Raw genomic sequence first — 57671 nt, 5'->3', positions numbered from 1 at the left:
GGTCAGTCGTTGATGGTCAGGCCGGTGCCGGCGAGGCAGCCGTCGACCAGGTCGGGGCGGTACTGGATCTGCTTGAGCTTGCGTTTGACGGCTCGGGTGATCTGGGAGAGGTCGGCGGCTGCAATGTTGCCGAGCTCGCGCTTGACCAGTGACCAGATGCCTTCCTGGGGGTTGAGGTCGGGTGCGTAGGTGGGCAGCTCGAAGACGGTCAGCTAGTCGGCGTTCTTGTCGATGAACACCCGCATGCCGCGGGTGAGGTGGAGGCGGACGTTGTCCCAGACCAGGACGATCGGGCCGCCCAGCTGGGTCCGGGCCCGGACGAGCAGGCGGCAGAAGTCCTTCCATCCGAAGCCCTTCGACTCGTCCGTGCGGCCCCGGTACTCCCGCAGCCCGTAGATCAGCCGTGACCTGGAGCCGGGCTTGCAGCAGCACATGCCCATCATGGACAGGCGGCCGGATCCCCGGCTGCGGACCCTGACTACCGGCGTGCAACCGACCCTGCCCCAGGTCCTGGCCCTCGGTGGCGTCATCGACTGCCCGGCCTCGTCCTCGAAGGCGATCCACGCGTCCCGGGCCGCGGCCTCTTTCACCCCGGGGGCCAGACCTCCTTCTTCCACAGCTCGACCGCCTTGTCGTCCCGCTCGATCGCCCGCCGGGCAGGCTGCTGCCAGGACCAGCCGTGCCGCTTCAGCAGCAGCCACGTTCCCTCGACCGTGTACGAGACCCGGAACCGCCTGCCGATCAGCGTCCTGATCCTCGCCAGCGTCCATCGCTGATCCGGCCAGCTATGCGCGAGCGGGCCACGCTCCAGCTCCCGCTCCAGACGCTCCATCTGGGCCGGCCCCAGCCTCGGGCGGCCCGGTGATCCCTTCGACAGGATCCCGGCCTCGCCCTGCTCCCGCCAGGACTTCCGCCAGCGCTCCACCGACCGCTCCGACACCCGTAACGCGGTGGCGATGTCCTTGTTCCTCTCCCGACGCTCGAAGCGGTCCATGGCCTGAAGCCGAATGCGCTCCCGCGCGGCCCTCCCTGCGTCGGTCAGCCCGCCGCCCTGCGCATACCTCACCCACACAGACCTACCGAACCCGACCCTCAACTGTCAGGCCGATGACCCGGCATCACCCGATCAAGTTCAGTAGGGGCGGAAACGCAGCACCTGCGGGTCGTGGTCGCTGTTCTGGTCCGCGAACTCCGCGTTGATGTGCACGCTGTCGTAGTCGAACGCGCCCCTGCGCACCGCGGGGCTCACCAGGATCTGGTCGAGCACCTGGCTGTTGCCCTGGTAGTCGTAGGTGTACCGCTCCCGCGGCGGCAGGGACTTGATGGCCGACCAGAGCGCTCCGCCGGCCTCCAGGCGGTGCGCCGTCTCCGAGAACTCGAAGTCGTTGATGTCGCCGAGGGCGAGCACCCGCGCGTCCGGCCGGATCGCGAGGATACGCTTGACGAAGGCGTTCACCTCGTCGGCCTGCTGGTGCCGCTCCGTCTCGAAGCCGCGCGACGGCGGCTGGTACTGCGAACTGAGCGCCTCGTCGCCGCCCTTGGACGTGAAGTGGTTGGCGATCACGAAGACCGTGCGGCCCCGGAAGACGAACTCGCCGGCCAGCGGCTTGCGGCTGTCCTTCCAGGCGTCGCTGGTGGGGTCGATACGCCCGGGGGACGCCGTCAGCGCGGGGGCGCCGTCCGCCGTCCTCGTCACCCCGACCGCGGTGGTCGCATCGCCGCCGGGCCGGTCGCTGAACGACACCCGGGCGGGGTTGAAGAGGAAGCCCTGCCGGATGTTGCCGCCCGGCTCGCCGCCGTCGGCCTTGTCGACCGGGTCGATGGAGCGCCACTCGTAGTGCGGCCCGCCCGCGGCGGCCACGGCGTCCAGGAACCTGCGCACCGTCTGGTCGGCCGCCACCGTCCCGTCGTCCTTGGCGCCGTTGTTGTCCTGGATCTCCTCCAGCGCCACGATGTCCGGCGACGACAGGTGGTTCACCACGCCGTCCGCGAGCCGGTCGAACTTCTCCTGCGGGTCGGTGGGGTCCAGGTTCTCCACGTTGTACGTGGCCACCGCCAGTTCGCCGGCGCGCTGTTCGCGTGTCACCTCGCGGGCGGGGCTCCGGCCGGTGACCGTGCCCAGGGTGCGGGCCGCCAGCGTGTAGCCACCGAACTCGTTGTAGTCCAGGGGCCCTTCGGTGCCGCCGCTCAGCACCTGCCCCACATCGGCGGTGGGGAAGGGCTGCTGGGCGGTCGGGACCAGCGACTGGATCTGCAGCCGGCCGGTGTTCTGTGCGGTGTAGGAGCCGTAGACGGTGCCGCCGCGGCGGTCGGGGTGCTCGTGCGGCTTCACCGTCACCCACAGTTCGGCGTACGGGTCGGTGCCGGTGACGATCCGCGAGGAGCCGATCCGGACGTTCATCCCCTCCAGGGACTCGTACCGGTCGAGCGCGTAACGGGTGGGACGCAGCGGCAGCGCGTTGACCGAGCCCTGCGCGGCCGGGTCGCCCGCCGGGGTGTAGGCGTCCGGCACGGACCTGGCGTCCACGGTGACCGCCCTGGGCAGCGGGTTCCCGGAGGACACCACGGTCACCACCGGCCTGCCGATCTCCGTCACCGACTGGTTCCCCGACGAGGTGCCGCCGGGGACGTACTCGGAGACGGTCCCGGAGACCCGCACCGCGTCGCCGACCGCGACCTTCGGCGCCGAGCCGGTGTAGACGAAGACGCCCTCACTGGTGGCGGGGTCGCGGTCCGGCTGCGGGTCCTGGAACCAGAAGCCCTTGGACGAGCCGTACGTCCGCACCCCCGTGACGACACCGGGCACGTCCGTGACCTCTCGGCCGGCGAGCGGGGATATCCGGGTGCCGCCCTGGATGTCGTGGATGCGGACCTGGCCGTCCGCGGGTGCCGCACCCGGCCCGGTGGGCGTCGCCGCACCCGCGGGCGCGGTGAGGACCACCCCGGTCACGGTGGAGCAGACGGCGGCGACGGTGAGCGCGGCGAGCCGCGACGACTTCTTGCTCGGCAAGGTGTGCCTCCGTGGGCGTAGGACGGCGCCGGGGCGCGGATCGAGTCGGTGGGAGGGGTGCGTCGGCCGGTGGGGCCGAGCGGACGGTCGGCGGAAGGAGGGAGGGATACGGGGGCGGTCGGCGGGGGGAGCGGTCGGCGGGGAGGGCGGAGGGGTACAGGGGGGACCGTCGGCGGAAGCAGCGGACGGGAGCGGGCTGGTCGGTGGGAAGGGCATATCGCGCCGCGGAGGGAACCACAGTGCGAAGAAACGATCCTCTACGCGCGTCAATCTCTTCTGTCGACGGGGAGTTGTCAAGGTGCCGCCGGTGTACGGACGGCTACGGGCGCGTGAACCCGGCCCGCCCGGCGCCCGTCGGCCCCGGCCCGGTGCCCGCCCTGAGCCGTGGCCGGGGCGGTGCGCGCGGGGAAGGGGCGGGAGCCGTCTAGGCTGAGCGGGGCGACCCCGTCCGTCCCGAGGAGAACCAGCCGATGTCAGACAGCTCCCCCCTGCCCCCGGTACGGCTGCGCCCGGAAGCGGAGCTGGCGCGGGACGCGCTCACCGCCCCCGTGCTCTCCCGCGCGGCCCGACTCGCCCGCTGGGCGGGCCCCGGAACCCGCGTCGGAGCCGGCGGTGAGCTGCCCGACGAGCAGCTCCGGGCCGCCGCGGCCGAGCTGGGCCTCGACACGGACGCCGACGGCGTCTCCCGTGCCGGCGAGGCGTGGCGCGTCGCGGTCGCCATCGGCCTGGTGGACGTCGGAGAGGGCCCGGGCGGCGTCACCGCCGGCGGTGAGCTGGCGCTGCTGACCTCCGGTTCGCCGCAGGACGTGCTGCGGCTCTGGCTGGGCGCCCTGGACACCGTGATCGCCGAGGCGAGCGTGCCGGCCGCGGACGGCGGAGCGGACTCCGGGGCAGGGGCGGGCGCCGGTGGTGCGGCCCCGAGCAGCGCGGAGCGGGCGGCCGAGGCCGAGTTCCTCGACGGTGTGCTGGGCAACCTGTACCTGCTCTCGGTCGGCGGGGAGGGCCCCGACGACGGCCCCGTGCCGCTGCCCGCGCTCGCCGCGTCCATGATCGTCCCCGACGACATGGCCGAGCCGACCGACGACGTCCTGGAGCAGGTGTCGCAGGCGATGATGCGCCTCGACGAGCAGTTCCGGATGCTGGAGCCCGTCGGCCTCGTGGAGTTCCGGCCCGTCGACCAGGAGCTGATGGCCGAGGACGAGGCCGCGGAGGACGCGGGTGCGGCGGCCGATGGCGACGCCCCGGCGGACGGTGCCTCCCCTGCGGGCGGCGGCGGGTCCGGTGAGGCGAGCGGGGCCCGCTCGGTGCCGGACGACACCGACACCGGGTCCGCCGTGCCGGACGACACCGACACCGGGTCCGCCGTGCCGGACGACACCGACACCGGGTCCGCCGTGCCGGACGACACCGACACCGGGTCCGCCGTGCCCGACGACACCGACGCCCGGTCCGCCGTGCCCGACGACACCGACGCCCGGTCCGCCGTGCCCGACGACACCGACGTCACCCGGTACGGCATGGTCCGCCTCACCCCATTGGGCCGCTTCGGGCTCCGCACCCGGCTCCTGGACGCCGGATACGACGCGCCGGCCGTCGGCGACCTCGCGGACAAGGGGGCCGACGCGCTGCTGCACGGCACGGCGGAGTACTCCCAGAGCGCGGCCCAGGAGGAGGTCGAGCAGTGGCTGGCACGCCATGAGCCGCTCGCCGGGGCGCGCGAGCTGCTGGCCGCGGCCCGCGGCGGCGACGACGGCGCGCCGCTGCGGCGGCTGCGCTGCCAGCAGGCGCTGTCGCTGGTCGGCATGGAGGCGGAGCCCGCGCTCCGCGAGGTGCTCGACGACGCCGAACTGGGTGGACTCGCGCGGGTGTGGCTCACCGAGAAGGGCGCGCGCCGGGTGCCGCCGCCCACCGAGGCGATGGTGTTCTGGCTGACCGTCGACACCCTCGCGGCCCAGCTCACCGCCGAGGGCAACTCCGACGAGCTCCAGGGCCTGGTGGAGGGGCTCGCGCGGCAGCACAGCGGCTTCTTCGACACCGCCTGGCGGGTGGACCACCCCGCCACGACCCGGGTCCTGGAGGCCATGGGCCGACTGCACCCCGACAAGCGGATCGCCAAGGAGGCACGCAAGGCGGCCTTCAAGGCACGCTCCCAGCACGGGGGTTGAGGCCTGCCGGTGCTCCGCCGGGCGGGTTTCCGCCGGTGCTCCGCCGGGCGGGTCCCTGCCGGGCATGCCGCCGACCGGGGGCTGCGAGCCCTGCCGGGACGGGCGCCGGCGCAGCGTCAGCCGGGAGTGGAAGCAGCCGCCGCCTCCCACGCCGGCCCCGGCGGTCGTACCGGCGTCACCGTCAGGGTGTCAGTCCGGGTCCCGGGGTGGCCTGCGCCAGGGCTCGCAGGACGGCGAGCCGAGGGCTGGCGAGCACCGGAACGGCGAGGTCGGTGAGGAGATCGGCGGCGGGCGCCATCGAGGCCTGGGCCAGCACCAGGACGTCCACCTCGGCGGCCGCCGCGCGGGCCCCCGCGGCGATGGCGGCGTGGTAACCGGGAAGGTCGCCGGTGTCGAAACGGTCCCAGGCGCCCGGGCAGTGGACTTCGGTCACCTCGGCAGGGCCGCCGACCTCGGCGAGCAGGGCGCGGGTCGGCCCCAGGGTGGACTCCACGGTGTACACCACGCCGATCCGCGCGTACCCGGCGGCCTCCTCGGCCATCGGCCGGTCGATCCGGACCACGCGCGGGCCGGTCTGCTCGGCGGCACCCCCGATCGTCGAGCAGGTGCACACCACCACGTCGGTGTCCGCCAGTTCACCGAGCCGCTCGCGCAGACGGTCCCGATAGGGCAGCCCCGCCCGGGCGTCCGCCAGCAGCGACGCGTCCACCACGTGCCTGCTCCGGGCAGCGGGCGCCGACGCGGCGACCAGGTCGCGGAAGACGGGCACATGCACGTCGGCGGTATGCAGGAAACCGATGGTGAGCACGGAGGAGATCGTGCCCCGTCGGCGCCCGCCGAACCTGGGCCCCGGACCGGCGGCCATGGTCGGTCTCATGTACAGCAGAGGTCAAACAGGGGTAAAGCATTCGTATAGTGAACGCCCTCCGCCGGGCCCCTGCCCGTCGTCGGCCGTTCAGCCCGCGTTCGCCTGGGCGCGCCACCGTGTGCCCGCGTTCACGAACACCGCCGCCCCTCACGGTTCCTTCCCCCGTCCCACCCTCACGGCTAAACGCCCCAAGTGCTCTCAGGAGAAGCCATGTCGCTCACCCGCAGGGAGTTCACCAGACGATCCGCCGCCACCGGAGCCGGTGTCGCCCTGGTCGGCAGCGCCGGTGTGCTTGCCACCGCCCCCGGTGCGCTGGCCGCCCAGGAGACCGACCGCGGCGGTCACCACGGCGACCACCACGGCCAGGACGACGACGCCGTCGGCTACGGACCGCTGATCGACGACCCCAAGGGCCTTCTCGCGCTGCCCGCCGGCTTCTCGTACCGGGTCATCACGCGCACCGGCGAGACCACTTTGGAGTCCGGCGAGTCCACCCCGTCGAACCACGACGGCACCGCCGCCTTCGCGGGCCCCCGCGGCACCACCCTGCTGGTCAACAACCACGAACTGGCGGGCCCCCGCTCCGACTGGCCCCACCCCGTGCCGCTCACCGACGGCCTGGTGTACGACCCGGGCGCGGCCGGCGGCTGCACGGTCGTCGAGGTGCGCCCCGGCGGCGAGGTCGCCGAATGGGTCGGCCTGGCCGGCACCAGCACCAACTGCGCGGGCGGCCGCACTCCCTGGGACACCTGGCTGAGCTGCGAGGAGACCGAGGACCGTGCCGGTCAGAACGAGATGACCAAGGACCACGGCTATGTCTTCGAGGTGGACCCCGCGGACCGCCGCGCGAACCGCGCCCCGAAGCCCATCAAGGCGCTCGGCCGGTACGCCCACGAGGCCGTCGTCGTGGACCCGTCGCGCGGCCACCTCTACCTGACCGAGGACGCCTCGGGTCCCAACGGCCTGCTCTACCGCTGGACCCCGCCGCACGGTTTCCGGCACGGCCGCGGCCGGCTGCGCACCCTCGCCGACGACGCCGGGGTGCTCCAGGCGCCCAAGTGCTACGACGCGGGCGGCCGGTTCGTCGACGACCTGTCCCGCGCCACCCGCATCGGCACGGTCTACGGCGTCGACTGGGTGGACGTGCCCGACCGGGACGCCACCACCGTCTCCGTGCGGAAGCAGTTCGCGGACGGCGAGATCACCCGCGCCCGCAAGCTGGAGGGCATGTGGTGGGCGGACGGCGGTGCGTACATCGTCTCGTCCTACGCCCGCGAGGAGAGCCCGGTCCAGCACGACGGGCAGGTGTGGTTCTACGACCCGCGCCGCCGCACCCTCACCCTCAAGGTGCTGCTGGCCGTGAACGCGGACCCGGCCGCCGACGGCGCCTTCGACGGGCCCGACAACATCACCGTCTCGCCGTACGGGGGGCTGGTCATCGCCGAGGACGGCGAGGGCGTGCAGCACCTCTTCGGGGCCACCGAGAGCGGCCGCACCTACCCGATCGCGCGCAACGAGCTGAACATCGGCACCGCCGAGGAACCGGAGTACAGCGAGTTCACCGGCGTCACCTTCGCGCCGGACGGCAGGACCCTGTACGCCAACATCCAGACCCCCGGGATCATGCTGGCGATCACGGGCCCCTGGAAGCGCGTGCGCACCCACTGAGACCGCGCGGGGGCGCCCGACGGGGAGCGCGCCGCGCCGCGCCGCTTCCCCGCCCCCGCCGACCACCGCCCGGGCCGTTCCCTGACGGCCCGGGCTTCTCCATGCCGTCCACCGGGACGCCGGACGGACCCCGCCGGCGCACCACCGGTGCGCGCGCCTGTGAGGCCGGAGGTCGTCACCAGGGACGTGTCGTCACGTACTTGTTGCCGCCCCCGCTGCTGATGGGAGCGGTGCTGCAGCCGCCGAGGTCGGCGTTCGTGGGGTCGTCGTGGCCCCACAGCCACACCTTGACGGGGCTGATCTTGCCCTGGGAGCCCGAGCTGAACTTCTCGCCGTAGTAGGACGTGGTGCCGACCTCGTTGTTCTTGAAGACGTTGCCACGGCCGCAGTCCTCGCTGTCGAACCTCCAGTCGCTGAAGATCGCGTACGTACCGGCGTGCCAGAACTTGTTGCCGTCGACGATGTTGTCCTTGCTGTTGTGCCGGGTGCGGACGGGGTCGCCCGCGACGTATCCGAACCGGTTGCCGCGGATCGTGCTGGAGTTGGTGTAGTTGGCGAGGTAGACGCCGTGGATGTCGCCGGGACTCGTGCTGTTCTCCAGGTAGTGGAACTTGTTGTTCTCGATCACGGTGTTCGACGAGTTGGTGATGTGGACGCCGCCGTAGCCGGTTCCGCCGGAGACGTACTTGTTGCCGATGTGCTGGAACGAGTTGCCGCTGATGACCACGTCGTTGACCCGGTCCCCGGCCGGGCCGCGGATCCGGATGCCGCCGTTCACGTAGTTCTGGATGGTCTCGCCCCAGATGGTGAGGCCGCTGTCCGCGGACGTGATGTCATGAAGTAGCCGGGCGCCGCGGCGACCGCCTCAGGATCGGCGATGAGCCTCCGCTCCTCCTCGGCGCTCAGCCGGCTGGGCCGCAGCCGCGAGCCGTCGAAGACCACCGCTCCCGTGCCGGGCTCCGGCGCGAAGGTGACGTGTCCGCCCGGCGGGGGGTGCTGGGTCGGATGTCCTCGACGATGAGCGCTGTCAGGCTCCATCAGGCACGGCCGACCTTGAACAAACCCTGTATCGGCTGGGCCGGCCCCGGAGGCCCGGACTGCGGCGTGCCGGAGCCCGGGGCCGGGAGGCCGCTGCCACCGGTACGCGCTGCTGACGCCCGGCGCCCGATGCCCGGTGCCGGTGACCGGTATCGGTCCGGTGTCCGTGCGTGGTGCCCGGTGCCGGTGCCCGGTGCCGGTGCCGGTCACTGCCCGGTGCCTGGTGCTGGTGACTCTTCCGTGCCCGTCGTGTGCGGCGGAGGAAGGGCCGTGCCCAGGCGCGCCAGCGGTGACAGGCCCATGAACAGCGGAGACAGGGTCAGGCCGGCGGCGGTGATCAGCACAGCGGTGCGCAGGCCGCACGGACCCGCCAGCCAGCCGCCGAGCAGCGAACCGAGCGGGGTCGAACCGATGCCCGCGGCATTGATCGTCGCGACGACCCGGCCCTGCATCCGCACGGGGGTGAGGGCCTGCCGGACGGCCGTCACGGTGACGTCCACCACCTGGGTGAAGCCGCCGAAGACGACGCTGACGGCCATCAGCAGCGGCAGGGTCACGGCCGGCGGGCCGTGCAGCGCCGGCACGCAGAGCTGCACCCCGTCGCCGAGCGCCGCGGCACCCACCAGCACCGGCCCGTACCCGAAGCGGCGGGGCAGCGCCGGGGCGAGCAGGGAGCCCAGCAGCGCGCCCGGCCCGATCGCGGCGAGGGCCAGGCCCACCGCCGTGCCCGGCAGGTGCAGGGTCCGGGGCAGGAAGAGCAGGTAGACGGTCATCAGGGCCGCGAACGAGAACTGGAAGATCCCCGACGCGACCGCCACGGCCCGCAGCGAGGAGTCGCCCGCGACGAAGCGGACGCCTTCGACGATCTGCCGCCGTATCCGCGGGGACGGGGCGGTGCGTTCGGGTACCTCGGGTACCGGTGCCTCGACCACGCCGGATCGTTCGCGTGCCCCGGGCGGCTTGGGTCCCCTGGCCACTTCGGGCCGCTCGGGTACCCCGGGCTGTCCGGGTACCTCCGGCCGTCCGGGCACCTCGGGTTGCTGGAGCACCTTGGGCACCGGCTCGGGGCGGCGGATGCGCCGGATCGTCAGGCAGGAGAGCGTGAAGCAGAGCGCGCTCGCCGCGGTGGCGAGCGGTGCCGACAGCAGCGACACCAAGGCGCCGCCGAGCGCGGGCCCGCAGATCTGGGCCGCGGACCTGCTGCCTTCGAGGGCGCTGTTGCCCGCGGCCAGCCGGTCACGGGGCACGAGCCGCACCAGGGCCGCCTGGTAGGCCACGTCGAAGACGACGGTGAGGACTCCGACGAGGAACGCGGTGACGAGCAGCACCGGGAGCCGGAGCAGGCCGAGCAGACCGGCGAGGGGGAGTGTGGCCATGGCCAGGGCTCGGCCGCAGTCCGCGACCACCATGACGCTCCGGGCCCGCAGCCGGTCCACCCATGCGCCCACGAGGAGGGAGAACAGCAGGATCGGCGCCTGCTCGACGGCGCGCAGGGTGCCGAGTTGCCCGGCACCGGCGTGCAGGACGACCACGGCGATCAGCGGCAGCGTGACCTGGCCGGCCTGCGCCCCGAACTGGGAGGCGGTCTGACCGGCCCAGAGCCGCCGGAAGTCGGCGTCCCGCCAGAGGCTCCCCGGGGCCGGGCGGAGCAGGCGGAGGTTCGGGTGTGGCCGGCGCGGGCGGGGGTTCTGCGGGTCCGGCCGGTGCCGGCGGGCGGCCCTCATCGGCGTCCTAGCGGCCGAACGGAAGCGGTCTTCGGGAGGGCGGGCGGGAGCGTGGAAGCGGGCCGGAGCGGGCAGACGGGGCGGAGTGTGCGGCGGGGTACGCAGAGGACGGCGGTGACGGCAGTCACGGCGGTGAGGACAGTCATGGCGGTGAGGGCAGCCACGAGAGTGAGGGTGGTGACGGCGCGCGCCGGCACGGCACGGGGAACGGACGGCACAGGGATTCCTTGAGCTGCTGAGGACGGTGCCCGAGGCAGCGGCGCTTCGGAGGCGCGTCGGCGCGTTCGGGCAGGAAAGGGCTCGCTGTGCCGCCTGCGGATGCACGGGCAGCACGCGATGACGGGCCCGTCGGGGCCTACCGCGTCAACGCGTGCTCGGATGACCGGGCACTGCAACTCCTCGGGTCGTCACTTCAGGTCAGGTGAGAACACGTCAGGTCAGATCACGTCAGGTCAGGGCAGGTCGGTTCGGTTCTGTTCGGTGCAGTGGCGGGGAGCGTGACCATCAGCGCTCAAGACCGCCGTGCGTTTCCGCCGGACCGCTGACCCTCGGCCTCGTGTGGGAGCTCGCCCCCGCTCCTGGGCCCCCGCTCCGGGGCCACCGGGTCCTGCCGCAGGCGGCCGATCCAGGAGGCGTTGAGCGCATCGGCCTGGCGCCTGTGCCGGGGCACGATGGCGGCGCCCTCCGGCAGGGCGAGCCCGAGGAAGTCGAGGATGCCGAGGGTGACACCGGTCATGTCGGCGTCCAGGTCCTCGTAACGGATCCGGTGCGGCCGGATGCCCATGGCCGTGAACCAGGCATCCCAGGCGGCATTGTGCTCGCCGATCGTCCGGACGAGTTCGTCGAGGCCGTCCGGATCGAAGCGGGCCGGGCGGCCGCTGGGCTCGGCGCCGCCGATCTCTCCGTTGCCGCCGAGGTACCAGACGCCGGTCTGCTCGGCGCGCAGCCAGGACACGGCCTGCGCGAGGACGTCGTCGCGCCGCAGGTACACGAAACGCGTCCGGCCGAACGTCCGCTCCAGCAGGGCGACGTCCTGTCCGGCGAGGTCCGGGTGCACCGCCGCGAGCTTGGCGACCACTTCGTCGAGCGTCCCCCACATGAGCTTCGCCCCGAACACGCCGTTCCCGCTACGGCCTGCGGCGAGTGCGGCGTGCACGAAGTCGCCGTAGTCGAACCGGCCCTCGGCGTCGCGCGCGATCCCCCACCGCTTTGCCCACAACGGCTCGTCCTGCGCCCGGAAGTACGCCTGCGGCCGCCCGGCGACGCCGGTGGACTCCAGCAGCCCGAGCAGCAGGGAACTGCCGGTGCGCGGGGTGCCGCAGATGAAGTAGGAGTCGGCACGCTCGCCGGAGTCCTCGGTCCGTGTGCTCACACACCCCAGCGAACCCGCAACGCCCAGTCCGCGCAACCGAATTTCCCGGCACCCGGGCCCCGGCGTCTTGAGCGCGCCATGCGCCTCAGGTGCCCGACTCCGGCGCTCGATCTCGGCTCCCCGCGCGCTCGGCGGAGGGTGCTCAGGGACTCGCCGACGGTGGGCGTTCCAGGCTTGCCGACGTACCCCTGCCCGGTCGAGTCGATGGCCTTCGCCCCGTTGTACCCGGCGTGGTGGTACGTGCCGGTGCCGACGATCGTGAACTCCGCTGCGACCAGGCGCTTCCCCGGGGGCCTTACGGTGGCATCCACAGCTCCCCGGCAGCCTGATGCGCAGCCGATGGATCGGTAGACCGGAGAACTCCTCAACAGCCTGGATCGCCGGCCGCAGCCGGTCCTTGCGGGCGGTCCGCCCGGGGGAGCCGTCGCGGATCGGCGCCCAGTAGTCCCGGTCGCACCGCGCGCCGGGTAGGTCGCCGCCGTTGAGCGCCGGGGACACCCAACGGGAGTCGTGGTAACCGCGAAAGCTTCATGCATTCCGGTGAGACACGCCGGCCAGCACAAGCGTGCGGTGCGAGTCGTACTGGCGGGCAACTAGGGTCTTCTTCCCGTCCGCCCACTGACGCTGTGAGGGCCCCGGCCAGCGGGCACTCACATCAGTCTGTCTGTCGCGGATGCCCTGTCTTGGCCAGAGTCACCCAACACGTCTGGGCGTTGAGATCATGCAGGTACCAGACGCGTCCTGCGCCAGTGACTTCTATCTGCCACTGCGGATACGTCTTGCCGTTCCGTACGCCAGTCGCAAAGTCATGCTTCAACGGATGGTGCCGGTTGTTGTGCACATCTGGGGCAGGGGCGGTCCGCATCAGCATCCAGGCGTCCAAGGTTGGCCCAGGTGCTTGATTGCAGAGCTCCTTCCAGCCGTCTGCTGCTGCCCGGCTCGCAAACTTGATGTGGTGCTCGCCCTTGCCCGGAGGCGGAGGTACCGGATCCCCCTTGCCTAAGCTCACTCGCCCGGCACCTCGGGAGCAGGCACGTCCCCGTGGTCCAAGTCGCCGTGATCGGCGCTCAGAGCAGCATGAAGCTCAGGATCCGCATAGATCTCGGCCGTGTGCTTCCACTCGGTAATCACCTGGGAGATCGGCTGGATCACTCCCAGCTCTGTACTGGCCCGCGCGGTCTCCACGAACTCCACGAGGAACTCGCGCACAGCCCCGTCTGGCAGGAACCGCACCCAGGGGAAAGCCTTCGGAAAGACCCGAGTCAGTAGCTCGACTGCTGCCGGGTCTTCCTTGAGGAGAGCGACGAACATACGTGTCGTCGAGTCGACAACCTCCACCGCTTGGTCGGCCCGGGCGGCGGTGGTCAGGTACAGGTCCTCTGCGTCGCGCCGATGCAGCCGCAAGCCCTTGCGTGCGCTGACCTGCATGCGGGCGACGGTGTCCTTGGGCCTCTGGATGAGCTCCGAGAAGTTCGCTTCTGCCGCCATCCCTGTCATGACTTAGAAGGTACTTCAAAACTCTCCCGCGGTCCAGTGCAATGCCATGTAAACCGGGGGCGGCTTGGCGACGCCTCCCATCCTCACCTCAGGAAGAATGCGCAGCTCAGAGCGGTCGCCCGCTATCACCACACGCCAATGATCAGAAGTTGGAGCACGGGAGGCCGTCGCATGGGGCCTCTCGCACCACCCAGGGTGAACCGAACAGCCGACAGTCGTAGGCTGGCTGTGCTCGGGGCTACACGGAGGTCTGCCATGCCCCGCCCCATCTGGTCAGGAAGCATCTCGTTCGGCCTGGTCACAGTGCCCATCCGCGTCCTGGCTGCGACTGAGGACCACTCGATCTCGTTCCACCGCTACCACCTGGCAGACGGCGGCCGGGTCCGCAACCGGAAGATCTGCGAACTCGAGGACCGCGAGGTCGACCAGTACGAGATCGGCAAGGGGTACCAGCTCGACCGGGACACGATCGTGCCCGTCACCGACGACGAACTCGACAACCTGCCCCTACCGACGGCCAAGGCGATCGAGATCGTCGCGTTCCTCCCCGCCGAACGCATCGACCCCATCCGGATGGACGCCGGCTACTACCTGGAGGCCGGCCAGCCGGCCGCGGCCAAGCCCTATGCCCTCCTCGCCCGGGCCCTCGAACGGTCGGAACGCGTCGCCATCGCCAAATTCGCCTGGCACGGCCGCGAGCGGCTCGGCATGCTCCGCGTCATCGACAACGTCCTGGTCCTCCAGGCCCTGAAGTGGGACGACGAGATCCGCGACGTCAGCCAGGCCGCTCCCCCCGTCGTGGAGGTGGCCGATGACGAGATCGACGCCGCGGTCGAACTGATCGACACGATGACGCAGGACGACATCAGCGGTTACACCGACGAGTACACCGAGGCCATGGCCGAGCTCATCAGGGCCAAGGAAGAGGGCGCCGCGCCGCCGCGGCCTCGCCGCGAGGAGGAGCCGGCCCGGGTCCTGGACCTCATGGAGGCCCTCCAGTCGTCCGTTCAGCGGGCCCGCACGGCGCGCGGTGAGGATGAGGAGGCGACGGTGCACGAGATGCAGGGCAGGAAGAAAGCCGCGACGAAGAAAACCGCGAAGAAGACCGCGAAGAAGACAGCGAAGAAGACCCGCGGGAAACCAAGGTCGGCCTAGTCCAGCGTGCTGAGCTCGCTGTCGGGCCGGCAGTGCGGGTAGGCGTCCACGCCCTCAGCCAAGGCCCGTGGCGCCTCACCGCGGCCGACGCCCGCGGGCGTGCTTGTGCTGGATCCGGCAGGAGGAGCAGCGAGAGGCCGAGCGGCGCCGCGGCGAGCAGGCGAGGCCGCCGGACCCGGACCGGCTGCTGGAGACCGGCATCGGCCGGCGGACACGGCCGGTGCACCTGCACGCGGGCGGGTGCCACGTGGTGGGCGCTCGACCAATCGTCGGGTGGTTCGATCGTCACGACCGGATCTCAAGCGGCCCGCACCACGTCCGCGTGCACCGTCCTGACCGGCCCGGTGAACGCCCTGGCCCTAGATCTGCGCTGAACGCGGTACCCATCAATCCCTTCGGCGCTCTGCCCTGCGCTCTCTCACAGCGCCTGCGCCCCCGGCGCGATCATGTTCCGTACCGTGCGGGCCTTGACGAAGGTGCCGAGGGCCGTCATGTCCCACTCGCCGGAGTACTGGCGGACGAGCTTGCACATCAGGACCCCCGTCTGGCGCTCGGCGTGGGTGAGGTCGAAGCGGACGAGCTCGGCGCCGGTGGTGTCGTCGACGAGGCGGCAGTAGGCCTTGGCGACGTCCGTGAACTTCTGGCCCGAGAAGGAGTTCACCGTGAAGACAAGACCGGTGGCCTCCTGGGGGATGCGGCCCAGGTCGACCACGATGGTCTCGTCGTCGCCCGCGCCCTCGCCGGTGAGATTGTCGCCGGAGTGCTTGATGGCGCCGTTCAGGATGGAGAGCCTGCCGAAGTAGCAGCTGTCCAGGTGGTTGCGCTGGGGGCCGTAGGCGACCACCGATGCGTCCAGGTCGATGTCGGCGCCGCGGAACGCGGGCTCCCAGCCGAGGCCCATGCGGACCCGGGAGAGCAGCGGGCGGCCGCCCTTGACCAGCGACACCGTCTGGTTCTTCTGGAGGCTGACGCGGCCCTTGTCCAGGTTGATCTTCCCGGCGCCGGGGGCCGGAGCCGCCGGAGCCGAGGGGGCGGGCGCGGTCGCCGGGGGCGCGGCGGAGACGGGCGGCTGCGCCGGGGGCGCGGCGGGCATCGGCGGCGCCGGGGGAGTCACCGGCGGGGGAGGCGGCACCGGTGCCGCCGGGGCCGACGCGGCCGGGGCCGGCGCGGGCTCCTCCACGGAGACCCCGAAGTCCGTGGCGATGCCGGCCAGGCCGTCGGCGTACCCCTGGCCGACCGCGCGGGCCTTCCATGCGTCGCCGCGGCGGTAGATCTCCATGACCACCAGGGCCGTCTCGGTGCCCAGTCGGGGCGGCGTGAAGGTGGCGAGCACCGTGGAGCCGTCCGCGTCGCGGAGGGTGGCGGTGGGTTCGATGCCCTGGAACGTCTGGCCCTCGGCGTCGGGGCTGGCGGTGACGACGATCTTCTCGATGGCGGCGGGCACGGCGGCCGTGTCCACCGTGATCGCGTCGGGCGCGCGGCCGCCGCCCGAGTGGTAGCTGACACCCGGGCCTGTGGGCTGGTTGTAGAAGATGAAGTCGGCGTCGGAGCGGACCTTGCCGTCGGCGGTGAGCAGGAGACCGGAGACGTCGAGCCGCACCGGGGCGGTGACGTCGACCGTCACCCGGGCGGCGGTCAGCGGGAGGTTCGAACCAGGGCTCATGGCTGTCATGCCGGATGTAACGAACGACTACGCTTTACCGTTCCCTTACCATGCCCGAATGGCGGGACCACCGGACCGGTGGCGGGCCCCGCCCAAGGGCCCGAACGGCAGCCGCGAGCGGCCCGGGCGGTGCGGCACGGGGGCAGTGCGCCGCGAGGGTGCGCCGCGAGAGTGCGCCCCGGGTGGGTGCGGCAGGGACAGTGCGCCCGAGGCAGTGCGGATCGGGCGGTGCGGCAGGGGCAGGGGCAGGGCGGACCGTGCGGTGCGCCCCGGGCAGTGCGGACCGCGCCCGGCGCCTGGGCGGGGGCCGGCGCGATGGCCCCTCCCCGCCCCCCCGGGTCCCGCCGAGCGCCCCGCACCCGGCGGACCCGGCGCACACGGTTGCGCCGGGGCCGACGGCTACGGACCGCTGGGGGAACCCGGTGTGGGCGGTGCGGTCCCCTACGGCACCACCACGATCTTCCGCCCGGTCCCCGCCGCGAACCGCTCCAGCGCCTGCGGGTACGCGTCGAGCGGCAGCCGGTCGCTGATGAACACGTCCGGGTCGAGCACCCCGTTCGCGAACAGCTCGGCGGCCCGCTCATAGCTGTGCAGCACGGCCATCGAGCCGGTGATGGTGATCTCCTGGTTGTAGATGCGGTACGGGTCGATGGTGACCCGGGTCGCGTAGTCGGCCACGCCGAACTGCAGGAAGGTGCCCGCCTTGGCCACCCGGTCCAGGCCGTCCTGGATGGCCGCGGCGTTGCCGGTGGCGTCGATCACCACGTCCCAGCCCTGTGGCCGGTCCAGCTCGTCCGGACCGGCGCCGGCGGCGGAGACGCCGAGCTGCCGGGCGGTCGCCAGGCGCTGCGGGTTGAGGTCGACGACGTCGACGCTGGCCGCGCCGGTGCGCTTGGCCAGCTCCAGCATCATCAGGCCCATGGTGCCCGAGCCGTAGATCAGCACGTGCGCGCCGAGCCGGGACTGGAGGATGTCGTAGCCGCGCACCGCGCAGGACAGCGGCTCGATGAGCGCGGCGTCCTGGGTGCGGATGTGCTCGGGCAGCTTGACGCAGTTCGCGACCGGCGCGACGGCGTACTGCGCGGCGCCGCCCGCCCGGGTCACCCCGATGGCGTTCCAGCGCTCGCACAGGTTGTTGTGGCCGGTGCGGCAGTAGCGGCACTCGTAGCAGTACAGCGACGGGTCGACGGCGACCTGGTCGCCGAGCGCGACCTCGGTGACCTCGCTGCCGATGCCCACCACCTCGCCGGCGAACTCGTGGCCGGGCACGATCGGCAGGCTGGGCGCGAACTCGCCCTGGAGGATGTGCAGGTCCGTGCCGCACAGGCCGCACGCGGCGACCCGGACGACGACCTCGCGCGGCCCTGGCGTCGGGTCCGGGACCTCGGCCAGCACGGCGTGGCCCACGGACTCGATGACGGCGGCCTTCATTTCACGGCTCCCAGCGACAGGCCCTGGACGAGTTTGTCCTGGGCGGCGAACCCCGCGGCGAGCACCGGCAGGGAGATGACGAGCGACGCGGCGCACACCTTCGCCAGGAACAGGCCCTGACTGGTGATGAAGCCGGTCAGGAAGACGGGCGCGGTCTCGGCGACGACACCGGTGAGCACCCGGGCGAAGAGGAGTTCGTTCCAGCTGAAGATGAAGCAGATCAGCGCGGTGGCGGCGATGCCGGGCGCGGCGATGGGCGCCACCACCCGGCTCAGCACGACCGGCAGCCGTGCACCGTCGATCTGCGCGGCCTCGATCACCGCGACCGGCACCTCGGAGAGGAACGACTGCATCATCCAGACCGCGATCGGCAGGTTCATCGAGGTGTAGAGGATGACCAGCAGCCAGATGTTGTCGAGCATGCCGGTGTTCCTGGCGAACAGGTAGATCGGCAGCAGGCCGGCGACGACCGGCAGCATCTTCGTGGACAGGAAGAAGAACAGCACGTCCGTCCACTTGCGCACCCGGCGGATGGAGAGCGCGTACGCCGCGGGCAGCGCGAGCACCAGGACGAGGACGGTGGAGGTGACGGACGCCACCGCGGAGTTGATCAGCGCCGGCCAGGGGCTGGCCCCGCCGCCCACGCCGAAGAAGTCGCGGTAGCCGTCCAGTGTCAGGGCCGCGGCGATCGACGGCGGGTTGGTGGCCGCGGCGGCCTCCGAGTGGAAGGACGTCAGCGCCATCCAGGCGATCGGCAGGAAGAACAGGATCCCGGCCAGCCAGGCGACGACGCCCAGCGCGGCACCCTTGCGCCTGCGCACGGTCACGCGCGCGGGGGGCGCGGCGGTGGTGGCTGCGGTCGTCATGCGCGGGACACCTCCTCGCGGAACAGGGACGACACGACCCGCAGGGCCAGCGTCGCGATGATGATCGAGCCGATGACGACCAGCACACCCGCCGCGGAGGCGAGGCCGTTCTCATGGGCCTGGTAGAAGGTCTGGTACACGGTGTACGGGAGGTTGGCGGTGCCCAGGCCGCCGGAGGTGATGGTGAACACCGCGTCGAAGTTCTGCACGATGTAGATCGACCCCAGCAGCACCCCCAGCTCCAGGTAGCGGCGCAGGTGCGGGAGCGTCATATGGCGGAATATCTGCCAGTTGCCGGCGCCGTCCATCCGGGCCGCCTCGATCAGCTCGGGGTCCCGGCTCTGCAGCCCGGCCAGCAGGATCAGCATCATGAACGGCGTCCACTGCCAGACCAGCGAGGCCTCGACCGCGATGAGCGGGGTGTTCGAGACCCAGTCGGGCTGGGGCGCGCCGTCGCCGCCGATCCAGTGCAGCACGCCGTTGAAGAGGCCGTACTCCGGGTTGTAGAGGACGTGCTTCCACAGCAGCGCGGCGGCCACGGGCACCACCAGGAACGGCGCGATCAACAGGGTGCGGACGAATCCCCGGCCGCGGAACCTCCGGTCCAGCAGCAGCGCGAGCCCCAGCCCGATGAGCAGGCTGACCAGCACCACGACGACCGTCAGCACGATCGTCGTCAGGACGGACCCCCGCAGGTCGGGCTGGGTGAGGACGTCGGAGTAGTTGCCGAATCCGGTGAAGTGGCGGGCGGCTGGGTAGAGCGCGTTCCAGTCGAAGAACGAGATCACCAGCGTGGCCACGAACGGCAGCTGCGTCACGATGATCATGAAGACCAGTGCGGGCAGCAGGGGCGCCCGGGTGACCCAGGCGCGCAGCCGCGGCGTCCCCGGCACGGTGCGGGGCGGGGGCGCGGCGGTGGTGAGCGGTGCGGTCGTGGTGGCGGTCATCGTCCCTCGTACTCCTTCGCGATCGGCTCGGCGAGCTGCTGGGACTTCGCGAGGGCCGTGTCGACCGACTGCCGGCCCGCGACGGCGGCGCTCAGCTCCTGGGAGACCTTGGTGCCCAGGTCGGTGAACTCGGGGATGTCGACGAACTGGATGCCGGGCGCGGGCCGCGGCTGCACCCCGGGGTCCTTCGGGCGTGCGCTCTCGATGGCGGCCCGGGTGACGTCCTCGAACGCCGCCGCCTCCTTGCGGTACTGCGGGATGGAGTAGGTCGAGGCGCGCTTGCCGGCCGGCACGTCCGCCCAGCCGAACTCCTTGCCGACCAGCTTCTCGTAGTCCTTGCCGGACGCCCAGGAGATGAACTTCCAGGCCTTGTCGGGGTTGCGGGAGGCCTTCTGCATGCCCCAGGCCCAGGTGTACAGCCAGCCGGAGGACCTGGTGCGCACGGTGGGTGCCGCCACATAACCGATCCTGCCCTTGACGGGCGACTTGGCGGCCTCCAGGGAGCCGGCCGCGGACGTGGCGTCGTACCACATGGCCGTCTTGCCCTGCGTCATGGTGTTCAGGCACTCGGCGAACCCGGACTGCGCGGCCCCCGACTCCCCGTGCTTACGCACCAGGTCGACGTAGAAACGGACGGCGTCCTTGAACGGCTTGTCGGTCAGGCGGGCCTTCCAGTCCTTGTCGAACCAGGTGCCGCCGAACGTGTTCACGACGGTGGTCAGCGGTGCGGCCATCTCGCCCCAGCCGGGCAGCCCGCGCAGGCAGATGCCCCGCATGCCGGGCCGGGCGCCGTCCACCCGGGCCGCGAGGTCCGCCACCTGCTGCCAGGTGGGGTGCGCGGGCATGGTGAGGTGCTTCTGCGCGAACACGTCCTTGCGGTACATCAGGAAGGACGACTCGCCGTAGAACGGCTGCCCGTAGGTCTTGCCGTCGTCCGCGGTGAGGGACTGGCGCATCGGCGGCAGGATGTCCTGCTGGTCGAACCCCGGGTCCTCGGCGACGTACGAGTTCATCTCGTGCAGCCAGCCGTTCCTGGCGTAGATGGGTATCTCGTAGTTGCTCAGGGTGGCGACGTCGTACTGGCCCGCCTGGTTGGCGAAGTCCTGGCTGATCTTGTCGCGGACGTCGTTCTCCGGCAGGACGGTGAAGTTCACCTTGATGCCGGTCTGCTTGGTGAAGTGCGCTGCGGTGAGCTTCTGCAACTCCACCATCTGCGGGTTGTTGACCATCAGGACGTTGATGGAGTCGCCGCCGGAACCGGCACCGCCGGCTCCGGCCCAGCAGCCGGACAGCAACGGGGTGAGCAGCGCCCCTGCGGCGACCGCGACAAGCGCTGTGCGCGGCCTCCGTCGGCTCTGGGTTCGCATGAGTGCTCCTGGTGAGGGTGGGTGGGATCGGGGGATCACCGGGTCGAGGTGGGATCTTCGGGATGGATGCGGGGCCGTGCGGGTGCGGGCGATCGCTCTCCGGGTCGGTGTGGTGGGGGGAATCGCCTCGCGATCAGGGGGGAGGGGCGCTGCCGTGGTGGGGGGACGGGAGCGGGGGTTGGGACGGGGCGTCAGACTCTGATGACCTGGGGGCCCTGGAGCGAGTAGCGGTGTGCCTCGGGCGCCGGGAGCTGGGTGCTGGTGACGATGGCCTCCAGGTCGCCGATCCGGGCGAACCTGCAGAAGCTGACCGCGCCGAACTTGGTGTGCACGCCCGCGAACACGGTGCGCCGCGCGGCCCGCATCGCCTGTGTCTTCACCTCGCTGACCGCGGGGTCCGGGGTGGTCAGGCCGTGCTCGCGCGAGATGCCGTTGGCCCCGATGTACGCCAGGTCGATGACGAAGCCGGAGAGCATCTTCGTCGTCCAGTGGTCGACGGTGGCGAGGGTGCCGTGCCGCACCCGGCCGCCGAGCAGCAGCACGGTGGTGTTCTCGGCCTCGGCGAGCGCGCCCGCGGTGGCCAGCGACGCGGTGACCACGGTCAGCGGCCGGTCCCTGGGCAGCGCCTGCGCGATGAGCTGGGGGGTGAAGCCCTCGTCGACGAAGACGGTCTCCGCGTCGCCCAGCAGCTCCGCGGCCGCGGTGGCGATCCGGCGCTTCTCGGGCACGTGCATGGTGGTGCGGAAGGCCAGCGTGGTCTCGAAGCCCGCGCTCTCCACCGGGTAGGCGCCGCCGTGGGTGCGGCGGATCAATCCGTGGTCCTCCAGGGCGCGCAGGTCCCTGCGGACGGTCTCCTTGGCGACGCCCAGCTCGGCCGCGAGCGCGGTCACGTCGACCGAGCCCGCGCGGCGTGCGGCGCGGACTATCTGCCGCTGTCGCTCCTCCGCGCTCACCGCTGTCACCTCTCCTCGCTTCGCCCCGGGCGGTGCCCGTTCGGGCCTTGGGGGATGTTCTACAGCGGGGCGATGGCGTTGACCAGGCTCATTGGCGGTCTGCGTCTGCCCGTATCTGCCCGTTTACCGCGGGCGGGGCACGGGACGACCTGCCGCGGGGAGCCGGAAACGGGCGAGGCGATGCCCGTTTGTGGGTGCACGAGCGCCCGTTCGGTGCCCGTATCGCTGCCCGCGCCGGTCATCTTCGGCCGCGACGAACGGACCACCGGTCATCCGGTGGTCCGGTGGTCCGGTCATCCGGTGGCCGGCCGTGCGCGGGCCGGTCATGTGCGGACCTGTCGTGCGCGGGCAGGTCGTGAGTGGTCCGGTGACGTGCGGGCCGGTCATCCGCGAGTCGGCCATACGCGGCCGGTCACGGGCGAGTCGGATGGGTGCGGGCCGCACGCGTGCGAGCCGGACACCGAGCCGGACATGGTGCAGCCCGGCCGCACCGGTATGGGAGCCGGTGCGGCCGGGCTGGTCGGGTGGAGGGGCAGGGGCCGGGACGGGGCGGGGCGGGGTGCGCCGGATGGCCGTGTCGAGACCCTGACCCTGTGAGGGGATATGTGCTGCTTTTCTCAGTGCGGCCAGATCGGCGGGTCGGTGATGAAACCACCGCCCAGATATGCCTGGTCCCGCTTGGCCGGGTCCAGCTCGCCGTGCTCGGCGAGCAGTTCGGCCGCGTAGACCTCGGAGTCGTCCTGCGGCTCGTAGCCCAGCGCCCGCGCGGAGGAGAGGTCCCACCACAGCCGGGTGTTGGCGGACGATCCGTACACCACCGTGTGCCCGACCTCCCCGGCGGTGAGCGCGGCGTGGAAGAGGCGGGCGCAGTCGGCGGGGCTCATCCAGATCGACAGCATCCGCACGTTGCTGGGCCGCTCGAAGCAGGAGCCGATGCGCACCGAGACGGTCTCGATGCCGTGCCTGTCCCAGTAGAGCTGCGCCAGGTCCTCGCCGAACCCCTTGGACAGGCCGTAGAAGGTGTCCGGGCGGCGGGCGGTGTCCACCGGGATCAGCGCGTCCTCGGGCAGCGGGGGAGTGCCCTGCGGAAAGGGGGTGTAGCCCACGGCGTGGTTGGAGGAGGCGAACAGGACGCGGCGCACGCCCTCCTCACGCGCGGCCTCGTAGAGGTTGTACGTGCCCTCGATGTTCGCCTTGAGGATCTTCTCGAAGGTGGACTCCAGGGAGATGCCCGCCAGATGAATGATCGCGTCCACACCGCGCACCGCCTCCCGCAGGGCCTCCCGGTCCGCGAGGTCGGCCGTGACGGCGTCCGGCTCGCCCTGGACGGGCGCGACGTCGAAGAGCCGCAGCGTGTAGCCGTACTCGGGCAGCAGCCTCCGCATATGGGTGCCGACGCCGCCGGCTGCGCCGGTGAGCAGAACGGTGCGGGGAGCGGGCATTCGGATCTCCTCAGAGCGCGCCATGGACGTATGCATGCACAGTATTCACATCCGTGGACAACCTAGAGATCGCCTCGGTGCCCCGTCAAGTGTCCCGCGGAGTGCCTGAATCCACCCGTCTGTCACCGGTTTCTGCGCTTGACCGGCCCCGGTGTGGCGCTTTAGCGTGGTGTCGTTCAGAAATATGGACGTGAATCAGAAACGTGCACGCCTGCTTGCGTGCTAGCTCAGGGAGAGCCCGTGACGTCAGTCCCCCTCGCCGCTCGACTCGACGGGCTGCTGTTCTTCCCCGTCACCGCGTACGGCCCCGACGGCTCCGTGGACCTCGACACCTACCGCACCCATGTGCGGCGCGGCATCGAGGCGGGCGCGGCGGCCGTCTTCGCCTGCTGCGGCACCGGGGAGTTCCACGCGCTGACGCCCGAGGAGTTCCGGGACTGCGTCGCCGCCGCGGTGGACGAGGCCGGCGGCCGGGTGCCCGTCGTCGCGGGCGCGGGCTACGGCACCGCGCTCGCCGTGCGCTACGCCAGGCTCGCCGAGGAGGCGGGCGCCGACGGGCTGCTCGCCATGCCGCCGTACCTGGTCGTCGCGGGGCAGGAGGGCCTGCTGCGGCACTACCGCGAGCTGGCCGCCGCCACCTCCCTGGACGTGATCGTCTACCAGCGCGACAACGTCGTGTTCACCCCCGAGACGGTGGTGGAGCTGGCCCGCACCGACGGCATCATCGGCCTCAAGGACGGCCTCGGCGACCTCGACCTGATGCAGCGCATCATCAGCGCGGTGCGCTCCGACGACCACCCGGGTGCCGCCTCGTTCCTCTACTTCAACGGCCTGCCCACCGCCGAGCTCACCGGGCTCGCCTACCGGGGCATCGGCGTGACGCTCTACTCGTCCGCCGTCTTCTGCTTCGCGCCCGAGATCGCGCTCGCCTTCCACAAGGCCATCAACACCGGCGACGACACCACGGTCGAGCGGCTGCTCGACGGCTTCTACCGCCCGCTGGTCGAGCTGCGCTCGAAGGGCCGTGGCTACGCCGTGGCGCTCGTCAAGGCGGGCGTGCGGCTGCGCGGCCTGGACGTCGGAGAGGTGCGGCCCCCGCTGCACGACTGCACCGCCGAGCACACCGACCAGCTCGCCGAGCTGATCGAGCGCGGCTACGCTCTGCTGGCCGACGGCTGACCGCCGCCCCCGACCGACCCTGGAGCCGTTGGTGAAGACCTCCGCGTTCGTCTACCCCTGGGACGTCGTCGGCGATCCGGACGCCGCCGCGCGCCTGGCCGCCCTCGGCGTCCGCCAGGTGACCCTTGCCGCCGCCTACCACTCGACCCGCGCGCTCACCCCGCGCCACCCCCGCCACCGCATCGTCACGGCCGAGTACGCCGCGCTGCTCTACCCGCCCGGCGACCGCTGGCAGGGCCGGGCCCTGCGGCCCCACGCGGCCGGGGACTGGGCGAGCGGCGACGCCTGGGGCGAGGCCGCCGCGGCCCTCGCCGGCGCCGGGCTCGACGTGCACACCTGGGTGGTGCTCGCACACAACTCCCGCATGGGCGCCGAGCACCCGGACACCTCCGTCGTCAACGCATACGGCGACCGCTACCCCTGGGCTCCCTGCATCGCCCAGGAGGCCACCCGCGCCTATCTGATCGACCTCGCGGCGGAGGCCGCGGCGCGGCCGGGCGCGGGCGGTTGCGAGCTGGAGTCGCTCGGCTGGTACGGCCTGGCGCATCTGCACGCCCACGACAAGATCGCGGGTGTGCCGCTCGGCGACGCGGGCCAGTACCTGATGTCCCTCTGCTTCTGCCCGGCCTGCCGCACCGGCTACGCGGACGCGGGGCAGGACCCCGAGGCGCTGCGGGCCGCCGTGCGCGACGCCCTCGCACCCCTGTGGCGCGGCGAGGCGTCCGACGACGGCTGGGACACGGTCGGGAAGCTGCTCGGCGAGGAGCGCGCCGCGGCCACGCTCGCCTGGCGCACCGAGACCGCGGGCTCCCTCCAGGAGGCGGCGGTGGCGGCGGTGCGGGCCGCGGCGCCGGACGGCTTCCAGGTGCTGCTGCACGCGGATCCGGTGCCGTACCACTGCGGTGCGAATGCCGGCGTCGAGCCCGCGCGGGTGCTGGCCGCGGCAGACGGGGTGGTCGTGCCGTGCACCGGCGGTCCCGGCCTGCTCGGCCCGTTCGCCGGGCACCGCGGTGAGCGGACCGTGCTGGCCGCCAACCTCACCGTCGTCTCCGGCATGGGCGGCAGCCCCGGCACCCTCGCCGAGGACGCGGTTCGCGCGGCGGACTGCGGGGCGACCGAGCTGCGCCTCTACCATGCGGGGCTGGCCTCGGACGCGGACCTCGCGGCGGTCCGGGCCGGGCTGACTCGGGTGCCCTGACCGTACCCGGCCCTCCGGCCGGTGGCCCGGCATCGACAGGGACCGCCCCTCGGCGCGGCAGCGACCCGACGGTCCCGTCCTGTTCCGCCGCGCAGTTCCCCGCGCCCCTCGGGCGGGCCGGGGCGGTCCAGGGCCAACGGTGCCCCGGAAGGGGCGCGGGGAACCGCGCGAGCACCCCCACCGGCCGATGCCCGGACGCGACAGGAACCACCCCTTCGAGGCGGTGCAGCCGCAGGCGCGAGGTCAGGCGGACCGCAGCAGCGCCAACGCTGTGATCAGCCCCAGCACACCGTACGCCGGCAGCAGTACCCGGAAGTCGACCGTCTCGACGAGAGCCGCGCCGAGGGCGAGACCCACCGCGTTCGGCGCGAACATCAGGGCGTTGGCGGTGGCGGACACCCGCCCCAGCACGGCGTCCGGAGTCTCCCGCTGCACCGCCGTGAACGCGGCGATCAGTACACACGGCAACCCGAGCCCGATCGCCCCGTTGCCGACCAGCGCCACCGCGTCGTACGGCAGGGCGCGGGCCGCCGTCGCCACCGCGGTCAGCGCGATCCCGTACGCCCCGAACCGCCGCTCCCCGAGCCGCCGCAGCAACGGCCCCGACGCCGCCCCCACCACCACCGACCCGACACCCTGCACCGGGTACAGCACACCCGCGAACTCCGGCGGGCGGCCGAGGGCGTCGATCACCGCGTACAGGGTCGAGCTGCCGAGCGAGGCCAGCAGCATGGTCGCGCCGCCCGCGACGACCAGCCGCCGCAGGGCCGGGCGGCCCCACAGGTGGCGTGCGCCCTCGGCGGTCGCCGCCCACCAGCCCACCGTCCGCGGCCCCGGCGGCTCCTCGCGCACCCGCAGCAGCAGGCAGAGCCCCGCGGAGGCCACGAAGGTGACCGCGTCCAGCAGGGCGACCCGGGCGCCGCCGTACGCCGCGAGCAGCCCGGCCCCGACCAGCGGCGCCACCAGCTTCATGCCCTCCTGGGCGGACATCCGCAGGCCGCCCAGGTCGCCCAGCAGGTCCTTGCCGACGGCCGCCACGACGAGCGCGGACTCCGCGGCGTCCGCCACGACGCTGCCCGCCCCGTACGCCACCAGCACGGCGAAGAGGATCCACAGCCGGTCGGCGGAGTCCACGGCGGACAGCGAGAGCAGCAGCGCGGCGAGGCCGAGGTGGAGGCCCACCAGCAGCGGCCTGCGACGGGTCCGGTCGGCGAGGGCGCCCAGCAGCGGCCCGGCGAGGCTCGGCGCCCACACGGCGAACGTGACCAGCGCCGCCAGGCCGTTGGATCCGGTCAGCTCCTTCACCCAGATGCCGCTCGCCAGGAACATCGCCGACGTGCCGAAACCGGAGACCACCACTCCGGCCAGGTAGAGCCGCGCGTTGCGGTCCCTGAGGACGCGCGTCAGTGACCATGTCATGGCAGCTCATCGTGGGTCTAAGGCCCCCTGGTGGGGATCGGCAGACTGCCCTGGAAACGGCTGCCGCCGCGCCGTGGCCGGGCCGCCGGGATGAGTGGTCCGGCCGGGAGCGATGAGTTCCGCGGCCCCGAGCGGTCCACAGGGGTGCACAGGACGATCCGGGAACCAGCGGAAAAACATCCCCGGGACCCCGCGAAGAGGAGCACTCATGACCCACGGCAGGACGGACGCGGCACCGGACGGTACGACGGGCCGGGCACCGGGCGGCGCGACGGGCGCGCAGCCGGACGGTACGACGGGCCGGGCACCGGGCGGCGCGACGGGCGCGCAGCCGGACGGTACGACGGGCGCGGCTGCGGCAGGCCCGCCCGCGGCCGTGGACCTGCGGCCGCAGGCGCACCTGCTGGCGCGGCTCGCGGAGCGCGTCACCGACGACCGGCTCGCCTGCCCCACGCCGTGCCCGCAGCTGGCGGTGCGCAACCTGCTGGGCCACCTCGCCGGCCTGTCCGTGGCCTTCCGGGACGCCGCGCGCAAGGACCTCGGCCCCACCACCGACACCCGACCCGACGCCGCGCTGCCCGACGTGGCCCCCGACTGGCGCGCCACCCTGCCCGAGGTGCTCGACGAACTGGCCGACGCCTGGCTCGACCCGGCGGCCTGGACGGGCGGTACGAGGGCGGGCGGGACGGAGCTGCCCGGTGCGGTCGCCGGCCTCGTCGTCTGCGACGAGCTGGTCGTGCACGGCTGGGACCTGGCCCGCGCCACCGGCCAGGACTACGCACCCGACGAGGCCGCCCTGCGCGCGGCGCACGGCATGCTCGCGGCCGCAGCCGAGGACCCGTCCCGAGGGGGCCTCTTCGGCCCGGTCGTGGCCGTGCCGGACGACGCGCCGCTGCTGGACCGCGTCATCGGGCTCAGCGGCCGCGACCCGAGGTGGTCCCCGCCGCGCTGACCCGGCCGGGCCCCGCACGCCCGTGGAGCCGGGCGCGGGTCTGCGTGCGGCTCCGCCGCTCGGGCGCGGCGGGCCGTGACGAGACGCGCGGGTGGTCACCGTCGCGAGGGGCTGTTTGTGTCGTTCCCGGGCCGCGGGTCGGTGGGTGGTTGTGCGCGCGGTTCCCCACGCCGCTTTTCCCGGGGGTGACTGCGTGTCGGAGCGCGCCTGGCGGCCCCGGCGCGCGGGCGCGGCGGGCCGTGGCGTTGTGCGTGGGGCGTCACCGGCCCGAAGGGGCTGGACCGGCCCCGGGGCCCGGGGCCCCGGGGCCGTATTTTTCCAGCAGCGCACGCTTGTCCGGCTTGCCGCTCGCGGCCACCGGCACCTCGGCGACGACCGTGATCGTCGCCGGCACGCTCGCCGCGCCCAGTGTGTCGGCGACCAGTGTGCGCAGTTCGTCGAGGTCGGGGCCCCGGTCCGTGGCCGGTACGACGAAGGCGTGCACCGCCTCGCCGGTGCGTTCGTCGGGCGCCGTCACGACATGGGCGGTGTCCACGTCCGGGTGCCCGGCGAGGACCCGCTCGACCGGGCCGGTGTAGTGCAGGACGGCGTTGACGATGGCCACCTCGCGGGTGCGGCCGGTCAGCCGGAGGAAGCCGTCCGCGTCCAGGTGCCCGAGGTCGCGGGTGCGTACCCAGCCGTCGTCGTCCAGCACCTGACGGGTCTCCTGCTCGTCGCCCGCGATGCGGGTGAGCGTCGCCGGGGTGTGCACCCACACCTCGCCGGTGGTGCCGGTGGGCACCGGCGTGCCGCTCTCGTCCAGGACCTTGATCCGTACGTTCACCCAGGCGCGGCCCACCGAGTCGAGCACCGCCTCGCCCCGCTCGGCGATGTCGTCCGGGGTCAGCAGCGTGAGCAGGCCCGCCTCGGTCTGCCCGTAGCCCTGGTACACCACGGGGCCGAGGCGCCGCACGGCCTCGGCGAGCCGGTGCGGGGTGAGCGGGGAGCCGGCGACCTGGAGCGCCCGCACGCTGCTGGTGTCGACGGACCTGGTGCGCAGCGTGTCGAGCACATGGTGCAGCCGCGGCACGGTCAGCAGCAGGGCGGTGGGGCGGTGGCTCTCGATCACCTCGGGGAACGTGAACGGCATCGAGGGGATCACCGCGGTGCCGCCGCTCATGAGGCAGAACCCGCAGTGTTTGAACATCACCGCGCTCGTGAGCGTACCGAAGAGCAGGAAACGCTGATAGCGCGTGGCCAGGGCGGCGGTCCCCGGCGCCGACCCGGTGGGCCGCCAGGCCCACTCCGCGGCGTACGAGGCATACGTGCGCTCCACACCCTTGGGCGTGCCGGTGCTTCCGCTGGTGAGCGTGACCAGCGCGATGTCGTCGGGGCGGCCGTGCGCGAGCAGGGCATCGGGCGCCTCGCGGTAGGAGGCGGGCGCCCCTGCGCGGGAGAGGGGACCGTAGCCGGTGCGCAGCAGCGGGATCGGGCCCGCGGCCTTGACCAGGTCGGGGTCCTCGTCGGGCGCGGTGTCGGTGACCACGGCGTCCACGTCGCCGGCCAGCACATGGGTGAGCTGTCCCGGCGCCAGGCCGGGACGCAGGCCGATCACCCGGCAGCCCAGCAGGTGCGCCGCGATCTGGAGGGCGAAGCCCTCCGGGGTGACGCCGGTGCGCAGCGCCACCGTCCGGCCGGGCCCGAGCCCCGCCGCGCGCAGCCCGTGGACGTCCGCCGCGACGAGGTCGAGAACGGCGGCGCGGCTCACGGCCCGCCCTTCGTACTCGAAGGCGGGGGTCTCGGGGTCGGCGCGCAGGGCGTCGACGAGCGCCTGGGGGAACACCGGTGCGGGAGCGCCGGGGTGCTGCGCGAGTGTCGTGTCGTTGTCCACGTCGTGTCCGCTTCGGATCGGGCGCCCGGCACGTCCCGCTCCGGGGCCCGGCCGGGCCTGGGCACCGGTAATCGGCACCGGTGAGGGGGCGCGGCGATGCGCGGCGGAAGAATTCAGCAAAAGGCGGCGATACACGGCAATACAGAGGTGTGCAGCGGTACGGGGCGAACCGCCCGCGGCCCCGTATTCCGAGGGCAACGATAGCCCGTGCACTTCATGGAGGGATCTGTGTTCTACGTCACATGGGTGCGGTCTAGCGCTTCCTTGAACTCTAAAGTAACGTGCCGTCAGATCTTTCCTGGGTTTCTTCTGAATTACCGGTCTACAGGGAGAGCTATATGTCCGGCGATGATGTGCTTGATTATCTTGTTATTGGTGCGGGACCGGCCGGCGTGCAGATGGGATATTTTCTCCAGAAAGCTGGCAGGAACTATCAGGTCGTCGAGTCGGGAGCGGCACCCGGCACATTCTTCACTCGCTTCCCGAGGCACCGGACGCTGATCTCCAGCAACAAGGTGCACACCGGCTGGGACGACCCGGAGCTCAACCTCCGCATGGACTGGAACTCCCTGCTGAGCGAGGAGAACGAGCCGCTCTTCACCAAGGTCACCCCCCGGTACTTCCCGCCCGCCGACGCCTTCGTGGGCTACCTGGCCGACTTCGCCGAGCGGCACGGCATCAACATCAGCTACCACACCCGGATCACCGAGATCACCCGCCCCGGCGACTTCGTGGCCCGCACCGAGGACGGCCGGACCCTCCGCGCCCGGCGCGTCGTCGTGGCCACCGGCTTCGGCAAGCCCTACGTGCCGGACATCGAGGGCATCGAGGACGCCGAGAACTACGCCGACGTGTCCGTGGACCCCGCGGACTTCACGGGGAAAAGGGTTCTCATCCTGGGCCGCGGGAATTCCGCGTTCGAGACCGCGGACAATCTGGTGGAGACCGCTGCGGTCATTCACATGGCCGGTCCCGGATCACTGCGCATGGCCTGGCAGACGCATTTCGTGGGTCATCTGCGCGCGGTCAACAACAACTTCCTCGACACCTACCAGCTCAAGTCGCAGAACGCCCTGCTGGACGGCCATGTGCGGTCGATCAGGAAGCAGCCGGACGGCGGCTACCGCGTCACCGTGAGCTTCCAGCGGGTGGACGAGGTGCTCAAGGAGATACCGTACGACAGGGTCATCATCGCGACCGGTTTCCGGTTTGACGCCTCCATATTCGCCGAGGAGTGCAGGCCGGCGCTCACGATAAAGGACAGGTTCCCGGACCAGACGGACGCCTGGGAATCCGTGAATGTCCCCGATCTGTACTTCGTGGGCACACTGACGCAGATGCGCGACTTCAAGAAGTCCACGAGTGGATTCATCCACGGCTTCCGGTACGGCGTCCGCGCGCTGCACCGCATTCTGGAGACCCGCTACCACGACACCCCGTGGCCCGGCCGTGAGCTGCCCGCCACCGGGGCGGCTGCCGCCGACGCCGTCGTCGAGCGGGTCAACCGCAGCTCGGCCCTCTGGCAGCAGTTCGGCTTCATCGGCGACGCGCTGGTGCGCACCGCGGACGGCACCCTCCGCTACCACGAGGAGGTCCCCGTCGACCATCTGCACACCGCGGTCGGCCGGGGTGTCTTCGGCGACGTCCACGACTACTTCACCATCACCCTGGAGTACGGCGCGGACCACGACCAGGTCAATCCGTTCGAGGTCTCCCTCACCCGCAACTCCCAGCAGGAGGCCGGTCTCGACGGCCGCTACCTCCACCCGGTCCTGCGGCACTTCCGGGCCGGCGAGCAGATCGGCGAGCACCACCTCACCGAGAACCTGGAGAACGAGTGGGACAGCGAGGAGGTGCACCGCGCGCCGCTGCGCGCCTTCCTCGGCGGCGAGCTGGAGGGGGCGGTGACCCCGGCGTGACGTCGCTCCTCCGCCAACTGCGGCGGCGGGCACGGCAGTCGCTCGATCCCGCGCACTACGACTACTTCGCCGGCGGGGCCGCCGACGAACGGGCGCTCGGCGAGAACGAGCGGGCGTTCGGCAGGCTGGCCCTGCTGCCCAGGGTGCTGCGCGGAGCCGAGCACCGGGAGACCGCGGTCACCCTCTTCGGGGACCGGGCGGCCATGCCGGTGATCGTCTCGCCCACCGCCTTCCACCGGCTCGCCGACCCGGACGGCGAGCGTGCGGTGGCCCGCGCCACGGCGGCGGCCGGGACCATCCTGACCACCGGCATGGCGGCCACCACCCCGGTGGCCCGGGTCGTCGACGCCGCGCGCTCCGAACGGCCGGACGCCGCCGTCTGGTTCCAGCTCTACCTGCAGCCGGAGCCGGAGGTCACCGAGGCGGTGGTGCGGCGGGCGGAGAAGGCGGGCTGCTCCGCGCTGGTCGTCACCGTCGACTCGCCGGTTTTCGGCCGGCGCGAACGGGACGACCGGCACGGCTTCCACGACCTGCCGGACGGCCTCGCCGCCGAGAACATGCGCGACCTGCCCGGCACCGAGCCCGGCGGCCTGCGGGACATCGCCATGTCCCCGGCCACCTCCTGGGCCGACCTGGCGAGGCTGCGCGCCCGCACCCCGCTCCCGGTGCTGCTCAAAGGGGTGCTGCACCCCGAGGACGCACGGCTCGCGGTGGCCGAGGGCGTCGACGGCCTGATCGTCTCCAACCACGGCGGCCGGCAGCTCGACGCCGCCCCCGCCACCATCGAGGCACTGCCCCGGATCGCCGACGCGGTCGCCGGGCGGATCCCCGTCCTGCTCGACGGCGGGGTGCGCCGGGGCTCCGACGCGGCCCTCGCGCTGGCCCTCGGCGCCACCGCCGTCGGCGTCGGCAGGCCGGTGCTCTGGGGCCTCGCCGCCGACGGCGAACGAGGGGTCCGGCAGGTGCTCGACCTGCTGCACACCGAGTTCGACCACACCCTGGCGCTGTGCGGCGGACGGTCCCCAACCGACCTCACCCGCGACATGGTGGTCACCCGCGGGCACCCGCCTCGACCCGGAGGCACCCCGTGGTGATCAGACCCGGAAACCTCCCGTGGTGACCGCACCCGAAAGGCATCCCATGGCGAACGGCACCGCACACCGCACCGCAGCCCGGCTCGCCGCCGCCGGCCTGGTCCTGTCCACTCCGCTCTGGCTGCCGCGCTCCGTGGTCGCCCTGCGGATGAAGATCTTCGCCAAGGTCAACGGCGACGAGGGCATCACCATCCCGAACGCCGAGATCGGCCCTGAGCGCTTCGAGGAGATCTACGGCCACCCCGCGGCGAACGGCCGCAGCAGGGGCGCGGCCCTCTCGGACCTGTTCTGGTACTGGCTCTCGCCCGGAGCCGAGATCCACCAGGAGCACCTGGAGGCCGGCGAACGCTACGACGAGGTGGCCCGCTGCACCCAGGCCATGCTCGCCGGCTCCAGCGCCGCCCTGAGCATCGCCGCCGCCCGGTGCGCCGCCGCGGCGCTGGACGAACTGCCCCCGGGCCGCCCCGCACTGGTCAGGCTCCGCGACCTGATGATGCCGATCTGGGCGTCGTTCTTCTACGAGCTGGTCTTCCGCGAGCCCTGCCCGCCCGAGGCCCGGGCCCTCATCACCGGCAATGCCGACGACGTGGTCAGCGCCCTGAAGTGCACCCGCCCCCGCCGGATGTACCGGCGCAACCGGCTCACCCGCTACCTGGTGCGCCGGGTGGCGGCCGGCGAGGTGCCGCACCGGCTGCCCGCGAGCCTGTCGACCCGGCAGCGGGCCTACTACCTCCAGGGCACCTTCTTCAACACGGCCGTCGTCCAGATGTCGGAGGCCATGGCCCACCTGCTGCTCGTCCTCGCCGAACACCACGACGTACAGCGACGGCTGGCCGAGGACCCGGCGGACGACCGCTACCTCGACCACGTCATGAACGAGACGCTGCGCCTCTACCCCCTCTTCGGCATCGCGCACCGCGTCACCACCGGCGACATCGACCTGGGAAACGGCTCGGCCATCCCGGCCGGCGCCGTGCTCTGCTTCAGCTACCCCGACTACCACAGCACCGGCTACACCGACCCGGACGTCTTCGCGCCCGAGCGCTGGGAGACCCTGTCGGTGAAGACCGCCCACCACATCCCGTTCGGGGTCGCCGCCAACCGGCCCTGCCCGGCCTGGCGGCTCGCACCCCTCGTGATGCGCGCCGTGACCCGCGAGGTGCTCAGCCGCTACGCGCTGGACACCGCCGTCACCCACACCCGCTCCCTGCCGCACCGCGGCCCCTGCCTCCTGGTGCCCCGCGAACGGCCGTTGCCGACCGGGGCGGCCCGGGCGGTCCGCGGCTTCCTGCGGATCCGCGACCGTGTCGAGGACGTGGTGCGGGCCCCGGCCCAACTCGTCCTCGGCACCTGGATGGTGCTCGACGCACGCCGCCGCAGGATGGCGGAGACCTGGTTCGCCACCCATGACACCGAGGGCCGGCCGCTGCCCCGCGCCGCCCATGCCACCGCACCCGTCGCCGCCGGCGCGACCAGCCCCGCCGCGGCCCGGGAGGCGGCCCGCCGCTGCCCGTTCCCGCACTGACCCCGGACCTCGCGAAGCGGCCCGCAGCCGCCCGTTCCCGCACCGGGACCGGCCACCGCAGAGCACGTTCACGCCGCCCGCCCCCGGGACCCGGCGCCCAGCCCGGGGGCCCGCGGGGTCAACTCCATTGACGAACACCCCCGTCGGCTCCTACCTTCGTCCGCGTCATACTTCATACGTCATATATGAGACGCGACAGGTGAGACCCGAGGGCCCATGACCACCGTGCCGACGCCGATCCCGTCCCGCACGCAGTTCGTGCTGGAAGGGATCAAGCACCGCATCCTGACCGGGCGGCTGAGCCCGGGGCAGGCGCTCGTGGAGAGCGATCTCGCCGCGCAGTTCGGGGTCTCCAAGACCCCGGTGCGCGAGGCGCTGAAGACGCTCGCGGGCACCGGGCTCGTGGTGATGAGCCAGTACAAGGGCGTCACCGTGCGCAGGGTGGACGCCGACATGGCGCGCGAGGTGTACGACGTCCGGCTGCTGCTGGAGCCGGAGGCACTGCGCCGCACCGTGCGGCGGGGCGCGTCGCTGGAGCCGGCCCGGGAGGCGCTGGAGCGCGCGGACGGCGCCACCGACACCGCGGAGCGCTCCCTCGCCAACCGCGCCTTCCACCGCGCCCTGTACGCGCCGTGCGGCAACCCGCTGCTCGGCCGGATGCTCGACGAGGTACGCGACCAGGCCGCGCTGGTCTCCGCCGTCGCCTGGGCCGCCCAGCCGTCCTGGGACCGGGAGGCCGCCGAGCACCGGGAGATCCTGCGGCGCGCGCTCGCCGGCGACGCGGACGGCGCGGCGGACGCCCTGCACGCCCACATCGCGTCGTTCGTGGCCCGCGCCTACCCACCCGGGGCCGCCGCCGACACCGCCGCAGCCGACACCACACCGGTCCCGGGCGCCGCGCGCACCCCGGCCGCCGGCCGAGAAGAAGGAGGGGCCGTCGCATGACCTTCGCAGCCCAGCGAGCCGCGCTCGCCGATGTCGTGGCGATCCCCGTCACCCCGTTCGCCGCGGACGGCACGCTCGACCGCACCGCCCACGCGCGGCTGCTGCACCGCCTGCTCGACGGCGGCGTGCGCACGCTCACGCCGAACGGCAACACCGGTGAGTTCTACGCCCTCAGCCCCGAGGAGCGCCGCACCGTCACCGAGCTGACCGTCAAGGAGGCGGGGGAGCGGGCCACCATCCTGGCGGGCGTCGGCCACGACGTGCCCACCGCCGTCGCCGGCGCCCGGCACGCCCGCGACACCGGCGCCGCGATGGTGATGGTCCACCAGCCCGTCCACCCGTACGTCTCCGCACAGGGCTGGGTCGACTACCACCGTGCCGTCGCCGAGGCCGTCCCCGACCTCGGCGTGGTGCCGTACGTCCGCAACCCGGGGCTCCCCGGCGCCCGGCTCGCCGAGCTGGCCGACGCCTGCCCCAATGTCATCGGCGTCAAGTACGCGGTGCCGGACGCGGTGCGCTTCGCCGGCTTCGCACGGGACGCGGGCCTCACCCGGTTCGTCTGGGTGGCCGGGCTCGCCGAGCCGTATGCGCCGTCGTACTTCTCCGCCGGCGCCACGGGCTTCACCTCGGGGCTGGTGAACGTCGCCCCGGACCTCTCGCGGTCGCTGATCGAGGCGCTCCGCTCCGGTGACCACCCGGCCGCCATGCGGGTCTGGGAGCGCATCCGCCGCTTCGAGGAGCTGCGTGCCGCGGACGGCTCCGCCGACAACGTCACCGTCGTCAAGGAGGCGCTGGCCACGCTCGGCCTGTGCCGGCGCGACGTACGGCCGCCGAGCAGCACCCTGCCGGAGGAACGGCGTGCCGAGGTCGCCGCGATCGTCGCGGAGTGGTCGCGGTGAGGGCAGGCCCCGGCGACGCGAGGGGTTCCGGCGACGCCGTGAGCCCCAACGAGGCGACGGGCTCCGGCGGGGCGCCGGACTCCGGCGAGACGGTGGGACCCGGCACCGCGACGGGCTCCGGCACCGCGACGGGCTCCGGCACCGCGGCGGGCTCCGGCACCGCGGCGGGCAGGCCGGGTGTCCCGGTCGCCCCCGAACGGCTCCGCAGCCACCAGTGGTACGGCAGCTCCCTCTCCTCGGGCCTGCGCTCCTTCAGCCACCGCGCCCGCACCCGGCAGCTCGGCTACCTCCCCGAGGAGCACCTCGGCAAGCCGGTCGTCGCGATCCTCAACACCTGGTCGGACATCAACCCCTGCCACGTCCACCTGCGCGACCGCGCGCAGGCCGTCAAGCGCGGGGTGTGGCAGGCGGGCGGCTTCCCGCTGGAGTTCCCGGTCGCCACGCTCTCCGAGACGTTCCAGAAGCCGACCCCGATGCTCTACCGCAACATGCTCGCGATGGAGACCGAGGAGCTGCTGCGCTCCTACCCCGTGGACGGCGCGGTGCTGATGGGAGGCTGCGACAAGTCCACGCCCGCGCTCCTGATGGGCGCCGCCTCCGTCGACCTGCCCGCGATCTTCGTGCCCGCCGGGCCGATGCTGCCGGGGCACTGGCGCGGCGAGGTGCTCGGCTCCGGCACGGACATGTGGAAGTACTGGGACGAGCTGCGGGCCGGCACGATCGGCGACTGCGAGCTGTCCGAGCTGGAGAGCGGCCTCGCCCGCTCGCCCGGCCACTGCATGACCATGGGCACCGCGTCCACGCTCACCGCGGCCGCGGAGGCCCTCGGCGTCACGCTGCCCGGCGCCTCCTCCATCCCGGCCGTGGACTCCGGGCACGAGCGCATGGCGGCGGCCGCGGGGCGGCGCGTCGTCGAGCTGATACGCGGTGACCGCAGGCTCTCCGACCTGCTCACCCGCGAGGCCTTCGAGGACGCGGTGACCTGTGTGCTCGGCCTCGGCGGCTCCACCAACGCGGTGATCCACCTGATCGCCATGGCGGGCCGCGCCGGGGTGCCGCTCACGCTGGACGACTTCGACCGGATCGCCCGCACGGTCCCGGTGCTCGCCAACGTGCGGCCCGGCGGGGGCCCGTACCTGATGGAGGACTTCCACTTCGCCGGCGGCCTGCCGGGCTTCCTCTCCCGGATCGCCGACCTGCTCCACCTTCAGAGGCCCACCGTCGCCCACGACCGCCTCGCCGACCAGCTCGCGGGCGTCCTGGTGCACGACGACGACGTGATCCGCACCCGCGACAACCCGGTCGCGTCCGAGGGTGGCGTGGCCGTCCTGCGCGGCAACCTCTGCCCCGACGGCGCCGTCATCAAGCACATCGCCGCCGACCCCGGGCTGCTCAGGCACACCGGACCCGCGGTCGTCTTCGACGACTACAGGACCCTCCAGCGCACCATCGACGACCCGGCGCTCGGCATCACCCCCGACCACGTCCTCGTGCTGCGCGGCGCGGGCCCCAAGGGCGGCCCCGGGATGCCCGAGTACGGCATGCTGCCCATCCCCGACTACCTGCTGAAGCAGGGCGTACGGGACATGGTGCGGATCTCCGACGCCCGGATGAGCGGCACCTCCTACGGTACCTGCGTGCTGCACGTCGCGCCCGAGTCGCACGTCGGCGGCCCGCTGGCCCTGGTGCGCACCGGGGACCTGATCACGCTGGACGTGGCGGCGCGGACCCTGACGCTCGAGGTGTCCGACGAGGAACTGGCGCGCCGGCGGGCCGCGTGGACGCCGCCCGCCGAGCGGTACGAACGCGGCTACGGTGCGCTCTACAGTGAGCAGATCACGCAGGCGGACACCGGCTGCGACTTCGCCTTCCTGGCCCGGCCCGGCAAGGTGCCCGACCCGTACGCGGGCTGACCGCCCGTCAGGCACGTCCGCGCCTTCGCCGTCCCCGTCAGGGACAAGTGTCCGTCAGGAACAAGCGTCACCGCTGAGCCACCCCCGCACCCGATCCACCGGGCAACGCCCGCCCCCGATGCACCCCTCGGGCCCCCGGGCCCGGGGCCCCGGTGGGCCAGGCCCGGGGGCAGCGCGACCAGCTCCGTCGAAGCGCTTCACCGCACGTCACGCACCGCCCACGTACGTCACGCACCGCCCACGTACGTCACGCACCGCCCACGCACGTCACGTACGTCACGCACCGCCCACGCACGTCATGCACCGCTCGGGGCAGCCCCCACGCCTTCACGGCGGTGGGGGAGGTTCCGCCGATCACAGAACGGAGAGCAGTCATGACCCACGCCGCAGCCGTGCCGCGGAAGCCCCCCAAGGCACCACCTTCTTCCGCCGGTGGCCGCCGCCGCAGAGTGGGAGCGGTCCCACGCCGTCTGCCGTACCTGCTGATCGCACCGGCCGTGCTGCTGATGCTGGGCTTCATCGCCTACCCGGTGCTCAGCGTCTTCTCCTACAGCCTCCAGCACCACAATCCCACCAAGCCCTGGCGGAACGGCTTCGCGGGCCTCGGGAACTTCGTCACCGCCTTCACCGACGACCCCCAGTTCCTGCCCACCCTGGGCTTCAGCCTGAAATGGGTCGGCGCCGAGGTGGTGCTGCAACTCCTCCTCGGGCTCGCCCTCGCCCTGCTGGTCAACCAGACCTTCCTGGGCCGGGCGGCGGCGCGCGCCCTGGTCTTCTCGCCCTGGGCCGTCTCCGGCGTGCTGACCTCGACCATCTGGCTGCTGCTCTACAACTCCCAGACCGGCGTCACCCGCTACCTCGCCGACCTCGGCATGGGCTCCTACGGCACCTCCTGGCTCTCGGACACCGGCACCGTCTTCCCCGCGGTGGTGGTCGCCGAACTCTGGCGCGGCGTGCCCTTCTTCGCCATCCTCATCCTCGCCGACCTGCAGTCCGTGCCCAAGGACCTCTACGAGGCGGCCGAGGTGGACGGGGCGAGCCGGCTGCGGCAGTTCTTCCACATCACGCTGCCGCACCTCAAGGACGCCATCATCCTCTCCACGCTGCTCCGCGCGGTCTGGGAGTTCAACAACGTCGACCTCCTCTACACCCTCACCGGCGGCGGCCCCGCGGGCGAGACGACGACGCTGCCGCTGCGCATCGCCTCCATCGCCGTCGACTCGCACGACTTCGGCTACGCCTCCGCGCTGACCTCGGTGGCCTTCGTGATCCTGCTCTTCGGCTCGCTGGTGTACCTCAGGCTGAGCAAGTTCGGGAGTGAGGCGCGATGACACCGCCGCTGTCCGTGCCCGCGCTCTCCGCCCCGCCCGCGCGCCGGGTACGCGCCGCGCGCCGGCGCCGCCCCTGGGACGAGGTGCCCCGCTGGCGGATCTACCTCCCGCTCGCGCTGTACCTGCTCTTCACGCTGGTCCCGTTCTACTGGATGCTGCTCTTCGCGCTGCGGCCCGCGGGCTCCACGTCGCTGCTGCCGTGGCCGCTGACGTCCGAGCACTTCGAGAAGGTGTGGACCGAGCGGAGCTTCGGGACCTTCTTCGGCAACAGCCTGCTGGTCGGAGTCTGCTCGCTGCTGATGACCACGGTCGTGGCGCTCGCCGGGGGCTATGCGCTGGCCCGCTTCGACTTCCGCGTCAAGCGGGTCTTCACCCTCGCGCTGCTGTGCTCCCAGTTCATCCCGGGCGCGCTGATGCTGGTGCCGCTCTTCCAGATCTTCGCCGGCCTGCGCATGATCAACTCACTGGGCAGTGTCGTCGTCGCCGAGACCGTCTTCCAGTTGCCCCTGTCGATCATGCTGCTCAGCGGCTTTGTGAAGAACGTGCCGTACTCGCTGGAGGAGGCCGCCTGGGTGGACGGCTGCGGCCGCTTCCGGGCGTTCTGCTCGGTGGTGCTGCCGCTGCTGCGGCCCGGTCTGATCGCCGTGGGCTCCTTCGCGTTCGTGCACAGCTGGAACCACTTCCTGTTCGCCCTGATGTTCCTCAGCGACCAGGACAAGCAGACCATCCCGGTCGGCCTGAACACCCTGATGGGGGCCGACAGCGTCGACCTCGGCGCGCTGGCGGCCGGTGGTGTGGTCGCCGCGGTGCCGGTCGTGATCGTCTTCGCGTTCATCCAGAAGTGGCTGGTCACCGGCTTCAGCGCCGGGGCGGTGAAGGGATGAGCGGCCGGGCCGCCGGCCGGCGGGAGCCGGTGCCCGTGGTACTGGTGGGCGCACGCGGGCACGGCCGCAGCCACCTGGCCAACATCCGGCGGCTGGTGGCGCTCGGCCGAGTGCGGCTGGTGGGCGTCTGCGACCTGGCCCCGCTGCCGGACGCCGAGACCGCCGGGCTGGGGGCGCCGGCACAGTCCGCCGACCTCGGGGCGCTGCTGGCCGAGGTCCGTCCCGGGGCCGCCGTCGTCTGCACCCCCATCCACACCCACACCGAGCTGGCGCTGACCGCCGCCGAGCACGGCGTCCACCTGCTGCTGGAGAAGCCGCCCGCCCCCTCCTACGCGCAGTTCGTGCGGCTCACCGAGGGGGTCGCCGGGGCCGGGGTGGCCTGCCAGATCGGGTTCCAGTCGCTGGGCTCCCGCGCCCTGCCGGCGGTCCGGGCGCTGGTCGCGGACGGTGCCATCGGCGAGGTGCGGGGCATCGGGGCCGCGGGCGCATGGGTGCGCGACGAGGCGTACTTCCGCCGTGCGCCCTGGGCGGGACGGCGCCGCCTCGACGGGGCCGACGTCGTCGACGGCGCGCTGACCAATCCGTTGGCGCACGCCGTGGCCACCGCCCTCGCGCTGGACGGGGCGACGGGCGCCGACGACGTCGCACAGGTCGAGACCGAGCTGTACCGGGCCCACGACATCGAGTCCGACGACACCTCCTGGGCCCGGATCACCACCACCCGGGGCAGCCGCCTCGCGATCGCCGCGACCCTCTGCGCCGCCGAGCCCGGCGAGCCCTACGTGGTGGTGCACGGCAGCCACGGCCGCGTCACCCTCTGGTACAAGCAGGACCGGGTCCGCCTGGAGCGCACCGGACGCCCGCCCGAGGAGCACCTGCACGACCGCACCGACCTCCTGGAGAACCTGCTCGACCACCTCGCCGGCCGCGCCGCCCTGCTCGCCGACGCGCGCGCGACGGGCGCCTTCATGCGGGTCGTCGAGGCGATACGGCGGGCGCCCGACCCCGTGCCGCTGCCGCCGGACGCCTGGTACTCCGTGCCGGGCGCCCGGGGCCCGCGGCGCATCGTGCGCGGCATCGACGGCCTGGTGGCGGCGGCCGCCGAACGGCTCAGCGGCTATGCCGAGCTGGGCGCCCGGTGGGCCGGGCAGCCGGAAGCCGACGACGACACCCCCGAAGAGGAGAGCTGACCATGACCAGAACGCGCAGCACGCACCGGAGCACCCGCGGCAGGACGGGATTACCTGCCCGGCCCCCCAGGCGGTGGGGGAGCCGCGCCGCCCTGTCCCTCGGCCTCGCCGCGACCCTGGCCCTGACCACGGCCGCCTGCGGCGACGACGGCAGTGGCACCGGGGGCGACGAGGGCGCCGAGGGCTCCGGCAAGGGCGAGATCACCTTCTGGGACAACAACGGCGGGGTGCGCACCGACGTCTGGAAGGAGATCATCGCCGGCTTCGAGAAGCAGCACCCCGGGATCCATGTGAAGTACGTCGGCATCCCCGCCGAGAACGCCCAGTCCAAGTACGACACCGCCATCCAGGGCGGCGGCCTGCCCGACGTGGGCGGGGTGGGCACGGCGATGCTCGCCGGGATCGCGGCGCAGGGCGCGCTGGAGCCGGTCGAGGACCGCATCGACGACAGCGGACTCAAGGGCAAGCTGAACGAGAACATGGTCGGCAGCGTCCGCTCGGCGGGCGGCGGCGACCACCTCTACACGGTGCCGACCTCCGCGAACAACGGCACGCTCTGGTACCGCACCGACCTGTTCAAGGCCGCGGGCCTGCCGGCGCCCACCACCTGGGAGCGGTTCTACACGGCCGCGGACAAGCTGACCGACAGGGCGCACAACGCCTTCGGATTCACCCTGCGCGGCGGCGAGGGCTCGATCGCCCCGGCCCTGGACGCGATGTACGGGCAGTCCGGCATCACCTCGTTCTGGAAGAACGAGGACGGCCGGCCGACCACGACCACCGTCGACGATCCCCGGAACGTGGCGGCCCTGGAGCGGTACCTCGGGCTGTACAAGAAGGACACGCCCTCGGCCGACGTCAACAACGACTTCAAGAAGATGGTCGCCCAGTGGGACAGCGGCCGTATCGGCATGCTGAGCCACAACCTCGGCTCCTACCAGGACCACCTGAAGGCGCTGGGCCCCGGCCGGTTCCGCGGCCTGCCCAACCCGACGCTGGCCGACGGCACCCGCGTCCAGGTCTCCAACCCGGTCGACGGGCTCGGCCTGTTCAGGTCGAGCAGGAACAAGGCGGCGGCGTGGACGTTCATCGAGTACGCCGTCTCACACGCCGCCAACAGCACCTGGAACGAGGCGGCCGGCGCCATCCCCGCCAACAACGAGGCGGTCGGCGACCCCTGGGTCCAGAAGTCCGAGGCCACCAGGCTCGCCGCCGCCGCGCTCCACGACGGCGGCACCAGGATCGTCCAGCTGCCGTACTACCTGCCCGACTGGAACACCATCAGCAAGGCCGACAACGAGCCCAGCCTCCAGAAGGTGCTGCTCGGGAAGATGTCCGCGAAGGACTTCCTTGCCACCCTCGCCGACCAGCTCGACAAGGCCCAGGCGGAGTGGAACGAGCAGAAGGGGTGAGGCGCGCCTCCCGGCGGGGGCCGCGCGGGCGGTTCGCCCTCCGGCGAGGGGCGTCCGTCTGCCGGCGGTCGTTCGGCGGCGGCCGGTGGCCGTGTGCCGGTGGTCGGTGGCGGCAGGGGACGCCCCTGGGGCGAGTGGCGGTCTGCGGGTCTCGTCGTGGCTGGTCGCGCCCACGCGGCGAGCCGCACAATGTGACAGCCCCGCGCCCCTGCGTGGTGCACCCCGCAGGGGCGCGCCCCCGGGCCCGCGGAGCGGGTGGAACGGGGGTCACAGCCTCCGGGTTGCCAGGGTGAGGCGGTCGCGGGCGTCGAAGAGGGCGTCCTTGACCATCTGCTCGTGCGCGGGCGTGAGCCGCGCCACCGGCACCGAGCAGCTGATCGCGTCCCGCGCCGGTGTCCGGTACGGGATGGCGACGCCGAAGCAGCGCAGCCCGAGCGTGTTCTCCTCGCGGTCCACCGCGAAGCCCTGCTCGCGCACCTGGTGCAGCTCCTCGATGAGCTTCTCGCGGTCGGTGATGGTGTGCTCGGTGAGCTGCGGCAGCGTCTCCGGCAGCATCTTGCGGACCTGCTCGTCGGAGTACGTGGCGAGCAGCGCCTTGCCGAGCGAGGTGGAGTGCGCGGGCAGCCGGCGGCCCACCCGGGTGAAGGGGCGCAGGTAGTGCTGCGACTGGCGGGTGGCGAGGTAGACGACGTTCGTGCCGTCGAGACGGGCGAGGTGGATGGTCTCCGTGGTGTCGTCGGAGAGCCGGTCGAGCGTGGGCCGCGCGGCCGCCACCACCTCGTCGCCGTCGATGTAGGAGGTACCGACGAGCAGGGCGCGCACCCCGATGCCGTAGCGTGTGCCCGTGGCGTCCGTCTCGACCCAGCCCAGGTCGACCAGGGTGCGCAGCAGCATGTACAGGGACGACTTCGGATACCCGACGGCCTCCTGGACGGCCGCCAGGGAGTGCATCCCGGGGCGGCCCGCGAAGTACTCGAGCAGCTCCACCGTCCGCACCGCGGACTTGACCTGAGCGCCACCGCCCGTCTCGACTGCCGCCATCGTCCTTGACCCCTTCGTTCGCCCATGGAAGCTGGGAGATCTGGAGATATATAGTCTCCAGAAGCAGATTCATCATCAGAGACAGCGTTCAGCATACCGAACAACGCTGCACAGCCCTGGTGAGTCGCATACATCTGGAGGAATCCGCGGTGGCAGCAGCACCAGTCTGGAGTGTCGACCCCCGAACCGGAAAGCAGCGCGAGCAGGTTGCGGTGGAAGCCACAGCCCAGGAGGTCGATCAGGCCGTCCGGGCGGCGCATGCCGCGCGCGGCGCCCTCGCCGACCGGGTGGTGCGCGCGGCCTTCCTGCGGACCGCCGCCGATGTGCTCGACGGCGCGAAGGACCAGCTCGTGGAGGCCGCCGACGCCGAGACGGCGCTCGGCCCGGTCCGGCTCGGCGGCGAGCTGGCCCGCACCACGTACCAGCTGAGGGCCTTCGCCGGCGTGGTCGAAGAGGGCGAGTTCCTGGGCGTGGTGATCAACCACCCCGACGCCACCGCCACCCCGCCGATCCCCGACCTGCGCCGCTACAAGGTGCCGCTCGGCGTCATCGCCGTCTACTCCGCGTCGAACTTCCCGTTCGCCTTCTCGGTGGCCGGCGGCGACACCGCGAGCGCGCTCGCCGCGGGCAGCCCCGTGGTCGTCAAGGCGCACCCGGACCACCCGGCGCTCTCGGAGCTGGTCGCCGCGCTGCTGCGGCGCGCCGCCGAGCAGCACGGCATCCCGGCGGGCGTGGTCGGTCTCGTGCACGGTCTCCAGGCCGGCGTCGACCTGGTCGAGCACCCGCTGATCTCCGGGGCCGGGTTCACCGGCTCGGTGCGCGGCGGGCGTGCGCTGTTCGACGCGGCCGCCGCGCGGCCGGTGCCGATCCCCTTCCACGGCGAGCTGGGCTCGCTCAACCCGGTCGTGGTCACCGAGGCCGCGGCCGCGGAGCGCGCCGAGCAGATCGGCGCCGGGCTGGCCGGCTCCATGACGCTGGGCGTCGGCCAGTTCTGCGTCAAGCCGGGCCTGGTGCTCGCGCCGTCCGGTGCGGCCGGCGACCGGCTCGCCAAGGCCCTCACCGACGCGGTCAGCGACACCGAGGCCGGGGTGCTCCTCGACCACCGGATGCGGGACAACTTCATCGCCGGGGTCGCCGACCGTGCCGCGCTGCCGGACGTCGAGGCGCCGGTGACGCCGGGCGCGGGCGGCGAGCACACCGTCAGCGCGGGCTTCCTGACCGTGCCGGCCGCCCGGCTGACCGCGCCGGGCGAGCACGACCTGCTGCTTGAGGAGTGCTTCGGCCCGGTCACCGTGCTGGTGCGCTACGAGGACGAGGACGAGGCCGCCGCCGTGCTGTCCCGGCTGCCCGGCAACCTCACGGCGACCGTGCACCTGTCCGCCGGTGAGGCGGCCGGCGAGGGCGGCCGCGGGGCCGAACTGCTGGCCGAGCTCACGCCGCTGGCCGGCCGGGTGCTGGTGGACGGCTGGCCGACCGGCGTGGCGGTGGCGCCCGCCCAGCACCACGGCGGCCCCTACCCGGCCACCACGTCGACGTCCACGTCCGTGGGCGCCACGGCCATCGAGCGCTGGCTGCGCCCGGTGACGTACCAGGGCGCACCCGAGGCCCTGCTCCCGCCGGAGCTGCGCGACGACAACCCGCTGGGCCTGCCGCGCCGCTTCAACGGCCGCCTGGAGCGGTAGCCCGCGGCTTTCGCGGCGCGCGCGTGTCGGTCGTACGGTGCCCCGGTTCCCTCCGGGGCACCCGGGCACTGCGCGACACGCCACGGTGGACGCGCGAGTCGTCACCGTCCCGAGGGTCCTGCCCCCGCCGTCTCCGGGCCACCGGCCGGTAGGCGGCTGTTCGCGCCGTTCCCCGCGCCCCTTGGGGGTGGCCCCCGGTCGGTCAGGGTGCGCACGTGGGGGCGCGGGGAGTGGCGCGACCGGCCACTACGGGAGTCGTCACCGGCCCGTCGGGGCTGTTTCCGTCGCAGTCGGCCACCGGCCGGTGGTCGCGCGCGCAGTTCCCCGCGCCCCTGAGGGGACCGGGGTGCCGGTGTGAACGCGGTGTTTCCTTCCCGCCCTGACGGCCCCTCCGCGGAATGTCATGCGCGGACCATGACGTTCTGGTTCCGACCGAACACGGAAGAACACTGCCGGGAGCCCCTGATGACCACCGCCTTCGACCCGATCGACCTCGGCGGCCTCACCCTCGCCAACCGAGTCGCCATGGCGCCCATGACCCGCAGCAGAGCGGACGGGTCCGGGGTGCCCACGGAACTGATGGCCGAGTACTACGCGCAGCGGGCCACCGCGGGCCTCATCATCACCGAGGGAGTCCAGCCCTCCCCGGTGGGCCAGGGCTACCCGAACACCCCGGGGCTGCACAGCGCCGAACAGGTGGCGGGCTGGCGCCGTGTCACCGACGCGGTGCACGCACGCGGCGGGCGTATCTTCGCCCAGCTGATGCACACGGGCCGCATCGGCCACCCGTCGCTGCTGCCGGACGGCCTGGTGAACGTGGGCCCGTCCCCGGTCGCCGCCGAAGGACAGGTCTTCACGCCGGACGGCCTCAAGGACTTCGTCGTGCCGCGCGAGCTGACCGCCGCCGAGGTCCGGGAGACCATCGCCGACTTCGCGGCGGCGGCCCTGGGCGCCGTCGAGGCGGGCTTCGACGGCGTCGAACTGCACGGTGCCAACGGCTACCTCGTCCACCAGTTCCTGGCCCCCGGCTCCAACCGGCGCACGGACGAGTGGGGCGGCTCGGCGGAGGGCCGGGGCAGGTTCGCCGTCGAGGCCGCCAAGGCGGTCGCCGCGGAGATCGGCGGCGCGCGTACCGGCATCCGGCTGTCGCCCGGCAACCCCTTCAACGACATCGACGAGCCGGAGCCCGAGCCCACCTACACGTCGCTGGTGAAGGAGCTGGACCAGCTCGGCCTCGCCTATCTGCACATCGGCGAGTCGGGACCGGAGAGCCGCGGCCTCACCCGGAAGCTGCGCGGCCTGTTCTCCGGCCCGCTGCTGCTCAACCCGTTCACGGCCGGCGAGCCCACCGGACCCGCCGAGCTCTCCCTCGTCGAGGACGGCACGGCGGACGTCCTGACCTTCGGCGCCCGCTTCCTCGCCAACCCCGACCTGCCCGCCCGGCTGCGCAGCGGGGGCCCGTTCAACACCCCCGACCGCGAGACGTTCTACGGCGGCGACGCCCGCGGGTACACGGACTACCCCACCCTCTGACGCCGCCCGCGCGCCGGCCGCCCCGGGCCGTGACGCCCCACCGCCCCGCACGGTGAGGTCCGTCCGCGTCCGGCCCGCGCACACGGCGGGGGCCCGGCACCCCGGGGGATGCCGGGCCCGCCGCACGCCCGTGACGTGCTCACCGCCCGATGCGCGGTGCCGGGACCGGACTCACCGCACCGGCGTGAAGTCCCGCGCGCCGATGAACTCCGGACGGCGGACGGGTGCCGCGAAGGGCTCGACCGCCGCGTTCTCCACGCTGTTGAAGACGATGAAGACATTGCTGCGCGGGAACGGGGTGATGTTGTCCCCGGAGCCGTGCATGCAGTTGCAGTCGAACCAGGTGGCCGAGCCCGCCCGGCCGGTGAAGAGCTTGATGCCGTGCTTCTCGGCGAAGCCGGTCAGCGCCTCGTTCGACGGCGTGCCCGCGTCCTGCATCTGGAGCGACTTCTTGTAGTTGTCCTTCGGCGTCTCGCCCGCGCAGCCGAGGAACGTCTGGTGCGAGCCCGGCATGATCATCAGCCCGCCGTTGGTGTCGAAATTCTCGGTGAGCGCGATCGACACGGACACGGTGCGCATGTTCGGCAGCCCGTCCTCCGCATGCCAGGTCTCGAAGTCCGAGTGCCAGTAGAAGCCGGAGGCGCCGAAGCCCGGCTTCACATTGATCCGTGACTGGTGCACGTACACGTCCGAGCCGAGGATCTGGCGGGCGCGGCCCACCACGCGCTCGTCGCGCACCAGGTTCGCGAACACCTCGCTGATCTTGTGCACCTCGAAGACCGAGCGGATCTCCTGCGACTTGGGCTCGATGATCGAGCGCTCGTCGGCGCGGACCGCGGGGTCGGCGATCAGCCGGTCCAGCTCGCCGCGGTAGGTGGCCACCTCGTCGGGGGTGATGAGCTCCTCGACCGCGAGGAAGCCGTCACGCTCGAACGAGGCGAGGTCCTGGGCGCTGATCGGCCCCGGCGTGCCCGGCTCGCTCCAGACGACCGGGTCCTTGCGCGGTATGGAGACCTCCGTGGCGCCCCGGCTCGGGTACAGGTCGTTGGTCTTCTCAGGGGTGACGGTCATCGCTCAGGCCTCCTCCGTCAACAGTGGGTAGACGCCGTTCTCGTCGTGGTCCTCCCGTCCGGTCACGGGTGGATTGAAGACGCAGACACACCGGAAGTCCGTCATGGGCCGCAGGGTGTGCCGCTCGTGACCGTCCAGCAGGTACATCGTGCCGGGAGTGATCCAGTGCTTCTCGCCGGTCTCGTCGTTGGTCAGCTCGGCTTCGCCCTCCACGCAGAGCACGGCCTCGATGTGGTTCGCGTACCACATCGACGTCTCCGTACCCGCGTAGAGGATGGTCTCGTGGAGGGAGAAGCCGACCTTCTCCTTCGCCAGCACGATCCGCTTGCTCTCCCAGGTGCCCGACTTCGACTTGATGTGCCGGTCGGTTCCCTCGATGTCCTTGAACGATCGGACGATCACGTGGCTCTACGCCTCTTCTCTGTGCTCTGCCATCTTCTGGCGGTGTGTTTCAGTACGCGGTCCGACACGGGTGCCCTCCGGGGGTCAGCCCGTCTCGCGGACCGCACGGGCGAGGGTGCGCAGCCCCTCGTCCAGCTCTTCGGGGGTGATGGTGAGGGCCGGCAGGAGCTTGATGACCTCGCTCTCCGGTCCGGACGTCTCGACCAGCAGCCCCAGCTCGAACGCGCGCCGGGCGACTGCCCCGGCCCGCTGCTTGTCGTGGAACTCCATGCCCCACACCAGACCCCGCCCGCGGTGCTCCTTGACCTCGCCGCGGTGCTCGTCCTGGATCGAACCCAGCGCCTCGGCGACCTGCTGGCCGCGGGAGAGGGTCTGCTTCTCCATGGCGAAGCCGTCGGTCCAGTACGTCTCCAGGGCCGCGGCCGCGGTGACGAAGGCCGGGTTGTTGCCGCGGAAGGTGCCGTTGTGCTCGCCCGGCTCCCAGACGTCCAGCTCGGGCTTGAACAGGCACAGCGACATCGGCAGTCCGTAGCCGCTGATCGACTTCGAGACGGTGACGATGTCCGGGATGATGCCGGCCTCCTCGAACGAGAAGAAGGCACCCGTGCGGCCGCAGCCCATCTGGATGTCGTCCACGATGAGCAGCATGTCGCGGCGTGCGCACAGCTCCGCGAGGCCGCGCAGCCACTCCGGCCGGGCGACGTTGATGCCGCCCTCGCCCTGCACGGTCTCCACGATCACCGCCGCGGGCTGGTTGAGCCCGGAGCCCTGGTCTTCGAGCAGTCGTTCGAACCAGAGGAAGTCCGGCACCCGGCCGTCCAGGTAGTGGTCGAACGGCATGGGGGTGCCGTGCACCAGCGGGATGCCGGCGCCCGCCCGCTTGAAGGCGTTGCCGGTCACCGCGAGGGAGCCCAGTGACATGCCGTGGAAGGCGTTGGTGAACGAGACGATCGCCTCGCGGCCCTTGACCTTGCGGGCCAGCTTGAGCGCCGACTCGACGGCGTTCGTGCCGGTCGGCCCCGGGAACATGACCTTGTACGGCAGGTCGCGGGGGCGCAGCACGATGTCCTGGAAGGCCTCCAGGAAGGCGCGTTTCGCAGTGGTGGACATGTCCAGGCCGTGGGTGACCCCGTCGCGCTCCAGGTAGTCGATGAGGGCACGTTTGAGCACGGCGTTGTTGTGGCCGTAGTTCAGTGACCCGGCTCCGGCGAAGAAGTCCAGGTACTCGTGGCCGTCCTCGTCGTACATGCGGCTGCCCTGTGCGCGGTCGAAGACGGTGGGCCAACCGCGGCAGTAGCTGCGCACCTCCGACTCCAGGGTCTCGAAGACGCTCAGGTCCGGCTGGGTGATGGTCACAGCATGCTCCTGGGATCTGGGATGTGAGGGGTGTCAGGGGACGTCTCAGACGGAGGTCCGGCGCGGCGCGTGCCGGCCGGGCTCAGAAGTCCAGGGGTCCGATGCGGTACAGCACCTCGGGGTCATGGCGTTCGTCCTCCGGGAAGACTCCTGTGGGGAAGAGCACCTCGCGTTCCAGTGGCACCGAGTGCCGCTTGGCGAACGAGGTGAACAGCCGCTCAGAGGGGGTGTTGCCCGGGGTGATGGTCGTTTCGAGGCCGATCAGACCCCGCTCGGCCGAGACCCGGGCGGTCAGGCCGTCCAGCAGCGCGGCGGCCAGGCCCTTGCCGCGGTGGCGCTCGTCGACGGCCACCTGCCACACGACCAGGGTGCGGGGCCGCTCCGGCCGGATGTAGCCGGTGATGAAGGCGACCGGCTCGTCGTCGGGGCCGCGTCCCACGACGGACGTGCCGGCGAAGTCACGGCACCACAGCAGGTAGCTGTACGGGGAGTTGAGGTCGAGGGTTCTGGAATCTCTGGCGAGCCGCCAGAGAGTCGCTCCGTCCGCTACCCGTGGGCAGTCGAGCCGCAGGCCCTCGGGCATTTCCAGGAATTGCGGTTGCAGGTCTGCTTGTGCAGCGGTCATGCTTATTCAATTTACCGAGCAATTCCGGAAGATGCATCGCGAGGAGGGGTTACGAACGAAGCTTTTTTATGTTATCGCGCGTGCGCGGGGCGCGCGCGGTGAGTCGCCGATGCGGGTGGTATGCCCGGAAATTTCCGGAGCAATCGGACGCTGTGTGGAGTATGTCACATGTACGTAACGTGACGGGGACTCACCCGATTTCCCCTCTGGGGCCCTTCGAAACAGGGGTGTTTAGGATCGCGGAAACGGGGCAGAAGAATACGGGAAGCTGCGTTGGAACGCATTCTGGAATTTGGGCCGTACGGGTTGTGTCCAATTCACGATAAAGGTCCGCGAAGAGCCCGCGGGGCATTTCCCCCGCGGGCTCTGGCGTTCGGGCCGGCCCCGGCCCGCCCTGCGACTGCGGGGCGCTTCTCACCCCTCCCAGGAACGGGCCACCGCTTCACGGGCGCCCGCGAGGTCCACGGGCGCGCCGGACTCGGCGAGCGCTTCCCCCAGGGCGGTGAGGCCGGCGAGGACCGCCCCACGCGTGGCGTGCGGACCGTAGTGGTTCACCCGGATCATCTCGCGCGCCAGCGCGCCCCCACCGGCGGCCAGCGGCAGCGCCGGATCCGCCGCCAGCGCCCGGGCCACCAGGCGCGCGGCGTCCGCCTCGGCGGGCACCCGCAGTGTGGTGGCCACCGGCGCGGCGGCCCGCGCCTCGTGCACGAACGGTTCGAGACCGCCGCCGAGCGCCACCGCACCCGCCCGGGTGGCCGCCGCCGCCGCGGCGTGCCGCGCCATCACCGCGTCCAGGCCGTCCCGCTCGATGCGGTCCACACACGCCTCGAGCGCCAGCATCTCCAACTGGGCGGGGGCGTGCAGCAGCGCCGTGCGGCCGCCGTCGATCCACCGCTCCTTCCAGTCGAGCAGCGACAGGTACGAGCGGCGCGGCGCCGCCGGGTTGGCGGCCATCCGCTGCCAGGCCCGCTCGCTCACGGCCGCGGCGGAGACCCCCGCGGGGCCGCCCATCGCCTTCTGCGGACCGATCACGCACAGGTCCACCCCCCAGGCGTCCGGCAGCAGCGGCTCGGCCGCCACCGAGGCCACGGCGTCCACCATGAGCAGCGCACCGTGCGCCCGCACCACCTCGCCGATCTCCGCGACCGGGTTGGTGTTCCCGGTCGCCGCCTCGGCGTGCACCAGCGAGACGAAGTCGATCTCGGGCCGGGCGGCCAGCGCCTCGGCGACCTGCTCCGGCGTCACCGCCGTGTGGAACGGCACCGTCAGGTCCACCACCGCCGCCCCGCAGTCCCGCAGCCAGCCGCCGAACGTCTGCCCGTACGGACCCGTGATCACGTTCAGCGCGGTGGTGCCGGGTCCCGCGGCACCGCGTATGCAGCCCTCCAGCGGCAGCAGCGCCTCACCCTGCATGATCACGACATCGTGCTCGGTGGACAGCAACTGCGCGAGCCGGCGCTCCACGGCGGCGAACTGCGCCGCGGTGTACGGGGCCAGATCGAGGAAGGGGTGCGTCACGGTCACGGGCGTGCCTCCGGTCTGTCTGTGCTGGTCAGGGCAGGGACCACGGATACGGCGCGCCGGGCGCGCCGCCGCGGCCCGGCTGCCGGACCGAGCGTAGGCCCTGGAGACGGACCACGGGCCTGCCCACCGCCTCCTAAGCTGCACCCATGGACGATCAGGCTCACGCGGACCGCGCGGCGCGCCCGGCCGCTTCCGCCGGCCCCGGCGCGCCCGTGCTGCATGTGAAGGGCGGCATCCTCACCGGGCCCGAGGACATACGGGACGAACTCTGGGTGATCGGCGGCCGGATCACCTACGACCGGCCGGCCGCCGCCCGGGACGTGCGCACCGTCACCGGCTGGGCGCTGCCCGGCCTGGTGGACGCCCACTGCCACGTCGGGCTCGACGCCCACGGCGCGGTGCCCGCCGAGACCGCGGAGAAGCAGGCCCTCACCGACCGCGACGCGGGCGCCCTGCTGCTGCGCGACGCGGGCTCGCCCTCCGATACCCGCTGGATCGACGACCGCGACGACCTCCCCAAGATCATCCGGGCCGGGCGGCACATCGCCCGCACCCGCCGCTACATCCGCAACTACGCCCACGAGATCGAGCCCCCCGACCTGGTCGCCCATGTCGCCCGCGAGGCGCGCCGCGGCGACCGGTGGGTCAAGCTCGTCGGCGACTGGATCGACCGCGCCGAGGGCGACCTCACCGCCTGCTGGCCGCGCGGCGCCGTCGAGGCCGCCATCGCCGAGGCGCACCGGCTGGGCGCCCGGGTCACCGCGCACTGCTTCGCCGAGGACTCCCTGCGGGACCTCGTGGAGGCGGGCATCGACTGCATCGAGCACGCCACCGGGCTCACCGAGGAGACCATCCCGCTCTTCGCGGAGCGCGGCGTCGCCATCGTGCCGACGCTGGTCAACATCGCCACCTTCCCCGAGCTGGCCGCCGCGGGCGAGCAGCGGTATCCGCGCTGGTCGGCGCATATGCTCCGGCTCCACAAGCGCCGCTACGCCACGGTGCGCGCCGCCCACGACGCCGGGATCCCGATCTTCACCGGCACCGACGCGGGCGGGGGCCTCGCCCATGGCCTGGTGGCCGGCGAAGTGGCCGAGCTGGTGCGGGCGGGCCTGCCGGCCCGGGCGGCCCTGTCCGCCGCGACGTGGGGCGCCCGCGCCTGGCTGGGCCGCCCCGGCCTCGACGAGGGCGCCCCCGCGGACCTGGTCGTCTACGACGCGGATCCCCGCGACGACGTGCGGGTCCTCGGGGACCCGCGGTGTGTGGTGCTGAACGGGCGGGTGGTGGGGTAGCGCCCCGCGCGAGCGACCCGCCACCGGCCGGTGGCCCGGGTGCGGCAGCGGCTGCCTCTTGGGGTGGTGGCGATCTGCGGGTTTCGTTGTGGCTGGTCGCGCGGTTCCCCGCGCCCCTGGCGGGGTGCTGTTCGCGGTGTGCGGTGCCCCTGGCAGGGCGCGGCGAACTGCGCGTGCGACCCGTCGGCGCCGGTGGTGCCGGTGCGGCAGCGGCTGCCCCCTGGGGTGGTGGCGTGGCGGGTCTCGTTGTGGCTGAGTGCGTGGTTCCCCGCGGCCCTACGGGGGAGCCGGTTACTCGAGAACCTCGGTCAGTGCGGTCAGGAAGCGGTCCGTCGTGGCGCGGTCGCGTACCGCCACGCGGAGCCAGTCCGGGCCCAGCCCGGGGAAGGTGTCGCCGCGGCGTACCGCGAAGCCGTGCTCGCGCAGGCGGGCCCGCACCGTCTCGGCGCCGGACAGCCGGACCAGCACGAAGGGTCCGCGGGCCGGGCCCGCGACCCACGGCCCGCGGTCGCCGCGACCGGCCGCGGCGCCCAGCCGGGTGAGCCCGGCGACCAGGTACTCCCGGTCCGCCGCGCCCGAGGCGGCCGCACGCTCCGCCTCCGCCAGCGCGGCCGGCGCCACGCAGGCCCGCGCCGCGGCGAGCGCGGGCGTCGAGACCGGCCACAGCGGCTGGGCGCGCGCCAGCGCGGAGACGGTCCCGGGGTCCGAAAGGACATAGCCGACCCGCAGCCCGGCGAGCCCCCACGTCTTGGTGAGGCTGCGCAGCACCACGAGCCCCGGCACATCGGTGCGGCCCGCCAGCGACTCCGGCTCGCCGGGCACCGCGTCCATGAACGCCTCGTCCACCACCAGCAGCCGTCCCGGCCTGGCGAGCGCGGCCACCTCCTCGGCGGGGTGCAGCACGGACGTCGGGTTGGTCGGATTGCCGAGCACCACCAGATCGGCGTCCTCGGGCACCGCCCCCGCCCGCAGCCGGAAGCCGTCCCGCGCGTCGAGCAGCACCCTGCCGACGCGGTGCCTGGCGTCCCGGAGCGCCGCCTCGGGCTCGGTGAACTGCGGGTGCACCACCACCGGCCTGGTCACCCGAAGCGCCCGCGCCACCAGCACGAACGCCTCCGCGGCGCCCGCCGTCAGCAGCACCCGCTCCACCGGCAGCCCGTGCCGGGACGCGACGGCCGCCCGCGCGGCCCGGTCGTCCGGATACGCCGCGAGCCCGTCCAGCGAGGCGGCGAGCCGCGCCCGCAGCCACGGCGGGGGAGTACCGGACCGGACGTTCACGGCGAGGTCGACGAACGTCCCGTCGCGGACCTCCGCATCGCCGTGGTGCCGCAGATCGTGGTCGTCGCTCATGCTCTCCCCCCGCGCCCGGTGCCGTCCTCGGCCCCCGCGGCGCCGTTCCCCGTGGTGAGTGGCGCGGTTGGCACGGCCTGCTCCCGCGCGGTGCGCGCGGCCCCCTTCCGTCCTGCCGGGCCGGGCACCGGCCCGGGCAGCCGGGCGACCGCACAGGTCGCACGCGCCGGGCGGCACCCGGAGACCGTCTTCGGCACGACGAGCCGGCCACCGCGCAGCAGCGCCGCCGCCTCCGCGACCGACGGCGTGCCGACAGCCGCCCGCGCCACCGGCGACGGGTTCGGCACCCGCACCCGGGCCAGTTCCCGGGCCGGGTAGGCCACCAGCGGCACGCCGAGCAGCGCCGCGGCCCGGCGCAGCCCCGGCTCGGCCGCGCGCGCCTCGACGGTCGCCAGCTCGGCGACGGCGCCCAGCGGCAGCCCGGCCGCCGCGAGCACCCCGGTGACCAGCCGGACCACCTCGTCCCCCGGCACGCCCGCCGAGGCACCGACCCCGACGACCAGTGGCCCGGGGCCCACCCCGCGTGTGCGGCGTGCGGACCCATCGGCTACCAAAGGACCATGGTCGTGCTCGTGGCACTGGGTTCCTTTCTGATGACGCTGGTCGGCGGCTGGACGGCCCAGTTCGTCGCCGACCGCCGCCACCTGGTGCTCGGGTTCGCCGGTGGCCTGATGCTCGGCGTCGTCGGCTTCGACCTCCTCCCGGAGGCCCTGGAGGGCGCCGGCGAGCACGTGTACGGCGTACCGGCCGCCCTGCTGCTGTTCGTGGCGGGCTTCCTCGTCGCCCATCTCGTCGAGCGGCTGCTCGCCCTGCGCCAGGCGGAGCACGGCGCCCACCGGCCCGACCAGGTGCCCCAGCTCGGCCTGGGCGCGGCCGGCGCGATGGTCGGCCACAGCATCGCCGACGGCGTCGCGATCGGTGCGTCCTTCCAGGTGGACGAGGCCATGGGCCTGACCGTCGCGCTCGCCGTCGTCACCCACGACTTCGCGGACGGCTTCAACACGTACACGCTGACCAGGGAGTCCGGCAACGCACGCCGCAGCGCCTGGCTGATGCTGCTCGCGGACGCGCTGGCGCCCGTCGCGGGCGCGGCGTCCACGCTGCTGTTCTCCATCCCCGAGCGGGCGCTCGCCAGCTACCTGGGGTTCTTCGGGGGCGTGCTGCTCTATATCGCCGCCGCCGAGATCCTCCCGGAGGCCAGCCACCGCCACCCGGCCCGCTCCACCCTGCTGTGCACGGTCGCCGGGGTGGCCCTGATGTGGGTGGTGATCGGCACCGCCGTCGACTGAGCCCGACGGGGGCGAGGGGGTCCAGGGGTCCCATGGGGCGCGGCCGCGGGGGTGCGCGGTGTGCTCCGGGCCGCGCGGCCGGGCGGGGCGTCCGGTGCGGTGGTCCGTGCGACGGCCGGTGCGGTGGTCCGTGCGACGGCCGGTGCGGTGATCCGTCACGGGCGCGCGCACCCGTCCGTGAAGCGCCGCACCACACCGGGCTGCGCGGCCCAGTGCGTGTGCAGGTAGCTGGCGTGCACACCCCGCTCGACGAAGCCCTCGACGCGCCGGTCCGCCCCGTGCAGGCCCCAGGCCGGGTGCGCGCCGGCACCCGGCTCCAGCGCCGTGCGGTGGAACTCGTGGCCGCGCATCCGGGTGCCCGGCGCGGCCAGCACGCTCCCGGACACCGCGACCGCCTCCCGGTACCCCAGCGTCAGCTTCGGCGTCATCCGGGCCTCGGCGTCCAGCACCCCGCACATCGGGGCGCCGTCCAGCGACCGGGCCAGATACAGCAGCCCCGCGCACTCCGCCACCACCGGCGCACCGGAGCGCGCCAGCGCGCCGACGGCCGTGCGCAGCGGCTCGTTGGCGGACAGTTCGGGGGCGTAGACCTCCGGGAAGCCGCCCCCGATCACCAGGCCGTCGGTGCCCTCGGGCAGGCCCTCGTCGCGGAGCGGGTCGAAGAACACGACCTCGGCGCCCGCCGCGGTGAGTAGTTCGACGTGCTCGGTGTACGAGAACGTGAAGGCCGGGCCGCCGGCCACCGCGACCCGCGGGGGACGCCCGGCGCGGCCCGGGGACGCGGGCGGAGGCGGGGCCGGCGACGGCTCCGGTGACGTGGTGGGCGACGGTGGCCGTGACGGTGGCGCGGTCGGCGGGGCGGCCGCCGCTGCGAGCGCCGCCGCCGGCTCCCACGCGGCCTCCGGGAGCGACCCGGCGGTGCGGGCCAGGGCCACCAGGGCGGGCAGGTCGCAGCCGGCCCGGACCCGTTCTGCCATGGCCCGCACGGCGTCGAGGGCCTCGGCGCGCCGCTCGGCCACCGGCACCAGGCCAAGGTGCCGGGCCGGAGTGCGCAGGTGCTCCGCCCGGCGCAGCACGCCCAGCACCGGCACCCCGGAGCCGTCCAGGGCGTCCCTCAGCAGTGCCTCGTGGCGATCGGAGGCCACCTTGTTCAGGATCACGCCGCCGATCCGCACGCCGGGGTCCCAGGAGGCGAAGCCGTGCACCAGCGCGGCCACCGACCGGGACTGTGCCGAGGCGTCCACGACGAGCACGACGGGGGCCTTCAGCAGGGCGGCGACCTGGGCCGTGGAGGCGAGCTCGCCGCGCCCCGACGCGCCGTCGTACAGGCCCATCACGCCCTCCACGACGGCGAGGTCGCAGCCTCGTGCGCCGTGCGCGAACAGCGGCCCGATCAGGTCCGTGCCACAGAGGAACGCGTCCAGATTGCGGCCCGGGCGGCCAGTGGCCAGTGCGTGGTAGCCCGGATCGATGTAGTCCGGGCCCACCTTGTGGGGGGAGACGGCGAGGCCGCTCTCCGCGAAGGCGGCCATCAGGCCGGTGGCGACGGTGGTCTTGCCGGTGCCCGAGGCGGGGGCGGCGATGACCAGACGGGGTACGGCGGTCACCGGGTC

Annotated in this window: 45 protein-coding genes and 1 pseudogene; 20 read left to right on the top strand and 26 right to left on the bottom strand. The window is 73.0% G+C overall.

Going from position 1 to position 57671, the window contains the following annotated elements:
• Positions 1-2: 2 nt before the first annotated feature.
• Positions 3-1066, bottom strand: a pseudogene (locus ACSMXW_RS05610) (IS630 family transposase).
• A gap of 66 nt (positions 1067-1132) precedes the next feature.
• On the bottom strand, positions 1133-3010 hold the full coding sequence (locus tag ACSMXW_RS05605; RefSeq protein ID WP_485804351.1) for an endonuclease/exonuclease/phosphatase family protein: 1878 nt from the start codon (positions 3008-3010) through the stop codon (positions 1133-1135).
• 470 nt (positions 3011-3480) lie between these two features.
• Between ACSMXW_RS05605 and ACSMXW_RS05600 the strand changes: the two genes are divergently transcribed.
• Entirely contained in the window at positions 3481-5175 is a 1695-nt protein-coding gene (locus ACSMXW_RS05600; RefSeq protein WP_485804350.1) for a hypothetical protein, read from the top strand.
• 181 nt (positions 5176-5356) lie between these two features.
• Here ACSMXW_RS05600 and ACSMXW_RS05595 read toward each other — a convergent pair whose 3' ends face one another.
• The gene (locus ACSMXW_RS05595; RefSeq protein ID WP_485804349.1) at positions 5357-5983 is read right to left on the bottom strand and encodes an arylsulfatase; all 627 of its coding nucleotides are present in this window, start codon (positions 5981-5983) and stop codon (positions 5357-5359) included.
• Positions 5984-6253: 270 nt separating this feature from the next.
• Between ACSMXW_RS05595 and ACSMXW_RS05590 the strand changes: the two genes are divergently transcribed.
• A complete protein-coding gene (locus tag ACSMXW_RS05590; protein ID WP_485804348.1) occupies positions 6254-7711 on the top strand; it encodes an alkaline phosphatase PhoX in 1458 nt (485 codons plus the stop codon).
• Positions 7712-7886: 175 nt separating this feature from the next.
• Here the strand turns inward: ACSMXW_RS05590 and ACSMXW_RS05585 are convergent, their stop codons facing one another.
• The 4 genes from ACSMXW_RS05585 to ACSMXW_RS05570 form a co-directional block, all read right to left on the bottom strand.
• Positions 7887-8489: a right-handed parallel beta-helix repeat-containing protein gene (locus ACSMXW_RS05585; protein WP_485804347.1), complete on the bottom strand. Its 603-nt coding sequence runs from the start codon at positions 8487-8489 to the stop codon at positions 7887-7889.
• Positions 8490-8955: 466 nt separating this feature from the next.
• Positions 8956-10473: an MFS transporter gene (locus ACSMXW_RS05580; protein WP_485804346.1), complete on the bottom strand. Its 1518-nt coding sequence runs from the start codon at positions 10471-10473 to the stop codon at positions 8956-8958.
• Positions 10474-10984: 511 nt separating this feature from the next.
• The gene (locus tag ACSMXW_RS05575; protein WP_485804345.1) at positions 10985-11845 is read right to left on the bottom strand and encodes a Stf0 family sulfotransferase; all 861 of its coding nucleotides are present in this window, start codon (positions 11843-11845) and stop codon (positions 10985-10987) included.
• A gap of 1005 nt (positions 11846-12850) precedes the next feature.
• A complete protein-coding gene (locus tag ACSMXW_RS05570) occupies positions 12851-13342 on the bottom strand; it encodes a hypothetical protein (RefSeq protein ID WP_485804344.1) in 492 nt (163 codons plus the stop codon).
• A gap of 255 nt (positions 13343-13597) precedes the next feature.
• On the opposite strand from ACSMXW_RS05570, the gene ku reads away from it, so the two are divergent.
• Complete coding sequence (gene ku / locus ACSMXW_RS05565) at positions 13598-14497, top strand: non-homologous end joining protein Ku (RefSeq protein WP_485804343.1); 900 nt, start codon at positions 13598-13600, stop codon at positions 14495-14497.
• Here ku and ACSMXW_RS05560 read toward each other — a convergent pair.
• The 8 genes from ACSMXW_RS05560 to ACSMXW_RS05525 all read right to left on the bottom strand — a co-directional run bounded on the left by ACSMXW_RS05560 (position 14494) and on the right by ACSMXW_RS05525 (position 23166).
• Positions 14494-14712 (bottom strand): DUF6233 domain-containing protein, encoded by a 219-nt coding sequence (locus ACSMXW_RS05560; RefSeq protein WP_485804342.1) that lies wholly within the window; start codon positions 14710-14712, stop codon positions 14494-14496. The two genes, ku and ACSMXW_RS05560, sit on opposite strands and share 4 nt — an antisense overlap.
• 203 nt (positions 14713-14915) lie before the next feature.
• Positions 14916-16160: a TerD family protein gene (locus ACSMXW_RS05555; RefSeq protein ID WP_485804341.1), complete on the bottom strand. Its 1245-nt coding sequence runs from the start codon at positions 16158-16160 to the stop codon at positions 14916-14918.
• Between the two features lie 441 nt (positions 16161-16601).
• Complete coding sequence (locus ACSMXW_RS05550; RefSeq protein ID WP_485804340.1) at positions 16602-17591, bottom strand: zinc-dependent alcohol dehydrogenase family protein; 990 nt, start codon at positions 17589-17591, stop codon at positions 16602-16604.
• Positions 17588-18457, bottom strand: a complete 870-nt coding sequence (locus ACSMXW_RS05545; RefSeq protein WP_485804339.1) for a carbohydrate ABC transporter permease — start codon at positions 18455-18457, stop codon at positions 17588-17590. Before ACSMXW_RS05545 ends, ACSMXW_RS05550 begins: the two co-directional genes overlap by 4 nt.
• The gene (locus ACSMXW_RS05540; protein ID WP_485804338.1) at positions 18454-19404 is read right to left on the bottom strand and encodes a carbohydrate ABC transporter permease; all 951 of its coding nucleotides are present in this window, start codon (positions 19402-19404) and stop codon (positions 18454-18456) included. Before ACSMXW_RS05540 ends, ACSMXW_RS05545 begins: the two co-directional genes overlap by 4 nt.
• On the bottom strand, positions 19401-20771 hold the full coding sequence (locus ACSMXW_RS05535; RefSeq protein ID WP_485804337.1) for an ABC transporter substrate-binding protein: 1371 nt from the start codon (positions 20769-20771) through the stop codon (positions 19401-19403). The genes ACSMXW_RS05540 and ACSMXW_RS05535 overlap by 4 nt, the downstream gene beginning before the upstream one ends.
• A gap of 191 nt (positions 20772-20962) precedes the next feature.
• Positions 20963-21733 (bottom strand): DeoR/GlpR family DNA-binding transcription regulator, encoded by a 771-nt coding sequence (locus ACSMXW_RS05530; protein WP_485804336.1) that lies wholly within the window; start codon positions 21731-21733, stop codon positions 20963-20965.
• A gap of 608 nt (positions 21734-22341) precedes the next feature.
• The gene (locus ACSMXW_RS05525) at positions 22342-23166 is read right to left on the bottom strand and encodes an NAD-dependent epimerase/dehydratase family protein (protein WP_485804335.1); all 825 of its coding nucleotides are present in this window, start codon (positions 23164-23166) and stop codon (positions 22342-22344) included.
• 240 nt (positions 23167-23406) lie between these two features.
• Here ACSMXW_RS05525 and ACSMXW_RS05520 point away from each other — a divergent pair, with 240 nt between their 5' ends.
• Both ACSMXW_RS05520 and ACSMXW_RS05515 read left to right on the top strand, forming a co-directional pair.
• The gene (locus ACSMXW_RS05520) at positions 23407-24345 is read left to right on the top strand and encodes a 5-dehydro-4-deoxyglucarate dehydratase (RefSeq protein WP_485804334.1); all 939 of its coding nucleotides are present in this window, start codon (positions 23407-23409) and stop codon (positions 24343-24345) included.
• Positions 24346-24376: 31 nt separating this feature from the next.
• On the top strand, positions 24377-25543 hold the full coding sequence (locus tag ACSMXW_RS05515; RefSeq protein WP_485807832.1) for a hypothetical protein: 1167 nt from the start codon (positions 24377-24379) through the stop codon (positions 25541-25543).
• A 243-nt stretch (positions 25544-25786) separates the two neighbouring features.
• On the opposite strand, the gene ACSMXW_RS05510 is transcribed toward ACSMXW_RS05515, so the two are convergent.
• Positions 25787-26962, bottom strand: a complete 1176-nt coding sequence (locus ACSMXW_RS05510) for an MFS transporter (RefSeq protein ID WP_485804333.1) — start codon at positions 26960-26962, stop codon at positions 25787-25789.
• A 376-nt stretch (positions 26963-27338) separates the two neighbouring features.
• Between ACSMXW_RS05510 and ACSMXW_RS05505 the strand changes: the two genes are divergently transcribed.
• A complete protein-coding gene (locus tag ACSMXW_RS05505; protein WP_485807830.1) occupies positions 27339-27914 on the top strand; it encodes a TIGR03086 family metal-binding protein in 576 nt (191 codons plus the stop codon).
• A gap of 259 nt (positions 27915-28173) precedes the next feature.
• Here the strand turns inward: ACSMXW_RS05505 and ACSMXW_RS05500 are convergent, their stop codons facing one another.
• Positions 28174-29784, bottom strand: a complete 1611-nt coding sequence (locus tag ACSMXW_RS05500) for a class I adenylate-forming enzyme family protein (protein ID WP_485804332.1) — start codon at positions 29782-29784, stop codon at positions 28174-28176.
• Between the two features lie 338 nt (positions 29785-30122).
• Here ACSMXW_RS05500 and ACSMXW_RS05495 point away from each other — a divergent pair, with 338 nt between their 5' ends.
• The 10 genes from ACSMXW_RS05495 to ACSMXW_RS05450 all read left to right on the top strand — a co-directional run bounded on the left by ACSMXW_RS05495 (position 30123) and on the right by ACSMXW_RS05450 (position 42896).
• On the top strand, positions 30123-31703 hold the full coding sequence (locus tag ACSMXW_RS05495) for an NAD(P)-binding domain-containing protein (protein ID WP_485804331.1): 1581 nt from the start codon (positions 30123-30125) through the stop codon (positions 31701-31703).
• Entirely contained in the window at positions 31700-32797 is a 1098-nt protein-coding gene (locus ACSMXW_RS05490) for an alpha-hydroxy acid oxidase (protein WP_485804330.1), read from the top strand. The genes ACSMXW_RS05495 and ACSMXW_RS05490 overlap by 4 nt, the downstream gene beginning before the upstream one ends.
• Before the next feature lie 46 nt (positions 32798-32843).
• Entirely contained in the window at positions 32844-34322 is a 1479-nt protein-coding gene (locus ACSMXW_RS05485) for a cytochrome P450 (RefSeq protein ID WP_485807828.1), read from the top strand.
• Between the two features lie 216 nt (positions 34323-34538).
• Positions 34539-35267: a GntR family transcriptional regulator gene (locus ACSMXW_RS05480; protein ID WP_485804329.1), complete on the top strand. Its 729-nt coding sequence runs from the start codon at positions 34539-34541 to the stop codon at positions 35265-35267.
• A complete protein-coding gene (locus ACSMXW_RS05475) occupies positions 35264-36166 on the top strand; it encodes a dihydrodipicolinate synthase family protein (RefSeq protein WP_485804328.1) in 903 nt (300 codons plus the stop codon). The genes ACSMXW_RS05480 and ACSMXW_RS05475 overlap by 4 nt, the downstream gene beginning before the upstream one ends.
• Before the next feature lie 242 nt (positions 36167-36408).
• Positions 36409-38079, top strand: a complete 1671-nt coding sequence (gene araD / locus ACSMXW_RS05470) for an L-arabinonate dehydratase (RefSeq protein WP_485807826.1) — start codon at positions 36409-36411, stop codon at positions 38077-38079.
• Positions 38080-38453: 374 nt separating this feature from the next.
• Positions 38454-39410, top strand: a complete 957-nt coding sequence (locus ACSMXW_RS05465; RefSeq protein WP_485804327.1) for a carbohydrate ABC transporter permease — start codon at positions 38454-38456, stop codon at positions 39408-39410.
• Positions 39407-40294, top strand: coding sequence for a carbohydrate ABC transporter permease (locus ACSMXW_RS05460; protein WP_485804326.1), 888 nt, complete (start codon positions 39407-39409; stop codon positions 40292-40294). The genes ACSMXW_RS05465 and ACSMXW_RS05460 overlap by 4 nt, the downstream gene beginning before the upstream one ends.
• Positions 40291-41484 (top strand): Gfo/Idh/MocA family protein, encoded by a 1194-nt coding sequence (locus tag ACSMXW_RS05455; protein WP_485804325.1) that lies wholly within the window; start codon positions 40291-40293, stop codon positions 41482-41484. Before ACSMXW_RS05460 ends, ACSMXW_RS05455 begins: the two co-directional genes overlap by 4 nt.
• Before the next feature lie 2 nt (positions 41485-41486).
• Positions 41487-42896 carry an ABC transporter substrate-binding protein gene (locus tag ACSMXW_RS05450; RefSeq protein ID WP_485804324.1) on the top strand — a complete coding sequence of 470 codons (1410 nt, stop codon included), beginning with the start codon at positions 41487-41489 and terminating at the stop codon, positions 42894-42896.
• Positions 42897-43163: 267 nt separating this feature from the next.
• Here the strand turns inward: ACSMXW_RS05450 and ACSMXW_RS05445 are convergent, their stop codons facing one another.
• Positions 43164-43937, bottom strand: coding sequence for an IclR family transcriptional regulator (locus ACSMXW_RS05445; RefSeq protein ID WP_485804323.1), 774 nt, complete (start codon positions 43935-43937; stop codon positions 43164-43166).
• A gap of 149 nt (positions 43938-44086) precedes the next feature.
• Here ACSMXW_RS05445 and ACSMXW_RS05440 point away from each other — a divergent pair, with 149 nt between their 5' ends.
• Positions 44087-45619, top strand: a complete 1533-nt coding sequence (locus ACSMXW_RS05440; protein WP_485804322.1) for an aldehyde dehydrogenase (NADP(+)) — start codon at positions 44087-44089, stop codon at positions 45617-45619.
• A gap of 465 nt (positions 45620-46084) precedes the next feature.
• Positions 46085-47152, top strand: coding sequence for an alkene reductase (locus ACSMXW_RS05435; RefSeq protein WP_485804321.1), 1068 nt, complete (start codon positions 46085-46087; stop codon positions 47150-47152).
• A 171-nt stretch (positions 47153-47323) separates the two neighbouring features.
• On the opposite strand, the gene thpD is transcribed toward ACSMXW_RS05435, so the two are convergent.
• The 5 genes from thpD to ACSMXW_RS05410 form a co-directional block, all read right to left on the bottom strand.
• Complete coding sequence (gene thpD, locus ACSMXW_RS05430) at positions 47324-48223, bottom strand: ectoine hydroxylase (protein WP_485804320.1); 900 nt, start codon at positions 48221-48223, stop codon at positions 47324-47326.
• A 3-nt stretch (positions 48224-48226) separates the two neighbouring features.
• Positions 48227-48625: an ectoine synthase gene (locus ACSMXW_RS05425; protein ID WP_485804319.1), complete on the bottom strand. Its 399-nt coding sequence runs from the start codon at positions 48623-48625 to the stop codon at positions 48227-48229.
• Between the two features lie 84 nt (positions 48626-48709).
• Positions 48710-49981 (bottom strand): diaminobutyrate--2-oxoglutarate transaminase, encoded by a 1272-nt coding sequence (gene ectB / locus ACSMXW_RS05420; protein WP_485804318.1) that lies wholly within the window; start codon positions 49979-49981, stop codon positions 48710-48712.
• Positions 49982-50063: 82 nt separating this feature from the next.
• A complete protein-coding gene (gene ectA, locus ACSMXW_RS05415; RefSeq protein WP_485804317.1) occupies positions 50064-50606 on the bottom strand; it encodes a diaminobutyrate acetyltransferase in 543 nt (180 codons plus the stop codon).
• A gap of 414 nt (positions 50607-51020) precedes the next feature.
• Positions 51021-52124, bottom strand: a complete 1104-nt coding sequence (locus ACSMXW_RS05410; RefSeq protein ID WP_485807824.1) for a pyridoxal-phosphate-dependent aminotransferase family protein — start codon at positions 52122-52124, stop codon at positions 51021-51023.
• A gap of 152 nt (positions 52125-52276) precedes the next feature.
• Between ACSMXW_RS05410 and ACSMXW_RS05405 the strand changes: the two genes are divergently transcribed.
• Positions 52277-53419, top strand: coding sequence for an amidohydrolase family protein (locus ACSMXW_RS05405; RefSeq protein ID WP_485804316.1), 1143 nt, complete (start codon positions 52277-52279; stop codon positions 53417-53419).
• Positions 53420-53710: 291 nt separating this feature from the next.
• Here ACSMXW_RS05405 and cobC read toward each other — a convergent pair whose 3' ends face one another.
• Complete coding sequence (gene cobC / locus ACSMXW_RS05400; protein ID WP_485804315.1) at positions 53711-54769, bottom strand: Rv2231c family histidinol phosphate aminotransferase CobC; 1059 nt, start codon at positions 54767-54769, stop codon at positions 53711-53713.
• Positions 54766-55323, bottom strand: a complete 558-nt coding sequence (locus tag ACSMXW_RS05395; protein WP_485804314.1) for a cobalamin biosynthesis protein — start codon at positions 55321-55323, stop codon at positions 54766-54768. The genes cobC and ACSMXW_RS05395 overlap by 4 nt, the downstream gene beginning before the upstream one ends.
• 6 nt (positions 55324-55329) lie before the next feature.
• Here ACSMXW_RS05395 and ACSMXW_RS05390 point away from each other — a divergent pair, with 6 nt between their 5' ends.
• On the top strand, positions 55330-56058 hold the full coding sequence (locus ACSMXW_RS05390) for a ZIP family metal transporter (protein WP_485804313.1): 729 nt from the start codon (positions 55330-55332) through the stop codon (positions 56056-56058).
• 155 nt (positions 56059-56213) lie between these two features.
• Here the strand turns inward: ACSMXW_RS05390 and ACSMXW_RS05385 are convergent, their stop codons facing one another.
• Positions 56214-57665, bottom strand: a complete 1452-nt coding sequence (locus ACSMXW_RS05385) for a cobyrinic acid a,c-diamide synthase CobB (protein WP_485804312.1) — start codon at positions 57663-57665, stop codon at positions 56214-56216.
• Between the last annotated feature and the right edge of the window lie 6 nt (positions 57666-57671).

The organism is Streptomyces sp. DSM 116793 (genome assembly GCF_057320905.1).
Note: the sequence above shows the minus strand (reverse complement) of the source record. Positions and strands in the feature narration are given on the sequence as shown.

Excerpts from the sequence above, each read along its gene's own strand:
- ACSMXW_RS05600 (WP_485804350.1), top strand. The coding sequence starts at position 3,481 with ATGTCAGACAGCTCCCCCCTGCCCCCGGTACGGCTGCGCCCGGAAGCG.
- ACSMXW_RS05590 (WP_485804348.1), top strand. The coding sequence starts at position 6,254 with ATGTCGCTCACCCGCAGGGAGTTCACCAGACGATCCGCCGCCACCGGA.
- ACSMXW_RS05580 (WP_485804346.1), bottom strand. The coding sequence starts at position 10,473 with ATGAGGGCCGCCCGCCGGCACCGGCCGGACCCGCAGAACCCCCGCCCG.
- ACSMXW_RS05570 (WP_485804344.1), bottom strand. The coding sequence starts at position 13,342 with ATGACAGGGATGGCGGCAGAAGCGAACTTCTCGGAGCTCATCCAGAGG.
- ku (WP_485804343.1), top strand. The coding sequence starts at position 13,598 with ATGCCCCGCCCCATCTGGTCAGGAAGCATCTCGTTCGGCCTGGTCACA.
- ACSMXW_RS05555 (WP_485804341.1), bottom strand. The coding sequence starts at position 16,160 with ATGAGCCCTGGTTCGAACCTCCCGCTGACCGCCGCCCGGGTGACGGTC.
- ACSMXW_RS05550 (WP_485804340.1), bottom strand. The coding sequence starts at position 17,591 with ATGAAGGCCGCCGTCATCGAGTCCGTGGGCCACGCCGTGCTGGCCGAG.
- ACSMXW_RS05545 (WP_485804339.1), bottom strand. The coding sequence starts at position 18,457 with ATGACGACCGCAGCCACCACCGCCGCGCCCCCCGCGCGCGTGACCGTG.
- ACSMXW_RS05540 (WP_485804338.1), bottom strand. The coding sequence starts at position 19,404 with ATGACCGCCACCACGACCGCACCGCTCACCACCGCCGCGCCCCCGCCC.
- ACSMXW_RS05535 (WP_485804337.1), bottom strand. The coding sequence starts at position 20,771 with ATGCGAACCCAGAGCCGACGGAGGCCGCGCACAGCGCTTGTCGCGGTC.
- ACSMXW_RS05525 (WP_485804335.1), bottom strand. The coding sequence starts at position 23,166 with ATGCCCGCTCCCCGCACCGTTCTGCTCACCGGCGCAGCCGGCGGCGTC.
- ACSMXW_RS05510 (WP_485804333.1), bottom strand. The coding sequence starts at position 26,962 with ATGACATGGTCACTGACGCGCGTCCTCAGGGACCGCAACGCGCGGCTC.
- ACSMXW_RS05495 (WP_485804331.1), top strand. The coding sequence starts at position 30,123 with ATGTCCGGCGATGATGTGCTTGATTATCTTGTTATTGGTGCGGGACCG.
- ACSMXW_RS05485 (WP_485807828.1), top strand. The coding sequence starts at position 32,844 with ATGGCGAACGGCACCGCACACCGCACCGCAGCCCGGCTCGCCGCCGCC.
- ACSMXW_RS05480 (WP_485804329.1), top strand. The coding sequence starts at position 34,539 with ATGACCACCGTGCCGACGCCGATCCCGTCCCGCACGCAGTTCGTGCTG.
- ACSMXW_RS05475 (WP_485804328.1), top strand. The coding sequence starts at position 35,264 with ATGACCTTCGCAGCCCAGCGAGCCGCGCTCGCCGATGTCGTGGCGATC.
- ACSMXW_RS05465 (WP_485804327.1), top strand. The coding sequence starts at position 38,454 with ATGACCCACGCCGCAGCCGTGCCGCGGAAGCCCCCCAAGGCACCACCT.
- ACSMXW_RS05460 (WP_485804326.1), top strand. The coding sequence starts at position 39,407 with ATGACACCGCCGCTGTCCGTGCCCGCGCTCTCCGCCCCGCCCGCGCGC.
- ACSMXW_RS05455 (WP_485804325.1), top strand. The coding sequence starts at position 40,291 with ATGAGCGGCCGGGCCGCCGGCCGGCGGGAGCCGGTGCCCGTGGTACTG.
- ACSMXW_RS05450 (WP_485804324.1), top strand. The coding sequence starts at position 41,487 with ATGACCAGAACGCGCAGCACGCACCGGAGCACCCGCGGCAGGACGGGA.
- ACSMXW_RS05445 (WP_485804323.1), bottom strand. The coding sequence starts at position 43,937 with ATGGCGGCAGTCGAGACGGGCGGTGGCGCTCAGGTCAAGTCCGCGGTG.
- ACSMXW_RS05435 (WP_485804321.1), top strand. The coding sequence starts at position 46,085 with ATGACCACCGCCTTCGACCCGATCGACCTCGGCGGCCTCACCCTCGCC.
- thpD (WP_485804320.1), bottom strand. The coding sequence starts at position 48,223 with ATGACCGTCACCCCTGAGAAGACCAACGACCTGTACCCGAGCCGGGGC.
- ectA (WP_485804317.1), bottom strand. The coding sequence starts at position 50,606 with ATGACCGCTGCACAAGCAGACCTGCAACCGCAATTCCTGGAAATGCCC.
- ACSMXW_RS05405 (WP_485804316.1), top strand. The coding sequence starts at position 52,277 with ATGGACGATCAGGCTCACGCGGACCGCGCGGCGCGCCCGGCCGCTTCC.
- cobC (WP_485804315.1), bottom strand. The coding sequence starts at position 54,769 with ATGAGCGACGACCACGATCTGCGGCACCACGGCGATGCGGAGGTCCGC.
- ACSMXW_RS05390 (WP_485804313.1), top strand. The coding sequence starts at position 55,330 with ATGGTCGTGCTCGTGGCACTGGGTTCCTTTCTGATGACGCTGGTCGGC.